Annotated in this window: 50 protein-coding genes (2 of these 50 only partly in view); 24 read left to right on the forward strand and 26 right to left on the reverse strand. The window is 66.2% G+C overall.

Translation table 11 applies throughout. The annotated features are described in order from the left end of the window. Positions 1–252, reverse strand: partial view of a serine hydrolase domain-containing protein gene (locus ACODTA_RS01880; protein ID WP_489064110.1) — the start only. It extends 975 nt beyond the left edge of the window; the window shows 252 of its 1,227 coding nt (coding positions 1–252); it begins with the start codon at positions 250–252; its stop codon lies beyond the left edge, outside the window. A gap of 479 nt (positions 253–731) precedes the next feature. Between ACODTA_RS01880 and ACODTA_RS01885 the strand changes: the two genes are divergently transcribed. From ACODTA_RS01885 to ACODTA_RS01900, 4 genes are read left to right on the forward strand one after another with little or no spacing between them, the layout of a single operon-like run. Then, positions 732–2,258 carry an MFS transporter gene (locus tag ACODTA_RS01885; protein ID WP_489064111.1) on the forward strand — a complete coding sequence of 509 codons (1,527 nt, stop codon included), beginning with the start codon at positions 732–734 and terminating at the stop codon, positions 2,256–2,258. Further along, on the forward strand, positions 2,255–3,262 hold the full coding sequence (locus tag ACODTA_RS01890) for a serine hydrolase domain-containing protein (RefSeq protein ID WP_489064112.1): 1,008 nt from the start codon (positions 2,255–2,257) through the stop codon (positions 3,260–3,262). Before ACODTA_RS01885 ends, ACODTA_RS01890 begins: the two co-directional genes overlap by 4 nt. Beyond that, positions 3,259–3,771: a GNAT family N-acetyltransferase gene (locus tag ACODTA_RS01895; protein WP_489064113.1), complete on the forward strand. Its 513-nt coding sequence runs from the start codon at positions 3,259–3,261 to the stop codon at positions 3,769–3,771. The genes ACODTA_RS01890 and ACODTA_RS01895 overlap by 4 nt, the downstream gene beginning before the upstream one ends. A gap of 30 nt (positions 3,772–3,801) precedes the next feature. After that, positions 3,802–4,155 (forward strand): hypothetical protein, encoded by a 354-nt coding sequence (locus ACODTA_RS01900; RefSeq protein ID WP_489064114.1) that lies wholly within the window; start codon positions 3,802–3,804, stop codon positions 4,153–4,155. Between the two features lie 84 nt (positions 4,156–4,239). Here the strand turns inward: ACODTA_RS01900 and dacB are convergent, their stop codons facing one another. Next, positions 4,240–5,715, reverse strand: coding sequence for a D-alanyl-D-alanine carboxypeptidase/D-alanyl-D-alanine endopeptidase (gene dacB / locus ACODTA_RS01905; protein ID WP_489064115.1), 1,476 nt, complete (start codon positions 5,713–5,715; stop codon positions 4,240–4,242). 131 nt (positions 5,716–5,846) lie between these two features. On the opposite strand from dacB, the gene ACODTA_RS01910 reads away from it, so the two are divergent. Both ACODTA_RS01910 and ACODTA_RS01915 read left to right on the forward strand, forming a co-directional pair. Then, the gene (locus ACODTA_RS01910; RefSeq protein ID WP_489064116.1) at positions 5,847–7,727 is read left to right on the forward strand and encodes an amidohydrolase family protein; all 1,881 of its coding nucleotides are present in this window, start codon (positions 5,847–5,849) and stop codon (positions 7,725–7,727) included. A 77-nt stretch (positions 7,728–7,804) separates the two neighbouring features. Continuing rightward, on the forward strand, positions 7,805–9,724 hold the full coding sequence (locus ACODTA_RS01915) for a M28 family peptidase (RefSeq protein ID WP_489064117.1): 1,920 nt from the start codon (positions 7,805–7,807) through the stop codon (positions 9,722–9,724). A gap of 6 nt (positions 9,725–9,730) precedes the next feature. On the opposite strand, the gene ACODTA_RS01920 is transcribed toward ACODTA_RS01915, so the two are convergent. Continuing rightward, positions 9,731–10,747, reverse strand: a complete 1,017-nt coding sequence (locus ACODTA_RS01920; RefSeq protein WP_489064118.1) for an AraC family transcriptional regulator — start codon at positions 10,745–10,747, stop codon at positions 9,731–9,733. A gap of 114 nt (positions 10,748–10,861) precedes the next feature. Here ACODTA_RS01920 and ACODTA_RS01925 point away from each other — a divergent pair, with 114 nt between their 5' ends. From ACODTA_RS01925 to ACODTA_RS01935, 3 genes are all read left to right on the forward strand, one after another. Next, positions 10,862–11,677, forward strand: coding sequence for a DUF2306 domain-containing protein (locus ACODTA_RS01925; RefSeq protein ID WP_489064119.1), 816 nt, complete (start codon positions 10,862–10,864; stop codon positions 11,675–11,677). A gap of 86 nt (positions 11,678–11,763) precedes the next feature. Then, positions 11,764–12,438 (forward strand): spermine/spermidine synthase domain-containing protein, encoded by a 675-nt coding sequence (locus ACODTA_RS01930; RefSeq protein ID WP_489064120.1) that lies wholly within the window; start codon positions 11,764–11,766, stop codon positions 12,436–12,438. A gap of 348 nt (positions 12,439–12,786) precedes the next feature. Then, positions 12,787–14,583, forward strand: coding sequence for an ABC transporter ATP-binding protein (locus ACODTA_RS01935; protein WP_489064121.1), 1,797 nt, complete (start codon positions 12,787–12,789; stop codon positions 14,581–14,583). A 116-nt stretch (positions 14,584–14,699) separates the two neighbouring features. Here ACODTA_RS01935 and ACODTA_RS01940 read toward each other — a convergent pair whose 3' ends face one another. Then, positions 14,700–15,392 carry a pentapeptide repeat-containing protein gene (locus ACODTA_RS01940; protein WP_489064122.1) on the reverse strand — a complete coding sequence of 231 codons (693 nt, stop codon included), beginning with the start codon at positions 15,390–15,392 and terminating at the stop codon, positions 14,700–14,702. A 63-nt stretch (positions 15,393–15,455) separates the two neighbouring features. Beyond that, positions 15,456–16,604: a serine hydrolase domain-containing protein gene (locus ACODTA_RS01945; RefSeq protein ID WP_489064123.1), complete on the reverse strand. Its 1,149-nt coding sequence runs from the start codon at positions 16,602–16,604 to the stop codon at positions 15,456–15,458. A 263-nt stretch (positions 16,605–16,867) separates the two neighbouring features. Between ACODTA_RS01945 and ACODTA_RS01950 the strand changes: the two genes are divergently transcribed. Then, on the forward strand, positions 16,868–18,793 hold the full coding sequence (locus ACODTA_RS01950; protein ID WP_489064124.1) for an N-acyl-D-amino-acid deacylase family protein: 1,926 nt from the start codon (positions 16,868–16,870) through the stop codon (positions 18,791–18,793). 144 nt (positions 18,794–18,937) lie between these two features. On the opposite strand, the gene ACODTA_RS01955 is transcribed toward ACODTA_RS01950, so the two are convergent. The 5 genes from ACODTA_RS01955 to ACODTA_RS01975 all read right to left on the reverse strand — a co-directional run bounded on the left by ACODTA_RS01955 (position 18,938) and on the right by ACODTA_RS01975 (position 24,610). Further along, entirely contained in the window at positions 18,938–20,515 is a 1,578-nt protein-coding gene (locus ACODTA_RS01955) for an ABC-F family ATP-binding cassette domain-containing protein (RefSeq protein WP_489064125.1), read from the reverse strand. A gap of 139 nt (positions 20,516–20,654) precedes the next feature. Next, positions 20,655–21,737 carry an acyltransferase family protein gene (locus tag ACODTA_RS01960; RefSeq protein ID WP_489064126.1) on the reverse strand — a complete coding sequence of 361 codons (1,083 nt, stop codon included), beginning with the start codon at positions 21,735–21,737 and terminating at the stop codon, positions 20,655–20,657. A 126-nt stretch (positions 21,738–21,863) separates the two neighbouring features. Then, positions 21,864–22,067 (reverse strand): hypothetical protein, encoded by a 204-nt coding sequence (locus ACODTA_RS01965; protein ID WP_489064127.1) that lies wholly within the window; start codon positions 22,065–22,067, stop codon positions 21,864–21,866. A 42-nt stretch (positions 22,068–22,109) separates the two neighbouring features. Continuing rightward, complete coding sequence (locus tag ACODTA_RS01970) at positions 22,110–23,216, reverse strand: NADH:flavin oxidoreductase/NADH oxidase (protein ID WP_489064128.1); 1,107 nt, start codon at positions 23,214–23,216, stop codon at positions 22,110–22,112. An 80-nt stretch (positions 23,217–23,296) separates the two neighbouring features. Beyond that, positions 23,297–24,610 (reverse strand): SLC13 family permease, encoded by a 1,314-nt coding sequence (locus tag ACODTA_RS01975; RefSeq protein ID WP_489064129.1) that lies wholly within the window; start codon positions 24,608–24,610, stop codon positions 23,297–23,299. Positions 24,611–24,731: 121 nt separating this feature from the next. On the opposite strand from ACODTA_RS01975, the gene ACODTA_RS01980 reads away from it, so the two are divergent. Then, positions 24,732–25,610, forward strand: coding sequence for a hypothetical protein (locus ACODTA_RS01980; protein WP_489064130.1), 879 nt, complete (start codon positions 24,732–24,734; stop codon positions 25,608–25,610). Positions 25,611–25,622: 12 nt separating this feature from the next. Here ACODTA_RS01980 and ACODTA_RS01985 read toward each other — a convergent pair whose 3' ends face one another. Further along, positions 25,623–26,723 (reverse strand): FAD-dependent oxidoreductase, encoded by a 1,101-nt coding sequence (locus ACODTA_RS01985; protein ID WP_489064131.1) that lies wholly within the window; start codon positions 26,721–26,723, stop codon positions 25,623–25,625. Positions 26,724–26,876: 153 nt separating this feature from the next. On the opposite strand from ACODTA_RS01985, the gene ACODTA_RS01990 reads away from it, so the two are divergent. The 6 genes from ACODTA_RS01990 to ACODTA_RS02015 all read left to right on the forward strand — a co-directional run bounded on the left by ACODTA_RS01990 (position 26,877) and on the right by ACODTA_RS02015 (position 37,517). After that, positions 26,877–27,443 (forward strand): RNA polymerase sigma factor, encoded by a 567-nt coding sequence (locus ACODTA_RS01990; RefSeq protein WP_489064132.1) that lies wholly within the window; start codon positions 26,877–26,879, stop codon positions 27,441–27,443. Positions 27,444–27,447: 4 nt separating this feature from the next. Next, a complete protein-coding gene (locus ACODTA_RS01995) occupies positions 27,448–28,431 on the forward strand; it encodes a FecR family protein (RefSeq protein WP_489064133.1) in 984 nt (327 codons plus the stop codon). Positions 28,432–28,536: 105 nt separating this feature from the next. Beyond that, on the forward strand, positions 28,537–31,149 hold the full coding sequence (locus ACODTA_RS02000; protein WP_489064134.1) for a TonB-dependent receptor domain-containing protein: 2,613 nt from the start codon (positions 28,537–28,539) through the stop codon (positions 31,147–31,149). 40 nt (positions 31,150–31,189) lie between these two features. After that, positions 31,190–33,667, forward strand: coding sequence for a S9 family peptidase (locus ACODTA_RS02005; RefSeq protein ID WP_489064135.1), 2,478 nt, complete (start codon positions 31,190–31,192; stop codon positions 33,665–33,667). 110 nt (positions 33,668–33,777) lie between these two features. Beyond that, a complete protein-coding gene (locus ACODTA_RS02010) occupies positions 33,778–36,594 on the forward strand; it encodes a TonB-dependent receptor (protein ID WP_489064136.1) in 2,817 nt (938 codons plus the stop codon). Between the two features lie 62 nt (positions 36,595–36,656). Beyond that, positions 36,657–37,517, forward strand: coding sequence for a glucosamine kinase nucleotide-binding domain-containing protein (locus ACODTA_RS02015; RefSeq protein WP_489064137.1), 861 nt, complete (start codon positions 36,657–36,659; stop codon positions 37,515–37,517). Positions 37,518–37,532: 15 nt separating this feature from the next. Here the strand turns inward: ACODTA_RS02015 and nagA are convergent, their stop codons facing one another. Next, positions 37,533–38,684: an N-acetylglucosamine-6-phosphate deacetylase gene (nagA, locus tag ACODTA_RS02020; RefSeq protein ID WP_489064138.1), complete on the reverse strand. Its 1,152-nt coding sequence runs from the start codon at positions 38,682–38,684 to the stop codon at positions 37,533–37,535. After that, positions 38,681–39,721, reverse strand: a complete 1,041-nt coding sequence (locus tag ACODTA_RS02025) for an SIS domain-containing protein (RefSeq protein WP_489064139.1) — start codon at positions 39,719–39,721, stop codon at positions 38,681–38,683. The genes nagA and ACODTA_RS02025 overlap by 4 nt, the downstream gene beginning before the upstream one ends. A 70-nt stretch (positions 39,722–39,791) precedes the next feature. Between ACODTA_RS02025 and ACODTA_RS02030 the strand changes: the two genes are divergently transcribed. Then, a complete protein-coding gene (locus ACODTA_RS02030) occupies positions 39,792–40,673 on the forward strand; it encodes an N-acetylmuramic acid 6-phosphate etherase (RefSeq protein ID WP_489064140.1) in 882 nt (293 codons plus the stop codon). Here the strand turns inward: ACODTA_RS02030 and ACODTA_RS02035 are convergent. The 6 genes from ACODTA_RS02035 to ACODTA_RS02060 all read right to left on the reverse strand — a co-directional run bounded on the left by ACODTA_RS02035 (position 40,670) and on the right by ACODTA_RS02060 (position 45,409). Continuing rightward, on the reverse strand, positions 40,670–41,851 hold the full coding sequence (locus ACODTA_RS02035; protein WP_489064141.1) for a BaiN/RdsA family NAD(P)/FAD-dependent oxidoreductase: 1,182 nt from the start codon (positions 41,849–41,851) through the stop codon (positions 40,670–40,672). The genes ACODTA_RS02030 and ACODTA_RS02035 overlap by 4 nt on opposite strands. A gap of 58 nt (positions 41,852–41,909) precedes the next feature. Further along, complete coding sequence (locus tag ACODTA_RS02040; RefSeq protein ID WP_489064142.1) at positions 41,910–43,070, reverse strand: alpha-hydroxy acid oxidase; 1,161 nt, start codon at positions 43,068–43,070, stop codon at positions 41,910–41,912. 87 nt (positions 43,071–43,157) lie between these two features. Next, positions 43,158–43,667 carry an SRPBCC domain-containing protein gene (locus tag ACODTA_RS02045; RefSeq protein ID WP_489064143.1) on the reverse strand — a complete coding sequence of 170 codons (510 nt, stop codon included), beginning with the start codon at positions 43,665–43,667 and terminating at the stop codon, positions 43,158–43,160. 5 nt (positions 43,668–43,672) lie between these two features. Then, positions 43,673–44,008 (reverse strand): ArsR/SmtB family transcription factor, encoded by a 336-nt coding sequence (locus ACODTA_RS02050; RefSeq protein WP_489064144.1) that lies wholly within the window; start codon positions 44,006–44,008, stop codon positions 43,673–43,675. Between the two features lie 92 nt (positions 44,009–44,100). After that, the gene (locus ACODTA_RS02055; RefSeq protein WP_489064145.1) at positions 44,101–44,520 is read right to left on the reverse strand and encodes a CHRD domain-containing protein; all 420 of its coding nucleotides are present in this window, start codon (positions 44,518–44,520) and stop codon (positions 44,101–44,103) included. 100 nt (positions 44,521–44,620) lie between these two features. After that, positions 44,621–45,409 (reverse strand): AraC family transcriptional regulator, encoded by a 789-nt coding sequence (locus ACODTA_RS02060; protein WP_489064146.1) that lies wholly within the window; start codon positions 45,407–45,409, stop codon positions 44,621–44,623. 87 nt (positions 45,410–45,496) lie between these two features. Between ACODTA_RS02060 and ACODTA_RS02065 the strand changes: the two genes are divergently transcribed. Next, positions 45,497–46,753, forward strand: coding sequence for an MFS transporter (locus tag ACODTA_RS02065; protein ID WP_489064147.1), 1,257 nt, complete (start codon positions 45,497–45,499; stop codon positions 46,751–46,753). Here the strand turns inward: ACODTA_RS02065 and ACODTA_RS02070 are convergent. Together ACODTA_RS02070 and ACODTA_RS02075 are read right to left on the reverse strand one after the other, a co-directional pair. After that, on the reverse strand, positions 46,743–47,375 hold the full coding sequence (locus ACODTA_RS02070) for an alpha/beta fold hydrolase (protein WP_489064148.1): 633 nt from the start codon (positions 47,373–47,375) through the stop codon (positions 46,743–46,745). The two genes, ACODTA_RS02065 and ACODTA_RS02070, sit on opposite strands and share 11 nt — an antisense overlap. A 28-nt stretch (positions 47,376–47,403) precedes the next feature. Then, positions 47,404–48,927, reverse strand: coding sequence for a M20/M25/M40 family metallo-hydrolase (locus tag ACODTA_RS02075; protein ID WP_489064149.1), 1,524 nt, complete (start codon positions 48,925–48,927; stop codon positions 47,404–47,406). A 121-nt stretch (positions 48,928–49,048) separates the two neighbouring features. Here ACODTA_RS02075 and ACODTA_RS02080 point away from each other — a divergent pair, with 121 nt between their 5' ends. Beyond that, the gene (locus tag ACODTA_RS02080; RefSeq protein WP_489064150.1) at positions 49,049–50,302 is read left to right on the forward strand and encodes a hypothetical protein; all 1,254 of its coding nucleotides are present in this window, start codon (positions 49,049–49,051) and stop codon (positions 50,300–50,302) included. Here the strand turns inward: ACODTA_RS02080 and ACODTA_RS02085 are convergent. Continuing rightward, positions 50,250–51,587 (reverse strand): sensor histidine kinase, encoded by a 1,338-nt coding sequence (locus ACODTA_RS02085; RefSeq protein ID WP_489064151.1) that lies wholly within the window; start codon positions 51,585–51,587, stop codon positions 50,250–50,252. The genes ACODTA_RS02080 and ACODTA_RS02085 overlap by 53 nt on opposite strands. A 10-nt stretch (positions 51,588–51,597) precedes the next feature. After that, on the reverse strand, positions 51,598–52,320 hold the full coding sequence (locus tag ACODTA_RS02090; protein WP_489064152.1) for a response regulator: 723 nt from the start codon (positions 52,318–52,320) through the stop codon (positions 51,598–51,600). 147 nt (positions 52,321–52,467) lie between these two features. Between ACODTA_RS02090 and ACODTA_RS02095 the strand changes: the two genes are divergently transcribed. Together ACODTA_RS02095 and ACODTA_RS02100 are read left to right on the forward strand one after the other, a co-directional pair. Further along, the gene (locus ACODTA_RS02095) at positions 52,468–53,271 is read left to right on the forward strand and encodes a MipA/OmpV family protein (protein WP_489064153.1); all 804 of its coding nucleotides are present in this window, start codon (positions 52,468–52,470) and stop codon (positions 53,269–53,271) included. Further along, entirely contained in the window at positions 53,268–53,567 is a 300-nt protein-coding gene (locus ACODTA_RS02100) for a hypothetical protein (protein ID WP_489064154.1), read from the forward strand. Before ACODTA_RS02095 ends, ACODTA_RS02100 begins: the two co-directional genes overlap by 4 nt. On the opposite strand, the gene ACODTA_RS02105 is transcribed toward ACODTA_RS02100, so the two are convergent. From ACODTA_RS02105 to ACODTA_RS02115, 3 genes are all read right to left on the reverse strand, one after another. Continuing rightward, the gene (locus ACODTA_RS02105; protein WP_489064155.1) at positions 53,543–54,814 is read right to left on the reverse strand and encodes a dicarboxylate/amino acid:cation symporter; all 1,272 of its coding nucleotides are present in this window, start codon (positions 54,812–54,814) and stop codon (positions 53,543–53,545) included. The genes ACODTA_RS02100 and ACODTA_RS02105 overlap by 25 nt on opposite strands. Positions 54,815–54,890: 76 nt before the next feature. Continuing rightward, positions 54,891–55,892 (reverse strand): N-acetyltransferase DgcN, encoded by a 1,002-nt coding sequence (dgcN, locus tag ACODTA_RS02110; protein ID WP_489064156.1) that lies wholly within the window; start codon positions 55,890–55,892, stop codon positions 54,891–54,893. A gap of 68 nt (positions 55,893–55,960) precedes the next feature. Then, positions 55,961–56,845 (reverse strand): LysR family transcriptional regulator, encoded by an 885-nt coding sequence (locus ACODTA_RS02115; RefSeq protein ID WP_489064157.1) that lies wholly within the window; start codon positions 56,843–56,845, stop codon positions 55,961–55,963. Between the two features lie 189 nt (positions 56,846–57,034). On the opposite strand from ACODTA_RS02115, the gene ACODTA_RS02120 reads away from it, so the two are divergent. After that, positions 57,035–57,514 (forward strand): GreA/GreB family elongation factor, encoded by a 480-nt coding sequence (locus ACODTA_RS02120; protein ID WP_489064158.1) that lies wholly within the window; start codon positions 57,035–57,037, stop codon positions 57,512–57,514. A gap of 105 nt (positions 57,515–57,619) precedes the next feature. Beyond that, positions 57,620–57,671 carry the start of an HPP family protein gene (locus tag ACODTA_RS02125; protein WP_489064159.1) on the forward strand. Its footprint extends 659 nt past the window's final position, so only the first 52 of its 711 coding nucleotides appear in the window; it begins with the start codon at positions 57,620–57,622; the stop codon falls past the right edge of the window.

Here is a 57,671-nt window from a genome sequence, read left to right on the forward strand (position 1 = left end):
CAGGTCGATCTTGCGCTCTTCTACCAGGCGCATAACCGCGATCGCGACGACCAGCTTGGAAATCGACGCGACACGCACCGGATCGTCGGCGGTGACAGGGCGGGCAGCAGCAATGTCTGCAAGGCCCGTCGCGGAAACGCCTGTCTCACCGTCGCGATCGAAGGTCACGCGGACGGTGGCGACGGGCTGCGACGGCGCCGGCGTGGGAGCAGCCGCCGATTGGGCCGATGCGAGGAGAAGCGCCAGGAGCATCGAGAAATTCATCGCCCGGCCGACCCGGCATGTGCCGGGCCGGTCGGGCGATGCCCCCTTATCAGAACTCGTTATCCAGCCGGACGCTCAACGAGCGATCGCGCGAATTCGTCGCATCCGTATTGCGAACGGTCCGGTCTGTGCCTGGTTGTGTGGAGCCGATCATGCCTTCGCGCGCGACTTGCCCGGTCCGGGTTTGTCCAAGCGACGACGAAGCAAGCATATGAAATTCCCCCAGAACCTCGCTTTCTTCCGAAGCGAGCCCGGCTATTAAGGAACAGGAATGTCAATAACGCGCCATAGTTTCTGTTTGTGGGCATATAACCAATCACCATAGGGTGATGGGCAAACCGGGCGATGTGCGGGGCGCCTGGCGATGTCGTGCCATTGACCTTTGCCCCGCTCCGGTCAAGCGTGGGTCCGGGATTCCTGAGGGGCGGTGACAATGCCAATCTTTTTCGGGCGCGGGGTTCGTAATCTTGGCTGAACCGGCCGACGTGCAAAACGGTGATGTGTCCAGGTCGGTGGCGGTGCCGCCGGGGTTCGGCCGCATGGCGCTCTACATCCTGCTCGGCTTTTCGGCCGGCCTGCCATTCTTCATGTTCTCGACGATCCTCGGGCTCCGCCTGCAGGCGCATGAAGTGGGGCTGGTCGTCATCGGCTTCTTTGCCTGGGTGCAGTTGCTGCCGACCTTCAAATTCGCCTGGGCGCCGCTGCTCGACCGATACGACATACCTGGATTTTCGCGCTTCTGGGGCAAAAGGCGCGGCTGGATCATGCTGTCGCAGCTCGGCATCCTCACCTCGATGATCGCCATGGCGCTCACCGCGTCGGACGAAAGCCTGCCCGTCACCGCGCTGTTCGCGGTGCTGCTCGCCTTCTGGACGACCACGCTGGAGGTCGCCGCCGATGCCTGGCGCATCGAACTGGCACCGACGCGCGAGGAACAGGGGCCGATCACCGCCGCCAATCTCTGGGGTTATCGCAGCGCGATGGTTGCGGCGGGCAGCGGCGCGCTGCTGATCGCCGATCGTTCGGGCTGGACGGCATCCTATCTCGCCATCGCCGCCGCAGCCTTCGTCCCGCTCCCCATCCTGATCGCGATGCGGCCCGATCCCGGCCATGGGGGCGGGCGCTGGACGGCGCTGGCGACGGGGCTGGTCGCCAGCGCGGCGATCCTGCTCGGTGTGCTGGTGCTGACCGCCTCGGTCGGCTGGGTCGTGCTCGGCATCGCCGAACAGATCGGCATCAGCGCGAAGACCAACGTCACGCCCTATGTGCTGATGATCTGCATGGTGCCGTTCCTGATCATGGCGGCGGCGGTGCCCAGGATCCGCAAGCTGCCGCCGGACTCCGCGATTCGCCAGTCGGCGGCGCTCGGCCCCTATGTCGATTTCTTCTGGCGCTACGGCTTCGGTGCGCTCGTGCTGATGGGGTTCGTCTCGATCTATCGCATGGGCGACGTGCTCGCGCTCAACCTCTCCAAGCCGATGATCAAGGAACTCGGCTATTCGCTCACCCAGATCGGCCGGGCGGACAGTCTCGTCGCGCTGATCGCGAGCATGGTCGGCGTCGGCCTTGGCGGCTGGATGGTGATCCGCTGGCGACAGGGCTTCACGCTCGCGATCGGCGCCTTCTTCGCGGCACTCGGCAATTTCGGGTTCGTCTGGCTGGCGCATCAGCCGCCCAGCGAGGCGCTGCTCTACATCGCCACCGCCGCCGACCAGTTCGGCAACGGCCTGGCCGGCGCGGTATTCGTCGTCTATCTCTCGCTCCTGGTGAACCCGCGCTATCCCGGCGCGCAATATGCCTTTCTCTCGGGCTTCGCCTTCCTGCTGCCGCGATTGCTGTCGGGGGCGGGCGGCGCGATCGTCGAGGCGCTGGACAAGGCCGGCCATAACGGCTTCGACATATTCTTCCTGATCTCCGGCGTGGCGAGCCTTGCCGCCATTCCCTTCCTTCCCCTGCTTGCGCGGATCAAGCCGCGTCCGGACGATATGACATGATCGACACCGCCTTCGCTCCCGCCGCCGCCGCCATCGCCGACGGCCGGATTCCCTGCGCAGCGCTTGGCATCGTTGCGGCGGACGGCCGGCGCTGGACGAAATTCGCGGGCATGGCCGCCCTGGAACCCGAGCCCGAGGGATTGACCGAAGACCACTGGTTCGATCTCGCTTCGGTTTCGAAGGTGGTCGCGACCACCACCATGATCCTGGCGCTGGCCGATCAGGGACGGATCGATCTCGATCGGCCGCTGACCGACGCCATTCCCGATCTACGCCAATATGACGTCGCCAATGCGGCGGAACGGAACCTCACCTTCCGGGACTGTCTGGCCCATCGCAGCTTTCTGCCCGCGGTCGAACCGATCTACACCTATGGCGACGACCCCGCCCGGTTGCGCGCCTTCGTGCTCCAGCGCGAATGGCGGCACGGCCCATCGGTCTATTCGGACATCAATTTCATCCTGCTCGGCATCGCGATCGAGCGGATCACCGGCAAGCCGCTCAGCGAATGGCCTTTGCCGCCGGGCCTGTCCTACGGTCCGCCGCCGGGACCGGCGGTCGCGACCGAGCATTGCCGGTGGCGTGGCCGGGTGTTGAAGGGCGAGGTGCATGACGAGAACGCGTTCGCATTGGGCGGCGCACCCGGCCATGCCGGGCTGTTCGGCACGCTCGGTGGCGTGCTCGATTTCGCGCGGGGGCTGCTCGACGGCAGCAGCGCCAGCCCGGCGATGCGCGCGGCGATCCGCACGCGCGTGCAAGGTGACCGCACCTGCGGCTGGGAACGCCGCTTCGCCGGCTGGTCGGGGGGAGATGCCTGTTCGGACGAGACGATCGGCCATACCGGCTTCACGGGCACCGGTCTGTGGATCGATTTCGATCGCGGCCTCACCTGGACCTTGCTCACCAACCGCGTCCACCCCACGCGCCATCGCGACAGCGGCATCTTCGTGCTGCGTCCGGAAACCGGCGATGCGGTGATCGCGGCTTGGGATGGGGCGGGGTGACGGCATCTCCCATGCTGATCCGCGCTGAAGGCCCGACCGATGTGGCGGCGATATCGGCTGTCGTCGAACTTGCCTTTGGCCAGCCGGATGAGGCGCGCCTCGTCGAACGGCTGCGCGCGGACGGCGATGCCGCGATCTCACTGGTCGCGCTGATCGACGGTGCGGTGGCCGGGCATGTCCTGCTCTCGCCGATGTCCGCACCATTTCTTGCATTGGGATTGGCGCCGGTCTCCGTTTCGCCTGCCCATCAACGCATCGGTATCGGCCGGGCATTGGTCGAAACGGCGATCGATCGGGCGCGGTCGGACGGATGGGATGCGATCTTCGTGCTCGGAGATCCGGCCTATTATGGGCGCTTCGGCTTCCGCGCAGACCTCGCGACGGGTTTCGTTTCGCCTTATGCCGGACCATATCTGATGGTGTTGCCGCTGGGTGTGCCGCTGCCGGCTACCATCGGTACGATCGATTATGCACCGGCTTTCTCGGCGCTGGAGCCGGACGGCCATTGATCGTCGACCATCTGCGATTACAAGCCGTTCATGGCCAAAGCTGACCGTCTCGCTCGCCTCGACGACCGCCGCATCGAACTTGAGGAAGAGTATCGCGTCGCGCTGATCGAAGCGCTGCGCGCGACCGCTGCGGGCCGTTGGGGATTGTTCGACCACAACAAGGACAAGGCCGCGCGCGCCGCGACCGCGCCGGTTATCGAGGGGCTGGCTGAGATCGGAGAAGCGATCGACGATATCCGCGATCAGTTCGGCATGCCGCCCTTCGAACTTCAGCAGGAATTCCTGGCGTCGCGCGGGCCGGTCAGCCCGAGCGCGGTGGGCGAGCCGAAGCAGGCGCAGGCATGGCTGGATCGGTTGGGCGCTTCGGATTCCGCGAAGGGCTGACTGACGATTCCGACGAAAGCCGGAAGCGCCTTCGCAATTGGTCACGAGATTCCGGCTTCCGCCGGAACGACGGTGGCGGGCCGTTCAATTCTCCGCCGCGATCATCTCCAGCGCGGCATCCATCGTGCCCGTCGCCGATACCCCCTGCGGCATATCGTTGGCGAAGATCGAGAAGCTCAGCGTCTTGCCGCTTTTCGCGAGCATATAGCCCGACAGCGCCGAACTGGCGTTGAGCGTGCCGGTCTTTGCGAACAGCTTGCCTTCCAGTGCCGTACCCTTGAACCGCTTGGAGAGCGTGCCGTCGACGCCGGCGATCGGCAGCGTCGTCCGCCAGGTGGCCCCCCAGGGCTGGGCGGCGATCCAGCGCAGGAAGATCGTCATGCCGCGCGGTGCGACGCGGTTATAGGTCGACATGCCCGAGCCATCGGAAAAGTCGTAGGCGGTGCGCGGCACGCCAGCCTCGGTCAGCATCGCCTGCACCGCCGCGATGCCGTCGGCATTCGATCCGCTACCGACGGCATAGGCGACGCGGCGCAGGGTGAGCTCGGCATGCAGATTCTGGCTGACCTTGTTGGTGTGCGTCAGATCCTCGATGAAGGGCGCGGGCGCCAGCGAGGCGAGCGCCTGGCGTAGCGGCGGCTTGGCGGCGGGGGCGCCGTCGCGAACCGCCGGATCGTCGGCGGGCATCAGCGGGCGATGGCGGACGTCAACCGTACCGCTCACGCGCACGCCGCGCGCCTCCAGCATGCGTTTCAACCGCCATGCCGCGAAATGTGCAGGATCATCGACCGCCAGCCGCATCTGCTCGGGCTCGGCGCCCGTCGCGATCGTGCCGGTAAGACGCACCGTGCGACCATTGGGTTCGCGCGTGAACGACAGCTTGGTCTCGCCAGCCGCGATCGTCGTCGCGCGGTTCTCGATATCGTAATAGGGCTCGATCTCTACCTTGGGTGCCTCGCCGATGGCGGCAGGCTTCACCAGCATCGGCAACTCGTTGTCGTCGATGGTCAGCGCCGATGCGGCGGTGCCCGATCGCGTCTGGATATTGTTCCAGGCCATGCCCGCGCCCCAGCGCTGGTCTGGATAGATGCTGTCATCGCCCACCACGTTGCGGACCTTGCGCGTGCGTGCCGCGACCGCGTCGGCCAGGGTGGACAGGCAATCCACCGTACAATCCGCCGCGCTCGACATGCGGGCATCGCCGCGCCCCTCGAGGATGACGTCGCTTTGGCCGCGCGCGCCCGGCTCGATATGCACGGCGGTACCGCTCGCCGTATCGGGCTGGTCGAAACCGGAGAGGCGGTGGAAGGCGAGTGCGGTGCTGTACATCTTGGTGTTCGACGCCGGTATGAAGCGGTCGTCCGGCGCGATCGCGATCAGTTCGCGGCCATTCTCGTCGGTGACGACCACTCCGAAGCGGGTGCCCGGCCCGATCTGCGCCAGCCGCGCCTCGACGCGCTGTTGAAGCGATTGCGGCGTGGTCTGCGCCCAGGCGGGGGCGGCTGTGCCGAGGATGAGGAACAGCGAAGCGGCGCGGCGCGCATTGAGGATCGTCGTCATGGGGGGCGAGCCTAGGGCGAAGGCCGCGTCTATGCCACTGGTTGCATGCCATTCAGAGCGTTGCCCGCATCATAACTGGCATGCATGGCGACGTTGCCGCGCGTCCGATCGGCCTTCAGACTGGGCCCATGATGAAACGAACGGTTTTTTGGTCGCGCCTGTGTGCGGCCGGGCTGGCATTGGCGTTGCCGGTCTTGCCGGTCACCGCCGACGGGAAAGCACCACCCGTGCAGGGCGATATGCTGATCCGGGGCGGGCGGGTGTTCGACGGTACGGGTTCGGCCGCGACGGTCGCCGACATATTGGTGCGGGGCGATCGTATCGTTGCGGTCGGGCCGAGACTGTCCGCGCCGAAGGGGGTGCGCGTGATCGATGCGCGCGGGCTGACGGTGCTTCCCGGCTTTCACGATCTGCACACCCATTTGCGCTCGCCCGCTTTTTCGGCGCCGGACGATCTGGGCAAGGCCTATGCCGAATATCTGCTGAGCGGCGTCACCACCGCCAACGACTTCTCGGTTTCGGGTGAGATGCTGGTGCTGATCCGCGAGATGACGGGATCGGGTGCGGTGGCTGCCCCCAATCTGGAGCTTGCGATACGGATGGGCGTGCCCGGCGGCCATGGCACCGAATATGGCTGGGGCAATTTCTTCACGATGAAGGCGGCGACGCCGCGCGCCGCGCATCTCGCCATGGCGAAGGCGCTGCCCTATCGGCCCGATGTCATCAAGGTGTTCGCCGACGGTTGGCGCTATGGCCGCTCGCCCTCGCTCAACAGCATGGACGAGCCGACCCTGGCCGCGATCGTCAGGGATGCGCACGCCGCCAATATTCCGGTGATCACGCATACGGTGACGATGGAGGGCGCGCGCGTCGCGGCGGCGGCCGGCGTCGACGCGCTGGGGCACGGCATCGGCGATGCGCTGGTCGACGACGAGCTGATCGCACTGATGAAGCGCAACGGCACTGCCTATGTGCCGACATTGGTGGTGTACGAACCGCAGCAGGATCGCAGCTTCGTGCCCGGCGAATGGCAAAGCCTGCGTCAGCCCGAACGCGCGCGTGAGGAAACGCGCATGGCCGCCCCGATCGAGGCGATCGCGCCGCTGGAGGCGAAGCGCTGGCAGATCATGCAGGAGAATGTCCGACGGCTGAAGGCCGCCGGCATCCGCATCGGCATCGGTACCGATGCCGGCATCGGTGGCGTCTATCACGGCACGTCAACGCTGCGCGAGATCCGCTGGCTGGCAAGGCTGGGCTTTACCCCGGCGGAGGCGTTGGCGGCCGGAACCAGCGTCAGCGCCGGCATATTGCGCGCGGGCGAGACGCATGGGCGGATCGCGCCCGGTCAGCGCGCCGACCTGGTGCTGACCGGTGGCCGGCCGGACGAACGGATCGACGATATCCATGACGTGCGCCGCGTCTTCGTGGCCGGGCGCGACATGGCGCTGGCGCCGTTGCGGGTGCTGGTGACTGGCGACACGCCAACGCCTTTGCCCGTCACAAGGATGGCAGGACCGATCGAAACCGGCCGTGGCCCGGCCGGGCGTACCGATCTCGACACCTTGCCGGTTGAAAGCACCGAACCGGGCGTTGATCACAGCCATCTCGATTATGTTCGACCGGGTGCGGAGGAAGCGGGCAGGCCATTGTTCCTCGTCGCGCAGATGGGCGCGGCACCCCGGCCCTTCGCGCAGCTCATCCTGCCGCTTACCAAAGGTGCGGTACAGCTCGCCGATGCGCGCGGCTTCACAGGCATCGTCTTCGAAGCGCGCGGTGCGGGCAAGTACGAGATGCTGTTCGACAGCTATGCGATCCAGCAGCGAGAGTGGTTCCGTTCGGGGTTCGAGGCGGGCTCGAAAAGCCGGGAGATCCGTATCCCCTTCACCGCCTTTGCCGGCGGCAATAAGGATGCCGCGCTCGATCTGGCGAAGCTCAGGGCGCTGATCGTGCGCCTGGATGGCGAGCCGGGTGGCAAGGCCTGGCTCGAAATCGGGAATGTCCGTTTCTATTGAGCGTGGCACTCGTTCCGTATCGCGGGCCGTGCTAGCCGATTGATGGACCATTTCGGACGAGGCTCGCCATGTTGCTGATGACGATGACGCTACCGCTGATTGCCGCCCAGGTTGCATCGCGTACCGTCGAAATCGCCGATGAGGATACGCGCGCCTGGTGGCGCGCGACCGAAGCGCTGTCGGGTGACGATCTGGAAGGACGCGATACCGGCTCGCCCGGCCATGCCCGCGCTGCGGACATCGTCGCACGCTCTTTCGAGCGCAACGGATTGAAGCCGGCGGGCGAGAATGGCGGCAGGCTGCAGACGCTGCGGCTGGAAGAGGTCGCGGTGGCGAAGCCGGGAACGCGGATCTCGGCGGGGGCTGCCAAGCTTCGCTTCCTCCACGATATCACGCTGCGGCCGAGCCCCGGCATGCCGCGCAGTTTGAATGCGCCGATGGTCTTTCGCGGCTATTGTGGCGCGGATGCCCTGGGTGAGGTGCGCGGCAAGGTCGTGCTCTGCTATGGCTGGCGCCGCGCCGGGCTGACGAATGCCGCCGAACGCCAGGATGCTGTCGAGAAAGCCGGCGCCGTCGGGCTGATCACCATCGCCGATCCCGGCTTCACGATCGAGCCGACGCGTTGGCCCGCCGCCTATGCACGGACGATGACGATGGTGGGGGAGGCGGCACCTGCCGGCGATCGCATGCTGGTGGCGACGCTTGCTGCCGATGCGCTGCCGCGTGTGCTGGGCAAGGGCGCCGATGCGGCCAGGATCATCGCCGAAGGCAGCGCGGGGCGGCCGCTCGCGAATATCGACCTTTCCGGTCGCCTGGTTGCCCGGTTCGACGTGCGGATGCGCGCACTGGCTTCATCCAATGTGCTCGGCCTGCTGCCCGGCACGGATCCGGTATTGAAGAACGAAGTCGTCGTGCTTTCCGCGCATCTCGACGGCTATGGTCGTGGCGAACCCGTCGACGGTGACGGGCTCTATAACGGGACGCTCGACGACGCGGCCTATGTCGCTTTGCTTCAGCGCCTGGCCGAGCGGCGGGGCGGCAAGGGGTATCGCCGCACGATCCTGCTTGCCGCGTTCACCGGTGAGGAAAAGGGGCTGTTCGGCGCGCGCCATTTCGTCGCGCACCCGACGGTGCCGTCGGGATCGATCGTCGCCAATATCAACCTCGACCAGATCCGCCCGATCTTCCCGCTCGATCTGCTGACCGTCCATGGGCTCGACGATACCGGCCTGGGCGATGCCGCGCGCCGTGCCGCGAGCGCGCTCGGCATTTCCGTGCAGCGCGATCCCGAACCCGAGCGCAACCTGATGCGCCGCGCCGATCACTGGCCCTTCGTCCAGGCGGGCATTCCCGCGACCGGCTTTGTCTTCGGCTATCGGCCGGGAACGGAGTCCGAGGTGCGGTATCGCGAATGGTATCATCGGCGCTATCACAAGCCGCAGGATGATGTGACGCAGCCGATGGACTGGACGGCGGCGGCCAAGTTCAACCGCTTCTTCTACGACATGGTCGATATCGTCGCCGATGCCGATCAGAAGCCGGCATGGCGCGCGGACAGCCCGTTCCGTCCGGCAAACGCCGTGTCCGCCGCCACGGCGCAAGCCTGCCCGCCCGATGCGGCGGCGGTCGCCGCGGTGACGCAGACGATCCGGGGCCTCTACGTCGCGCTCGCGCGCGAGGACTCGGCGCGCTTCACCCAGGTCACATCGCCGACATTCTACGCCTATGACGGGGGCGAGCGTTTCAAGGGCGCTGAGCTGCTTGGCCTGGTCCGAAAGGGGCGCAATGCCGGTATGGATTTCGAATGGAATCCCGGCACGATCAACGCGCATGTCGCATGCGACATGGCTTGGGCGTCGTGGGAGAATGTCGGCCGGGCCGGCCCGGTCGCCGCGATGGAACCCGTCACCTGGCTCGAATCCGCTACGCTCAGCCGTCGTGACGGACGCTGGACGATCGATTTCCTCCATGCCGGCCGCGCGAAGAAACCGAACTGATCCCGTTCAACGCATTCGTACATCGCGCGGGTTGGTGCCGGTCCACCGCTTGAACGCGCGGGAGAAGGCGCTGGGATCCGAGAAACCGACCAGATAGGCGGTTTCATTGACCGATGCCTTGCGTCCGCTCAAATAATGCAACGCCATCTTGTGCCTCAAGGCATCCACCAGATCGTCATAGCTGATATTTTCGCGCTTCAGCCGGCGATAGAGCGACTGGCGACTGAGCCCGAGCTGCGCCGCGATCATGTCCATGCCGACGTCACCCTTGTGCAATATCGGGATGAGCAGCGCTTCGACGCGCCCGCGAACCGTCTGCGCATCCTCCAGGCTCTTGAGCAGCCTGTCCGCATGCTCGCTCAGCACGCCGAAGACGTAGCGATTGGGATTGTGGAGCTCGATCGAGAGCCAGGACGGATCGATCCGGATCGCGTTGCGGTCGCTTCCAAAGGTGATGGGGGCTTTGAGTATCGCCGCATAATCGGCCGCGTGATCGGGTTCGGCATGGGTGAAATGGACCGCCATGGCGAAGGGCGCATCGGGAAAATGGCGCCCCGTTTCCGAAATGAAGCGCGACCAGGTGGATTCGGTCATTTCGGGAAAGCTGTTGGGGTCGGTGCGCATGTCGACCAGCCAGAGGCCGCCGTCGATCCGCATCAGTTCGAAGCGGCCGACGCCCCGCCGGGGCAGGTCGACCTCGATCGCGAGCTGCCCGTAGCGATTGAGCTGCGCAAGCGCTTCGCCCATCGTGGCGGAGGCGTAGCAGATCAGCCCGACGACCGAGAATTCCCGGAAATCGCGCGCGGCCCCCAGGTGAAGCGCCAGCGCCGGATCGGCGCAGAGTTGCTTGGCCGCCCGCATCAGCGCCACATAGCGGGTGAATTCGATGCGATTGTCGGGGTCCTGAAGATCGTTCGGGTGGATGCCGGACGCTTCGATCAGTCGCTCAGGGCTTGCACCGCGGGCTTCGGCGAAGCGCATCAGATTGTCGGCATAACCCGCCGAAACCGTCGCCTCAGCCATCCAAGCTCTTCTCCGGTCCAAAAGTCAGACGATTGATCGCCGCGATCATGTGGGCACGACCATAGAGCGGTTATCGCCTCGTGAGAACGGCACTGAACAAGGGCGAACGGGACGATGGCGACCGCTGTATCGACGGCGCGGCGATGGACGGCGGAGGCCGTACTGAACGCCGGCGCATCCTTCTGGTTCGTGGCGGCCGCGATCGGCCAATGGGCCTTTGTGAGCTATATAGCGGCTTTCTATGGCGGTGCCGCCGCGCGGGGCGATCCCGGCGCGTGGAACGACGTGCTGGTCGGCGGCTATGTGCGCGGCGGCACGTTCGGCAATGTCGTCCTGGCGGCGCATCTGTTGCTCGCCATCGTCATAACGGTCGGTGGCCCGCTGCAGCTCATTCCCGGGCTTCGTGCCCGCGCGCTGCCTTTCCATCGCTGGAACGGCCGGATCTACATGGTGACGGCGATCGTGATCAGCCTGGCGGGGCTTTATATGGTCTGGACGCGCGGAACCGCCGGGGGCCCCGCGATGCGGATCGGCATCAGCATCAACGGCGTGTTGATCATCGTCTGCGCGACGATCGCCTGGCGCGAGGCACTCGGCCGTCGCATCGCCGCGCATCGGCGTTGGGCATTGCGCATCTTCGTGCTGGTGAGCGGGGTGTGGTTCTTTCGCGTCGGGCTGATGTTCTGGATCCTCGCCAACCGCGCACCGGTGGGGATCGGCAAGGATTTCGACGGTCCGTTCGTCCGCTTCTGGGCCTTTGGCTGCTATCTCGTCCCGCTGGCGCTACTCGAACTCTATCTGCATGTCCGCGCGCGGGGCGGACCGGTCGCGCGCGCCGCCATGGGGATCGGGCTGTTCGTCCTGACCCTCGCAATGGCGATCGGCATCCTCGGTGCCGTCGCGGGCATGTGGTTGCCGCGCTTTGCCTGAGCATCGCTCACGATCGGGAGGGGTTGGCCATCTCGGGCGGAACGGGCAAAGGGGCCTCGAGATCGATCGAGCCGGAGCACGCCGTCATGACCCCACGCGAACTGATCGGTAGCGCGAAAGTGCCGGGCGGCGGCGAGGAATTGCGGCTGTTCCGGCGTGGCGGCGATTTCATGATCGTGCTCGATCGCAACGAACTGATGAGCAGCCGGATGAGCGGATCCGAAGAGGCGCTGGCGACAATGACCTGCGACCGCCTTGCCGGGCGCAAGGCTCCACATCTGCTGATCGGCGGCTATGGCATGGGCTTCACCTTGCGCGCCGCGCTGGGGCGGCTCGCCGGCGATGCGCGCGTGACCGTGGCGGAACTGGTGCCGGAGATCATCGCCTGGGCGCGCGGGCCGATGGTCGAGCTTGCCGCCGGCTGCCTCGACGATCGGCGCGTGGCATTGATCGAAGACGATGTCGCGGCGGTGATCCGTTCGGCGGCTTCGTCCTATGACGCGATCCTGCTCGACGTCGATAATGGCCCCGATGGATTGACGCGTGACCAGAACGACCGACTCTATTCGTCGCCGGGGCTTGCTGCGGCCAGGGCTGCGCTTCGCCCCGGCGGCATCCTCGCAGTCTGGTCCGCCGCGCCCGACGCCGCCTTTGCGCGTCGGCTCGGCGGGGCGGGGTTCAGTGTGGAGGAAGTCGCCGTCCGCGCGCGCGGCAATGGCAAGGGGCCGCGGCACGTGATCTGGTTCGGGACGAAGCGGTAGGACCTCTTCTCGACAGTCGCATCTCGGCTACGCTCGACGCTGCTCGAAGCCAACGGAAAATCTTCACCATTTGGTTCGAGCTTGTCGAGAACCGTAGTCGAGAAGTGCCCGGGCCCACGCCCCGTTGCCGAATCCGATCATCACTGCTAGGAAACAGCCGTCTCAACGCAAGCAGAGGGAGGGACATTGATGATGATATCGACCGTTCACTTCCCTCTCGGCAGGTACAGGACCACGGGCGCGCTGCGCCATTAGGTCCTGAAACCACCCTGATCCCGGCCATTCGCCGCCAGGATTCTTCCCGATAGACTTGCTTTGGAGGCGGCGCGGCTGCGCCGGTTCACGACTATGACCGATCAATCCCGCAAGGGCGCACATGGCACTGTGCGCGCTGTCCTTGCCTTCGCTTTCTGCCACTGGGCCGCGCAAAAGCTGCGTATCGCCCTGGTCTGCGGCTTTGTCTGTTTCGGCGTCGCGCTCGAAGTCTTCGTGCCGATGGTCGCCGGCCGTCTGGTCGACGCGCTCGCCGCCGGCGACCGGCCCGGCGTGCCTCTGCTGTTCGCGGCGATGGCTGCGCTCGGCATCGGTACCGTGGCGGCGCGCCATATCTCGATCGCGGTGATCGTGCCGTTCACGCTCAGGATGATGAGCGACGTCGCCGAGCAGGCATTCCGTCGCGTCCAGCGCTTCTCGACCGACTGGCATGCCAACAGCTTCGCCGGTTCGACGGTGCGCAAGATCACGCGCGGCATGTGGGCGATCGACATGCTGAACGACGTCGTGCTGATCCACATCCTCGGTTCGTTCGTGGTGCTGGTCGGCACGATGATATTGCTGGGGCTCCACTGGCCGCTGGTCGGCCTTGTCATGGGGCTGGGCGCGATTGCCTATATCGTGCTGACCGTGCTGCTCGCGACACGCTGGGTCGCACCGGCTTCGACCCTGTCCAACGCATGGGACACGCGCATGGGCGGCCTGTTGTCCGATGCGATCGGATCCAATGCGGTGGTCAAGGCTTTCGGCGCGGAACTGCGCGAGGAAGACCGGTTCACCCGGCTTGTGGACAAATGGCGCAACCGCACGCGGCGGACGTGGATGCGCAGCACCTGGTCCGGCACGATGCAACTCACCGTGCTCTGGATGCTGCGGACGCTGGTCGTCGGTGCGGCGGTGTGGCTGTGGTGGCGGGGCGACGCCACGCCCGGTGACGTCACCTATGTGCTCACCAGCTATTTCGTGCTGCACGGCCACCTCGCCGATATCGGCTATCACGTCCACCACCTCCAGCGTTCGGTGAACGAGATGGAAGAACTGGTCGAGATCCACGATCAGCCGCTGGGGATCGACGATCGCGCCGATCCGGAACCGATCGCGATCACCGCCGGAGAAGTGCGCTTCGACGACGTAACCTTCCGCTATGGGACGGATGTGACGCCGCTTTACGAGGGCCTCTCGGTGACGATCCGGGGCGGCGAGCGCGTCGGTCTGGTCGGCCATTCGGGATCGGGCAAGACCAGCTTCGTCAAGCTGATCCAGCGGCTTTACGACGTCACCGGCGGGTGCGTCACGATCGACGGGCAGGACGTGGCACATGCCACCCAACAGTCGCTGCGCTCGCAGATCGCGATCGTCCAGCAGGAACCGATCCTGTTCCATCGCAGCCTTGCGGACAATATCGCCTATGCCCGCCCCGATGCGACGATGGCGGAGATCGAGCGTGCGGCCGGACTGGCCAATGCGCACGACTTCATCGCACGCTTGCCCAAGGGCTACGCCACCCTTGTCGGTGAGCGCGGCGTCAAGCTGTCGGGCGGCGAACGCCAGCGTGTGGCGCTGGCGCGCGCCTTCCTGGCGGACGCGCCGATCCTGATCCTGGACGAGGCGACATCAAGCCTGGATTCGGAAAGCGAGGCGCTGATCCAGCAGGCGATGGAGCGGCTGATGCACGGGCGCACCGCGATCGTGATCGCGCACCGGCTGTCGACGGTACGCACGCTCGATCGTATCCTGGTGTTCGATCAGGGCCGGATCGTCGAGGACGGCGATCATGTCGCTCTGCTCGAGAATCCGCAGGGGCGCTATCGCCGGCTGTTCGATCGCCAGTCGGGCGCGGTGCGAGACGAGCCTGAGTTCATCGACGCGTAATGCCCGTGCCGGCTGAGTTCAACTCATCGGACACGGGCATCAGCCCGCGCGGCGCTTGAGCGAGCCGATCTTGGATGCGCAGCATCTTCGCGAGATCGCGGACAAGGCGATCGCCATTATCGCACGTTCAGGCCGAGCTCGGCGAGAAGCTGGCCGGCCTGTTCGCGCGATATGGTGGCACCACGGAATTGCGCGGCGTCGAACAGGCGGAGCCCGCCCAGATCGGCGCCGCGCAGATCGGCTTCCTCGAAGCGGCAGCCGGCCATATTGGCGTCGCGCAGGCTGCACCCGTCGAAGAATGCGCCACGGAAATCGCATTTGCGCAGGTCGGCCTGGCTGAAATCGACCTTGGGCAGCGTCTGCTTGCGGAATGAAAAGGATGTCAGGCGCGCGTTGATCAGCAGCGTCTCCTCCAGCACCATGTCCATGGCGCGGGCTTCGGTCAGGTCCGCGCCCGTCAGCTTGCATCCCTTGAAGCGTGCGGCGTTGAGCAACGCGCGCCGCAGCGCGGCATTGTTGAGGTCGCAGGCGTCGAAGCGCGCTTCGGCCAGATCGGCCCCGACCAGATCGGCAAAGGCGCCACGGCAGCCCTGCCAGCGCGTCTTTTCCAGCTTCGCGCCAGACAGTTTCGTCCGGCGCAGATTGCACCGTTCGAATTGCCATCCGGACAGGTCGAGCCCGGACAGATCGGCTTCCTCGAGATCGCAATCGACGAGATGCGATTGCCGGGATGCGATCAGCGCCTCCACATCGGCGCGCGCAAGCGTGCGCCCGATGACGGCGCGTTCGGCGAACAGGTCATCGATCATGCCGCGTCCTATCGGGCCGGCATGATCGATCCAAGCGGAAAGGGGAGAATGCGGGTGTGGTTGTTAAACCGCGTCGATTGCTCCCTTGAGCAACGCGGCGACGGCGGGTCCGGATTGGGTGCGGTCGCCATCGTTGCAGGCCGAAAAGGCGACGCGCTTGCGCGTGAAATCGACGAGTATTTCAGCATACCAGCGGCCGTTCGAGCCATTGTGCCAGATCTCGCCGCCGGGGCGCACCACCCAGCCCATTGCGTAATTCTCGGTATAGGGCGGGGTGTGCAGCGTCTTCCAGCTTTCGGGCTTCAGGAAGGAAGCGGGCATCTGCAGGTGTGCGTTCAGATATTTGACCATGTCGGCCAGCGTCATATGCACCAGTCCGGCCGGGCCGAGCACGGCAGGTAGATCGGCAGGCAGATTGGGCCTGTCGAGCGGCACCGGGGTCAGCGCCTTGGGTTCGCCGAACAGCGTATGGCCGAGCGGCTGGTCGAGCTTGCCGGGGGTGCCCGGCGCGCCGTAACCGGCCGAAGACTGGCCGAGCGGCTTGAAGACATGGGCGGCGAGCAGCTTTTCCCAGCTCTGCTTGTAGATCACCTCCAGCATGGTACCGGCGATCACATAGCCGCTGTTCGAATAGAGCATCTTCTCACCCGGCGCCGCGACCGGATCGTCGGCCAGCGCCAATGCCGAATAACGCAGCCGGTCGGGCCGCGGATCGGCGGGGCTGGCGACCGGGAAATTCATCATCTCCGCATTGGCGATGCCGCGCGGCAGGCCCGAATGATGGCTGCACAGATGACGCAGGGTGACGGTCTTGTAGACCTCCTTCATGCCCGGCGCGGCGCTGCCCAGAATCTCGCCCACGCTCGTATCCCAACTGATCCCGCCTTTCTCGACCAGGCGCGCGACCAATGTCGAGGTGTAGGATTTGGTGATCGATCCGATATGCCAGAGATCGTTCGTGGTGACGGGCGTCGCGGCTGCGAGCGAACGGACACCGTCGGCGACGAGCATCGCCTTGCCGCCATCGGCCGAGCGGGCGCCGCCGAGCGCCGGAATACCGCCCGTCGCGCGAAGCTTCGCGAGTGCGGCCGACGTGAAGCCTTCGAGCGTCGGTTGCGGCGCATCGGCCGCGAAAGCACGCATCGGCAGCCCCATCAGCCCGGCGACGGTTGCCAGGCCCAGGATATGTTCGCGCCGCGATTGTCGGATCATGTCTCACTGCTCCCCAAATGCTTCATGCCGGCGGAGATCGCATCGCCGGTGGCTGGTATCTCGGCTTCACACCGTGTTGGACCGTGCCCAGATTTGGTCTGATCGGGATCGTATTATCCCATCCGGAAAAGTGTCAATTGATTTTCGGCCCGATCCTGACCAATGATCCGGAACTGAAAATCGGCGTCGAACGGGGCATCGCTCCCTTGGCGCTGTCCACCCAAAACCGCCGGCCGGGACCGCGCGAAAAAAGGATGCTCGATATGAACAGGATGATGACGGCCTTGCTCGCGACGGCCGCGATGGGATTGCCCGCGTGCGGTGCTTTGGCGGCGCCCGCTGACTCGTCATCCTATGACGTGATCATCCGCCATGGCACCGTCTTCGATGGCACCGGCGCGGAAGGCCGTGTCGCCGATATCGGCATCGTCGGGGATCGCGTGATCACCATCGGCGACCTTTCCCGCGCGAAAGCGCCGGTCGAAAAGGATGCGAAGGGCCTCTACGTGTCGCCCGGCTTCGTCAGCGTGCACGATCACAGCGCACCCACATCCTATGCCCGTCCGGAGGGCATTTTGACCCAGGGCGTCACCACCGCGATCGCCAATCCCGACGGCGGTGGTGAACTCGATCTCGTCAAGCAGCTCGATGTCCCGCTCGGGCTCAATTATGGCGGTTATATCGGCTTCAATTCGGTGTGGGGCAATGTCGTCGGCTTCGACAATCGCCGCGCCACGCCCGACGAGATCGAGCGGATGAAGGCGCTGGTGCTCAAGGGGTTGGAGGACGGCGCCTTCGGCCTGTCGTCAGGCCTCGACTACAAGCCGTCCTTCTGGGCGACGACGGACGAGGTGATCGCGGTCGCCAAGGTGGCGTCGGGCGCCTGGCGGACCAACTTCACCAATCACGAGCGGGTCTTCCCCGGCAATGGCTATAGCTCGATGGCGGGGATGAGGGAGACGCTGGAGATCGGCGAGAAGGCGGGGCTGATGCCCGTCATCACCCATATGAAACTGCAGGGCCGCGACAACGGCAAGACGGCGGAGGCGCTCGCGCTCGCGACCGACGCGAAGAAGCGCGGCGTCGATGTCGGCATGGACGCCTATCCCTACACCTACGGCTCGACCAGCCTGGAGCAGCTGACCATCCCGTCCTGGGCGCAGGAAGGCGGGCGGGATGCGATGCTCAAGCGCTTCAAGGATCCAGCGTTGCGCGCGAAGATCATCGCCGAGACCAACGAGCAGATCGATATCCGCTGGATGGGGCCCAAGGGCGTCTACATCGTCGATATCGAAAAGCGGCTCCCCGTCGAGATGGCGGCACGCGGCAATATCTCGGGCGGCGAGGCGATCGTCCAGTTGCTCGAGGAGGGCAATCGCCGCGTATTGCTGAGCTTTGGCACCGAGGAGGACCAGGCGGCATTGCTCAAGGATCCGCTCCAGGTCGTTTCGTGCGACTGCGGCGCCAATACCTCCAAGGTCGGCCATCCCCGCAACTGGGGTTCCTTCCCACGCTTCCTGGGCCGCTATGTGCGTGAGCAGAATCTGGTGAGCTGGGGAGAGGCGGTGCGCAAGATGACGGCATTGCCCGCGGCGATGGTCGGCCTGTCCGAGCGCGGTTATCTGCTGCCCGGCATGATGGCGGACATCACGCTGTTCGATCCGAAGACGGTGATCGACCGGTCCACGGTGGAAGCGCCGACCTTGCCTTCGGTCGGCATCCAGGCCGTGCTGGTCAACGGCAAGCTGGCGTTCGACGACGGCAAGATGGTCGACGGCACGTTCGGCGCGCGCCTTGTCCGTTCGCGCCACGAACCGTCGCGCCCGATGAACTTCGATATCGCGCGCAGCGTGTCGGCGACGGGCAAGGTGAGCGGCGCCACCATCGCGATCAATCTGGCCCAGGCCGCCGGCGCGGCGACCCCGACGGGCAAGGTCAGCGTGAAGGGGCTGCCCGGCGGCACGCTCGTCTTCACGCCGAGCATCCTTCAGACCACCAGGGGGTGGGCGAGCATCACCGGCACCGGCAAGCGCGGCAAGGGCAAGGTGGAAGCGATCACGCTCCAGCTTGAGCAGGCCGATCCGTTCGGCGACGGTAAGCCGACGCTGACGGTGTTGGCCGATGGCAAGCCGATCCTGGAAGGCGCCTTGCCCGATGGCGCGATCCTGGTGGCCGAGGGTGGCAGGTAAATACCCGTCGTCATCGACCTGACCTTGTTGTCGCCCCAGCGAAAGCTGGGGCCCATATGTTCGTCGAAGCACGGCGTAGCTTGACGTATCGCATGGGCTCCAGCCTGCGCTGGAGCGGCGGGAAGGTGTGCGGTTCCTGCCGGATCACCCCAGCGCCACCCGCCGCGTGATCCCAATCGCGTCGAGAAACGCCTCGTCATGGCTCACCACCAGCAGCGCGCCGTCATAGCCGCGCAATCCGGCTTCGACAGCTTCCATCGAAGCGATGTCGAGATGGTTGGTCGGTTCGTCGAGGATCAGCAACTGCGGCGGTTTCGGCGCGCCGAGCACACAGGCGAGCCCGGCGCGCAGCATCTGGCCGCCACTCAGGGTGGAAACGATCTGAAGCGCCGCGTCCGCCCGGAACATGAAACGGGCGAGCGCCGCCCGGCAACTGTTCTCGTCGCGTTCGCCGGTGATCCGCGCGAAATTGTCGCGGATCGAGCTGTCGGGATCGAGCAGGCTGACCGTCTGGTCGAGCATGGCGAAGCCGGGCAGTGTGCGTATCGTTCCCGCCCATGGCGCGAGCCTGCCCGTGACGAGCGCGAGCAAGCTCGTCTTGCCCGATCCGTTTTCACCAATGATCGCGACGCGTTCCGGCCCGCTGATCGTCAGTGAAAGATCGTGCAAGATCGGCCGGCCCGGTTCGTAGCCGGCGGTGACGCCGTCGATCTCCAGCACCATCCGGTTGGTGGGAAGACCCGATGGCGGAATGACGACCGACATGGTCTTCAGTATCTCGATACGCTCGCGGGCGGCATCAGCGATTTCAGCCGCGTGCATACGCTGGCGCTGTGCCAGCCGCGCATTCTCTCCACTGCTGTCCTCGGCCCGGTCCTTGCGCTTGCCGAGCAGGATGCGGGGCAGGTCGCCTTTCGCATTGCGGCGTCGGCCAGCCGCATCCTTGCGCGCCTTGCGCTCGATCGTATCCTGTACCTGCCGTTCGACCTGCGCGATCTGCTTCTCGGCATCGGCCAGGTCGCGCTCCGCCGCTTCCAGTTCGGCCTGTTTGCGCTCGCGATACTGGCTCCAATTGCCGCCATAGCGTGTCGCGCCGAGCGTCGTCAGCTCGACGATCGCATCCATGGTTTCGAGCAGTTCGCGATCATGGCTGACAACGATCGCGCCACCACGCCAGCCGTCAAGCAGTGCGATCACGGCCTCGCGCCCGGCACGGTCGAGATTGTTGGTGGGCTCGTCGAGCAGCAGGAAGTCCGGCTTGGCGAAGATCGCGCCCGCCAGGCTCGCACGCGTCCTCTGGCCGCCGGACAATGCGGTCAGCGGCGTATCCGCCTGCGCGTCGAGCCCGACATGACCGAGCGCAGCCTGGATCCGTTCCTCGATCGTCCAGTCGGCATTCTCCAGATCCTCGATGCTCGCGCTGCCGGCCTCGGCACGCCGGAGCAGGGCGAGCGCATCTGAGGCGCCGAACAGGTCGGTAATTGTTTCACTGTCTGAGACGCGAACCGCCTGATGCAGCATGAAGAAGCTGCCGGTGATCGAGAGACTGCCCGATTGCACGGGCGATTGGCCCGAGATCAGCCGAAGCAATGTCGATTTGCCGACGCCGTTGCGGCCGACAAGCCCGGCGCGTTCGGGGCCGAAGGCGAGATCGAGATTTGAAAGGACGTGGCGCCCGTCAGGCGTTGACCAGCTGAGATTGGATAGGGTGATGGCAGGCATATGGATTTTCCCTGAAGGCAAGGCGATTGGGCTTTGCTGTCGGGTTGAAATCCATGATGGACGCGCATCCTCGGTTGGTGATGTCCCATCAACTAGGCGCGGTGACGCACGCTTTCAAGCCCGGTCAGACGCGCAGCCGCTATCCGCGCCGAAGCAGCAGCAGCGTGATCGCGATCGAGAGCGCACCGCCGAGCATGGCGTAGAGCAAGGATGACCAGCCCGGCGGCAGACCGAGTGTCGAGAGTGCGTTGAAGGACAATGCCCAGATCCGCTCGCCACCGATGCGGACGACGAGCAATGCCGTCAGCAACGCATGGACGACGTAAAGCGTCAGTGCGTCGCGACCAAGCGTGGCCATCAGTCGGGCCCATCGTTGCACTTCGAGCATCGGCCATGCCGCCCGCAGCGCAGCGAGCATGGCCAGCCCGATGCCGGCGGTCAGCAGCGCGAAGCTGGGTGTCCATAGCGCCTTGTTGAGCGGCGAGAACAGCAACGCGCCACGCGCAAGGATCAGGCACAGCGCGGCGGCGGCCAGCGTCGTCACCACGGACCGATCCAGCCGCATCGTTCGCCGCTGAACGGCGACGCCGATCAGTGCGGTCGCGATCGCGGACAATGTCGAGAGTGGTCCTTCCGGATCCCAGGTTTCGCGAAACAGCCGTCCCGGCAGCAGTGCGCGATCCAGCCAGCCGCTCAGGCCCTGGCCCGGCGCCATGCTGGGCGCGACTTCGCCGGGCGCCGGCAGATGGAGCAGCAGTCCGTGAAGTGCGAGCAGCAGCACGGCCAGTGCGGCCGGGCCGATCCAGCTCCGCGTGACGCGGCAGGCGATCGCGCAGGCCAGATAGGCGATGGCGACCCGTTCGAGCACGCCGGTGAAGCGGATCGATGCGAGGTCGAGGCGCGCGAAGACGATCCCGCCGATCAGCGCGCCCAGCGCCAGCCCGATCAGGTAAAGCAGCATCGACCGGCGCAGGATGCGGCCCATGCCCGGTGGTGGCGTACGCCGGTCAAGTGCGAGCGGTAGCGCCAGCCCGGAAGCCAGCAGGAACAGCGGGAAGACCAGGTCGGCAAAGGTGAAGCCGTTCCATTCGGCATGGACGAACGCGCGGAAGGCGGCATCGCCAGATCCCTGGAGATTGACGAGCACCATGCCCAGCACAGCGATGCCACGCAGCGCGTCGAGCGCGCCGTCGCGCTCCGTGCAACCGTTCGATCCCCCCACGCGCCTCTCCCCCGACAGGCGGGCCGTCCAGGCCCCGGAGCGTTTCCAACATGTGTGGAAACGCCCTTGTTTTTCGCGGTCGCATTTTCCGAGCCGTCGACCGCAAACGGTCAACTTGGAAATGCTCTATTCGTCGATCAGGTCCAGATAGCTCACCACGTCGTTGTCGGTCGCGATGAACAGGCCGTCCTGAAGCTCGCCGGGCTGTCGCGCCGCGATCGCGAGCGCTTCACCGAGGGGGCCGTAGAACAGGGTTGTCGCCGCACCACCCTCCGTTTCACCATCCAGGTGATAGAGGCGCACCGACACGCTATCCGAAACCGTTCTCATGCGCGGACGATGCAGCGGATCGGCGCGGATCGCAATGTGCGGTCATCCATTCTCGAACAATGTCCTGAACTGGCGCGGCTGCGAACGGAGATACTGGCTCGGCGCCGTCACCTGACCACCCAACGCGGCGGCCGCATGCCAGGGCCAGCGCGGATCGTAGAGGATCGTACGGGCCAGCGCGATCATATCGGCATCACCGGTCGCGACGATCGCTTCGGCCTGTTCGGGGTCGGTGATCAGTCCTACCGCGACCACGGGCATCGATACCACCTGCCTGACCGCACGCGCCAGCGGTACCTGGTAGCTGGGGCCGACCGGGATGGCCTGTGCCGGGTGAAGCCCGCCGCTCGAAACATGGATCGCGGCGCAACCCCGCGCTTCCAGCGCCTGCGCGAAGGCGATGGTCTGCTCGACATCCCAGCCGCCATCGACCCAATCGGTGCCCGAGACCCGCATCGTCACCGGCCGGTCGGCAGGAAAGGCGTCGCGCACGGCGTCGAAGATCTCGAGCGGGAAGCGCATCCGGTTTTCGAGCGGGCCGCCATATTCGTCGTCACGCCGGTTCGACAGCGGCGACAGGAATTCATGCATCAGATAGCCGTGCGCACCATGAAGCTGGATCGCGTCGATGCCCAGCCGCGCGACGCGGCGCGCGGCCGCGACAAAGGCATCTCGCACCCGGTCCATGCCGTCGCGGTCCAGCGCGACCGGCGCATTCTCGCCTTCGGCGAAGGGAATCGCGGATGGAGCGACGGTCTGCCAGCCATGCGGATCGGCGGGCGCGATCTGCCCGCCGCCCGTCCAGGGGAGGTCGGTCGACGCCTTGCGGCCGGCATGTGCAAGCTGGATCGCGATGGGCATGGCGGACCATTTGCGAATGCCCTGCAGCGTGCGCGCCATCGCGGCCTCGGTCTCGTCGTTCCACAGCCCGACATCGGCCCAACTGATCCGGCCTTCGGGGAGCACCGCGGTCGCCTCGATCGTCAGCAGCGCCGCGCCGGACAGCGCAAGCTGGCCAAGATGGATCAGATGCCAGTCGGTCATACAGCCGTCCTCGGCCGAATATTGGCACATCGGCGCGATGACGATGCGGTTGGCGAGGCTAAGCCCGCCGATCTCGATCGGCTGGAACAGTCGGGGCTGGCTCAAGATGATCTCCGATGGCCTGATGCGTTCATGCGCGGGGAGATGAGCGGTCCGATCCGCCGTTTCAATGGTTGCGCAGGCGTTCAGAACGGAAAGAATGCGGTGATCGCGACGATCGCCACCACATAGGTCAGCAGGTTGAGCGGCAGGCCGACGCGGACGAAATCCATATAGCGATAGCCGCCCATCTGATAGACGATCACATTGGTCTGGTAGCCGAAGGGCGTGGCGAAGGCGGCGCTTCCAGCCATCATCACCGCGACGATGAAGGGGCGGGGGCTGACGCCCAGGCTTTCGGCCAGCGCCACCGCGATGGGCGTCACCAGCACCGCCACCGTTGCGTTTGACAGTAATTCGGTCAGCAGCATCGTCGCGCCGTAGAGCACGATCAGAGCGGTCAGCGGCCCGAATTCCTGCATCGACCCGACAAGCGCCCCCGTCGCGGTGGCGGCCAGGCCGCTCTCCTCCATCGCGATGCCGATCACCACCATGCCCGCGATCAGGATCAGGATCTGCGGGCGCAAGCCGCCATAGGCCTCGTCCGCCGTGATCACGCGCAACAGGATCAGCAGCACCGCGCCGGCAAAGGCGGACGCCGCGATCGGTGCGATGCCGAGCGCGGCGGTTGCGATCGCACCGATGAAGATCGCCAGCGCGATCACGGCTTTCATGGGCTGAAAAGGGCGAGGTTCGGCGAAATATTCGGCATGGCCGACCTGTGCGTCGTCGGTGTCGATATTGCCGGGCATGGCGGCGCGATCGGCGGCGATATCGGGCTCGTTCAGGCTGCGGCGCATCAGCCGGCCGCTGAACAGGAACAGGTAGATCCCGCCCGCCAGCGCGATCGGCAGGCCGACCGGCGTGATCTCGAACATGCCGAAGCGCGGCTGGCCCGCATTGCTTGCCATGTCGTCGACCAGCAGGTTGGTCGACGTGCCGATCAGGGTGCAGCAGCCGGTGAGCACGGTGATGTAGGACAGCGGCATCAGATAGCGTTTGGGCGAAAGCCTGAGCGCGGTCGCGACGTCGCGCACCACCGGCGCGCCGAGCACGACGATCGGTGTCGAGTTCAGGAAGCAGGAGGCCAGCCCGATCGCGCCGAGCAGCAGCCAGAGCCCGGCGGCGCCCAATCGCTTGCACATGCCGACGGCGGCCGCGATCGCGCGATCGAGCAGGCCGGAGAGTTCGAGCGCATAGGCGATGACGAACAGCGAGGCGAGCGCGATGATCGCCGGGCTGGCAAAGGCGCCCTGCACCTCGACGGGGCGCACGACCCCCGTCATCAGCAACACCGCCGCGCCGGAGAGCGCGACGACATCGGCGCGCACCTTGTCCCAGATCAGCGCCGCGACGACGGCGGCGAGTACGACGAGCGTCAATATCTGGTCGGCATTCACCGGCGAACTGCCGTTTTCAATCGCGTTTCGATGGCCTTACGCAACATGACCCTTTCTGCCCCACGCAGTCTCATAGCCCGAACGGTCTGGAGACTGTCGCAGAATTTGCTATCAAGTGCGAATGAAAGAGCCAAGCCTGCGCGCCAGTCGCCTCGCGATCGCGGGGAGTATTGTCGGCATATTGCTCGTCGGCGGGGCGGGATTCCTGCTTGGGCGGAACACGTCCGAACGTGATCCCGTGCCGATCGCGCCACCTGCGCCGGCGCCTCGCCCCGTGGTGGTGCCGGTCGATCCCAATGCCAATGTTCTCGATCGCGCGGGCCTGATCGCGCTGGCCGCCGCCGCCACGGATGCCGAGGCGGCGGGAGCGCCGCCCCCCGAACGGGTCATCCAGTCGGATGGCCGTCGTTTCCTGATCAACCTGCCCTTCGGGTGCGGAGGACCGGCGCCTGCGACAAGCGATGCCGCGATGCGCTGGCGGATCGAAGGCAAGGCACTGCGCGTCCATGTCGAACCTGCCGCGTTGGATTCCACGGATTGGCTGCAGCCATCACCGCCAGAGGTGGAGGCGGTGGCGGAAGCCTATTGGATCTCGCGGCCATGGACGTCGAGCGAAAGCTGCCCCGCGAATATTGCCGGGAAGCAGGTGATGGATGCACCTGCACCGGAGGAAGCGCTGGCACTGGCGCAATTCCATCTGGTCGAAGGGCGGCGACAGGGGCGCCGCGCCGGCCAGCCGCTCGAAACAGTCCAGCGCGTGCCTGGCGAGGTGCCCGATCTTTCGCAAGGATTGCGGTTGCGGATCAGCGGCCGGATCGCGAATGTTCCCGGCCGGAACAGCCCGGTTCTGTGTCGCCAGCCTGCCGGCGTGGAACAACGCCCCATCTGCCTGATTTCCATCGCCACCGACGAGATGGCGATCGTCAACCCCGCGACGGCAGAGACGTTGGCGACCTGGAGCGTCGATCGCGCCGATGCCGTTGGTCGTCGCGGCGATTGACCGGCGGGCTCCTCAACATCGGAAAGCGTCGAAGAATTGCCGGTGTGATTTCAGGATGCGCTCGGCGGTCGCCGGGTCGGGCGTGAGCGACCAATTGTCGAGTTCGAAGGTGCCGCCGAGCATGATGCCGTCCGCGCGCGGGAACATGTAGCCCGCGCGTCCGGCAAAGGCGTAGCCGATCTCGGGCTGGGGCAGCAGCACGGCGAGCTGGCCGCGCGCCGGGCGCAATTCCTGGTCGCCGATCAGGTCGCGCGCGCCCAGTCCCGTACAGTTGAAGACGAGGCGTTCGGGCAGGGTTCCGATGTCTCCGGGGCCGAGCTTGCGCACTTCGATCCGCCCGCCCGCGACCTGGATGTCGCGCAGCATCTGGCGCAGGAATCGCCCGGTTTCGACATAGAGGGTGATGTAGAGACCGGCGGATTCGACCGGGAAAGGATGTTCGTCCGCGCGAAGGATGCGGTTTTCGGGCGGGAAGGTATCGAACAGCGGCGTCTCCGGCTGGGGCCGCTCGGTATAGGTGGGCAGCCAGTGGACGCCGTAGTCGTCGCCGACCATGATCTGGAAGCGGCGCCAGCTATAGTCCGCCGCCGCCAGATATTGGCGGCGCCATTCGGGTGTGACCGCATCCTTGTCGAACAGGCCGAAGGGATGCCATTGCCCGCCCGCGATGTTCGATGTCGTGTCGGGCGGCAACGCGTCGGCATAGATGGTGACGGCATGCCCCGCTTCCTGCGCCAGCCGCGCCGTGGTCAGCCCCATGATGCCGGCGCCGATCACCGCGACGGGGCCCTTGTGCCCGGGCAACCCCAGATCGACCGCCAGTTTCGAGCTGCCCCAGCTGAGGGTGATCCCCGCGCCGCCATGCCCGTAATTATGGACGAGCTTCGTCGCGCCCATCTGTTCGGCGCGCACCACGAATCCCGATGCGCGATAGGGCCGAAGACCGACGAGATGGCGGATAACCCGTTCCGGCGCGACATTCACCCTGGGCAGGCAGGCCGGTTTCGTGCCGGCGCTGGCGACGCGGGTGGGCGTGCAGCCGGCGCTCAGCAGTCCGGCACCGCCGACAGCGGTGCAGCCCAGGAAGTTTCGACGGGTAAGCGAGGGAATCATCGGGTGAAACTAGCCGCCGGACCGGTCGGTGCAAGGCGTGATGCCGCGTGGCGCAAGGGCGCGCCGAAAATATTTCGGGCATCTTTCCGGAAAATTGCCGGCCATGTGTCTATGCTGGAACGGCCGTGAAATGCGCGGCGACGAAGGGCAGGCATGGAGGATCGGCACCGGCAGGCACGGATCGCGGAATGGGTGACACGCACCGTGCTGCCCTGCGAGCATCTTGTGCGCGCCTGGCTGGCGCGATCGCTGGTCAGCCAGTCCGACAGCGACGACCTGATCCAGGAAGCCTATTGCCGCCTCTCCAATGTCGAGGCGTTCGAGCAGATCGCGCGACCCGATGCGTTCTTTTTCCAGACCGTCCGCAACCTGCTGCTCAACCATATCCGTCGCGCGCGCCTGGTGCGGATCGAGACCGTGGCCGAGCTCGACGAACTGGGCCTGGCCGACAATGCGCCATCGCCCGAACGCGTGACAGGCGCACGACGCGATCTGGAGCGTGTGCGCGCCTGCATCGCCGATCTGCCCGAACGCTGCCGCCGGGTGTTCGAACTGCGGCGGATCGAAGGGCTTTCGCAGCGGGAGATCGCGGAGCGGCTGGGGGTGAACGAGAATGTCGTCGAATATGAAGTGTCGCGCGGATTGAAGCTGGTGGTGAAGGCTTTGCGCGCGCGCGGCGATGATGTGACGGATTTTTCGCGCAAGGGCGCGGTTAGGTGAGGTCATGACGACACGGCAAAGTGCGGAAGCGATCGAGAACGAGGCGGCCGACTGGCTCGCACGGCTCGATCGTCATGGCCCTACGCCCGAATTGCTGGCCGAACTGGATCGCTGGCTGGCGGGCGACACCCGCCGGCGCGGTGCATTGCTGCAGGCGGAAGCCGCGTGGAACCTGCTGGTCGGTGAATTCGCCGCACCAGCGGAGCGGGAGGCGGGCATATTGCCCATGCCTTCGACATCCGGGCTGTTCAGCCGCAGGCGCCTGATCGCTTCGGGCGGTGCGGCCGCGCTCGCGGCATCGGTCGCGGGGGGGGCGCTGCTGATCGGGCGCGGCGAAGGCTATGATACCGCGATCGGCGAAATCCGCCGCGTTCCGCTTGCCGACGGATCCATCGCGACGATCAACAGCGCCAGCCGGTTGACGGTTGCGCTTGCCCCGGAACGGCGGACCGTCCGGCTGGACGAAGGCGAGGCCTGGTTCCAGGTCGCGCACGACCAGGCGCGCCCCTTCGTCGCGGAGGCGGGACGCATCCGGGTTCGCGCTGTCGGCACGGCTTTCGCCGTGCGCCGGCGGGCGGAAGGCGGGAGCGGGATAGGTGGGGCCGAGATTCTGGTGACCGAAGGTGTGGTGGAGGCTTGGGCCGATGGTGCGGAGGGGCAGGCGATCCGGCTGTCGGCGGGGCAGCGCGCCTTTGTCGCCGATAACGCCGCGGTGACCGGCCGGGCCGATGCTCCCGCCGAAGTGACGCGCGCACTCGCCTGGCGCGCCGGGCAGATCGACCTGGCGGGAGAGAGCCTCGCGCACGCCATCGCTGAATTCAATCGCTATAATGGCGTGAAGCTGGTGCTGACCGACAAGACGCTCGCGAATGAGCCGCTTTACGGCGTGTTCCGTGTCGACGATCCGCAGAGTTTCGCCGACGCCGTGCATCGCGGTTTCGAGGTGCCGGTGAAGACGGCCGGAAACGAGATCCGGATCGGCGGATAGGAAGATTGAAAAAAATGACGGGGTGGTCCCCGGAAAGCCGTCGCTCGACTGTCTAGGCTCCGGAAGCGGGAAGGCCGCAAGGGCAAGGGACAGGGGGAAACGGGAATGACGATCGCATGCAAATCGAGGGCGCATGTGGTGCGCTGCGCCTGGCTGGCGGCCGCCGCGACGATTGCGCTGTCCTGCGCGGCGCCGGCCATGGCGCAATCACGTCCTTTCGATGTGCCGGCGCAGCCCGCGATCGAGGCGGTTTCGGCGCTGGCGCGTCAGGCCGAGGCGCAGATCCTGCTGCCCGGCCGGATCGCGCGCGGCGTGCGGACCAATACGGTCACCGGCGACATGACGATAGAGCAGGCGCTGCAAAAGCTGCTCGCGGGCACCGGCCTGTCGGCGCAGAAGACCGGGGCAAGGACATGGACGATCGTCCGCAACGCTGCCGCGGTGGGAAACGTGCCGGCGGCGGGCGTCGCCGATGAGCAGGCCGCCCTCGCCGGACAGGAGGGAGGCGCGGAGATCACCGTCACCGGCACGCGCATCCGTGGAGCGACGACGCCTTCGCCGGTGATCCAGCTCACGCGCGAACAGGTGCGCGACGCCGGTTTCACCGAGCTTGGCCAGGTGATCCGCAGTATCCCGCAGAATTTCTCGGGCGGGCAGAATCCCGGCATCGGCTTGGGCGCTGGCGGCATCAACAACCAGAATATCTCGTCGGGCTCGGCGCTCAACCTGCGCGGCCTGGGGCCCGATGCGACGCTGACGCTGCTTAACGGGCGCCGCATGTCGTATAACGGCTTTGTCCAGGCGGTCGACGTCTCTGTGATCCCGGTGGGGGCGCTCGACCGGATCGAGATCGTCGCCGACGGCGCTTCGGCGATCTACGGGTCGGATGCGGTGGCGGGCGTAGCCAACATCATCCTGCGGCGCGATTTCGACGGCGTCGATGCGACGGCGCGCTTCGGCCTGCCGACCGATGGCGGCGGCGAGCAATATCAGCTGGGCGCGACGGCGGGTACGACCTGGGCGAGCGGCGGCCTGATCGCCGGCTATGAATATACCGATGCCAGGGCAATCTTCGCGGATCAGCGCAGCTATACCGGTTATATGCCGGATCCGAACCTGATCTATCCGTCGCGCCGGCAGCATAGCGCGATCGTGAATCTGCATCAGGGCATCACCGATTTCCTGGAGTTCAGCGTCGACGGGCTCTACACCCATCGCGCATCGAGAACCGGCCTCTCCTCGCAACCGGCACAGTTCGTCCGCCAGGCGGTCGAATCCACCGTCTATGCAGTCTCACCCAGCCTGAAGGCGCGCCTGCCCGGCGACTGGTCGGTCACGCTCGGCGGTAATTACAGCCGCGACAAGACCGAGTTCGACGCCAGCTATTCGATCTATTCGATCAATCGCCAGATCGATTCCCGCGGCTGCTATTGCAACGAAAGCCATGCGGTGGAGATCGATGCGGAAGGGCCGTTGTTCCACCTGCCGGGCGGCGATCTGCGTGTCGCCGTGGGCGCCGGATATCGGCGCAGCGATTTCGACTATATCTCCTACACAAGGCTGACCCGCGAGAGCGGCCGGCGCAGCAGCCGCTATGCGTTCGGCGAGGTTTCGATGCCGCTGGTTGGCCCCGGCCAGGGCATATCCGGGATCAACCGGCTGACGGCGACGGCGGCGCTGCGCTACGAGGATTATGGCGATACCGGCAGCATCACCACGCCCAAGCTCGGGCTGATCTACGAACCGATCCCGGACTTGAGCCTGCGCGCATCCTGGGGGCGATCGTTCAAGGCGCCGACATTGCTCCAGCAATATTCGGAATCGATCGTCTATCTGATGGCGATCGACGAATTCGCGGGCGTGAACTATCCGCCAGGATCGACGGTGCTGATGTCCTATGGCGGCAACCGCAACCTGAAGCCTGAACGGGCCGAGACCTGGTCGACGACAGTCTCCATCCATCCTCGCGCGCTTTCCGGATTGCGGATGGAATTGAGCTATTTCAACGTCGATTACCGTGACCGCGTCGTCCAGCCCATCACCTTCACCGAACGCGCCTTCGTCGATCCCGCTTATCGCCAGTTCCTGACCCTGGGCCCGTCGGCCGCGGCGCAGGGCGATCTGATCGCGGCTTCGGCAACAGGGATCACATATAACAGCGCGGGCGAGGATTATGATCCGGCCAAGGTCGTCGCCCTGCTTCACAATCTCTACACCAATGCGGCGCGATCAAAGGTCAGCGGTGTCGACCTGACAGCATCCTATGCCTTCGATCTCGGCGCGGGGCATGCGCGGCTCAGCGGATCCGCGACCTGGCTGAAGGGCAGCCAGCAGAACAGCACGGGCGAACCCGCGTTCCGAACGGTCGGCCTGGTCTTCAACCCGCCGAAATTCAGCGCACGCGGGGGACTGGTCTGGAACCGGGGCGGATTGACGCTCGCGGGCTTCGTCAATCATGTCGGCAGCGTCACCGACGACACGCAGGCGCCGCCCGCACCGACGGGATCCTTCACCACGGTCGACGCCAATCTGCGCTACCGCACCGATCCCGGACGCTCGATCCTCTCGGACGTGGAACTGGGCCTGTCGATCCAGAACCTGTTCGACAGGAGCCCGCCCCGGATGACGCCGATCGTCGACTATGTCGTGAACTATGACTCGACCAACTATTCGGCGATCGGCCGCTTCGTCAGTCTGTCGGTGACCAAGCATTGGTGAACCGGGCATAGCGCAAAGAACGGTTTTCGGGAGGTTTCCGATGGTCAACGCCATGCGTTCGGGCATGTTGCTGCTCATGTCATGCGCCTTCGGCACGGCGCATGCCGCCAAACCCTATGATGTCGACGACATGCTGGAGGTGGAGTCGGTCGGCGGTGTCCGGTTCGATCCATCGGGCAAACGGCTCATCTACGAGCGTTACGGACCGTTCGATCGTCAGGCAGATTTCGGCCAGCAGGACGTGATCGGCGAACTGCGCTCGAAGATCCTGATCGTCGATCTGGACGGGACGGGGGCATCCTCGCCACTGTTCCCACAGGATCCGGCGAGCGGCTATACGATCAGCGGGCTTTCTCCCGATGGCCGGCGCCTCGTCTTCCGGCATGCCTCGCGCACCGGTGCCAGAGCGGGCGTCGTGCCGCTCGCCGGGGGAGCGGCGCGGGAATTCGATCTTTCGCCGACCTATAGCCCGATCCAGTCGCTGTCCTGGATCGAACAGGGCGTCGTATTCTCCGCCGAACCGGCAGGTGAAGCGGCGGCCGGCGGAACCGCCGCCGCCTTTGCCGGGCTCTGGGCGCGGCGCAATCGCGGCGATGCGCCGACCGCCGGCGTGATCGGCAGCGGCCGTTTTGCCGTCCTTCCGGAAACCTCCGGCGGCCTTGTCGTGGCCGATGCCGGCTCGATGCGGACGGCTCCGCTGGCGTCCGGGCGCTTCTCGACCTGGCACGCATCCGCCGACGGTTCGATCGTCGCTGCGCTTCGAGAGGAACGGCTGGCGATCGATCCTGCGCGGCGGATCGAGCATGGTGCCAATATGGGGGGCATCCAGCGCCGGCTGCTGATCCTCGATCCGCGCGCGGGGGGGGCGCAGAAGCCGGATGAGCCCTGCACCGGCTGCGATGTGCTTGCATCCTCGTTGAACTGGTCGGCCTCCGCGCCCTTGCTGTCCTTCGTCGCGCGCGACGAGGGCAGGGGCTGGGATACTGCCCGCTACAGGATCTACGATCGCCGCAGCGGCCGGGCGTCGACAGTGGATCTCGGCGCGCTCAAGCCGCATGCTGGCCGGATGGGCTTCGCGCTCGATATGCAATCGGCATGGATCGGCGATCGGCTGGCGATCCTCGCGGAACCCGCCGGAACGCCGCCGGGCACGCCCGTCCGGGCGGACTGGTATCTGGTCGGCCGGGGAAAGCCGCGCAATCTGACCGCCGCTTTTGGGGGCGCCGCGCCCAAACTGATCGGGATCGGCCGCGACACCCTGATCGTCCTGCACGATGGAGAGGCCTGGGCGATCGACCGGACTGGCAAGCGCCGCAACCTGACCGCCGCTATCGCCGAACCGGTGCGACCCTGGCGGCCAGTCGGGCCGTTCGGTCCGGTGCCCGAACAGAATCTCCAGCCGAGCGATTGCGTCACCCTGCGGCTCGCCGCCGGGGGCGCCGGCAAGCCGGAGCGGCTGATCTTCGTCGAACTGGCGTCCGGCCTGGTCGACACGGTCGCCGCGTCGCTGCCGGGCGGGGAATTCGTCGCCGCGTCTCCCGTCGGCCGGCGCGCCGCGCTGATCGAACGCGACCGCAACACCACCCTGCTCTCGGTTGTGGGGGCCGACGGATCTCGCCGCGAAGTGGCGCAATTGAACCGGCATCTGCAGAATGTCGTCGGCGGCACGCCGGTCCGTATCGATCACAAGGGGCCGAGCGGCGATGCGCGCACCTCGTGGATCCTGCTGCCGCCCGGTTATCGCCCGGGCATGCCGGTGGCGACGATCGTTAATGTCTATCCGGGATCGTTCTTCACCGGCGGAACCTGGAGCAAATGGTCTCTCGACGACATCCATGCGCTCAACGACCATATCCTGGCGGCGCATGGCTATGCCGTGCTCTATCCCTCGATCCCGGTCGATTACGATCAGCTGCCGCGCGATCCGCTGAAGGGCCTGCCCGAACAGATATTCGCCGCGATCGATGCGGCCGTCGCGCAGGGCTATGTCGATCCCGATCGGCTCGGCGTCCAGGGGCAGAGCTATGGTGGCTACACCACCGGTGCGCTTGTCGGGCTGACCGATCGGTTCAAGACCGCGGTGGCGCAGGCGGGTATCTACGATCTGGTCAGCAGCTATGGCCAGTTCGTGATGGACCTGCGGCTGAAGGCGGAGAAGACCGGGCTCGACCTGTTTTCAACCAGCCTGATGGAAACGGGACAGGGCGGGATGGGGGCGCCGCCCTGGGCCGATCCCGAACGCTATCTGCGCAATAGCCCGCTGATGCATGTCGAGAAGATCAAGACGCCGATCATGCTGATGACCGGCGATCTCGATTATGTCTCGACGACGCAGACCGAGGAGTTCTTCACCGCGCTTACCCGGCTGAACAAGGATGCGGTGATGGTCCGCTATTATGGCGAGGATCATGTCTACAACTCGCCCGCCAACATTCGTGACATGTGGCGGCGGATCCTCGACTGGTATGACAGTACGTTGGGCGGACCGGGCGCGAAGAGCGCGGCTCCGGCACGCTGAAACCGGGCGGTGCGGTTACAATTTGCGACAATATCGTGCCAATCCTGCCATGATTTGACGACAGGTGCCCCCTAGTTCGGCATCAACCGAAGAGCATTCAGGGGCCTGTTGTGATCCAGCGTAAATCCGTCGTGTTCCTTTCCCTCCTGCTGGGCGCCGCCCCCGGCGCCTTGATGGCGCAGGGGGCCGATCCCCAGCGAGCGCCTGCCGCTGCGCCGGCGCAGGCCGAAAGCACCGACGACATGTCCGACGAGGAGATCGTGGTTTCGGGCGTTCGGCCGCGCGGATCCGTCATCGGCACGATCGAACCCGAACAGCGGCTGAGCCCCGCCGATATCCGCGCTTATGGTGTGACTTCGGTTTCCGAACTGATCACCGAACTGGCGCCGCAGACCAATGCCGCCGGCGGCGCCCCCGTGGTGTTGCTCAACGGCAAGCGCATCTCCGGCTTCTCCGAGATCCAGGACCTGCCGACCGAGGCGATCGCCCGCGTCGAAGTGCTGCCGGAACAGGTGTCGCTGAGCTATGGCTATTCGCCCAACCAGAAGGTGGTGAACATCGTCCTGCGCCAGCGCTTTCGCGCGATGACGGGCGAGGTGCGCGGCGGTGTATCGACTGATGGCGGTCGTGAGAATGGCAGCGTCAACACGGGACTGCTCCGGATCCGTGGCGACGATCGCTTCACCGTCGATCTGAAATATTCGCGTGCGGCGGATCTGCTCGAAAGCCAGCGCGATATCATCCCGACCGCGCCGGGGCGCCCCTATTCGCTTGCCGGCACGATCACCTCCACGCTTGCCGGGGGCGAGATCGATCCCGCGCTGTCGGGGCTGGCCGGCCGGACGGTCACGACAGCCGCGGTGCCGGGCAGCGCGGCCGCATCCGCCCCCTCGCTGGCCGATTTCGTCGCGGGTGCTGGCGTTACCGATGTCGACGACCTTGGACGCTATCGCACGCTCAGCCCCGAGACCGAGAATTTCGCGGCGAACGCGACCTATGCGCGCGCACTGGGTGGCGTTTCGGCATCGCTCAACGGCCGGCTGGAACTGAGTGACAGCCAGTCGCTCCAGGGCCTGCCTTCGCTCGCGCTGACCGTGCCGGGGGCCAATCCTTTCTCGCCCTTCGCAGGGGATACGCGGCTGCTGCGTTATCTCGATCAGGATGGTGCGCTGGCCCAGCGCGTGCGCGGCACCACCGGTCATGTCGGCCTGACGCTGAACGGTCGGATCGCCAAGGGCTGGCAATGGTCGTTCACCGGCGCCGGCGATATCTCGGACACCCGCACGCGCACCGATCGCGGCATTTCCGCCACCGCCATCCAGTCTTTGCTCGATGCCGGAGATGCGGCGCTCAATCCTTACGGTGCGTTGCCCGCCAATTTGCTGACCAACCGGCTGACCGACACCGCACAATCGAGATATCGCGCGATCAGCGGCGACCTGCTTGTCAGCGGATCGCTGTTCGATCTGCCTGCGGGCACGGTCACCACATCGATCAAGGCGGGTGCTTCGGCCAACGGCTTCAACAGTCGCTCGATCCGATCGGGTACACCCTATGCGCTTGATTATTCTCGCGAGGTCGCCAGCGGGCAGATCAGCGTCGATGTGCCGCTCACCAACCGCAGCCGCGACGTTCTCGGCGCGCTCGGCGACATCTCGGTCAACATGAATGCCGGTGTTCAGGAGCTATCGGACTTCGGCACCCTGTCGACGCTCGGCTATGGCGCGCGCTGGACGCCGATCGAGCAGGTCCGCATTCTCGTCTCCGCCAACCAGGATCGCGCGGCGCCAACAGGACAGCAGATCAACGATCCGCAGGTGGTGACGCCCAACGTGCCGGTGTTCGACTATGCGCGTGGCGAAACGGTGTTCGTGTCCCAGATTTCGGGCGGCAATGCGCTGCTGCGCGAAAGCGTGCGCGATCAGTTCCGCATCAACGCAACGATCAAGCCCTTCGAGAAGCTGAACCTGACGCTCACCGCCAATTATCTGAACAGCCGCACGAGCAATCCGATCTCGGCCTTCCCATCGCCCACACCCGCGATCGAAGCCGCGTTCTCACAGCGCTTCATGCGCGATGCCGATGGCGCGCTGATCCAGATCGATTCGCGGCCGATCAATTTCCTGCGCTCGCACAGCGAAAGGTTGCGCTGGGGTTTCGACCTGTCGATCCCCGTCAAATCGGCGATCCAGAAGAAGATCGAGGCCTGGCGCGCGGGCGGGGCGAAGCCGGAGGATCGGCCGGAGGAATTGCGGGCGCTGTTCGGCAATCGCCGCCGCGAAGAGGGGCGCAATCCCGGTGAGGGCGGCCAGCGCCCCGAAGGCGCGCCGGGCGAGGGTGGCCAGCGCACAGGCGGGCTCGATGGCGCGGGCCCCGGCGGCGGGCCGGGCGGTGGTTTCGGCCGCATGCGCTTCGGCGGCGGTCGCGGCGGGCAGGGTGGTGGTGGCCGCATCCAGCTCGGCCTTTATCACACCTGGCATCTGACCGAATCGATCCTGATCGCGCCGGGCGTGCCCAAGCTCGATCTGCTCGATGGCGATGCGGTGGGATCGTCGGGCGGACAGCCGCGTCACGAGATCGAGGCGCGCGCCGGCTATACCAATAACGGGCTCGGCGCACGGCTCAGCCTCAACTGGGAAAGCGGCACGCATGTCGATGGGGCGCTGGGCGGCACGTCCCGCCTGGAATTCGGCGATCTCGCGACCGCCAACCTGCGGCTGTTCGCCAATCTCGGCCAGATGCCCAAGCTGGTGACGGCGCACCCCTTCCTGCGCGGCACGCAGGTTTCGCTGTCGGTGAACAATCTCTTCAACAGCCGCCGTTCGGTGACCGATGCGACGGGCGCGACACCACTGCGCTATCAGCCCGCCTATCTCGATCCGGTCGGCCGCAGCGTCATGCTGAGCATCCGGAAGCTGTTTTTCTAGGACGGGGCCGCGCCGAGCGGCTAGAGCGGATCCATGCACATCATGAACCGACCGCCGCGCGCATGACTTATTATCTCGGCATCGATGCGGGCGGCAGCCATTGCCGCAGCAGGCTGGTCGACGAGAGCGGCGCGATTCTCGGGACCGGGGAAACCGGACCGGCCAATGCCAAGATTGGCATGGACCGGCTGTCTGCCACGCTGCGTGACGCCGCCGATCAGGCGATCGCGGCCGCCGGCCTCGACGATAACGCTGTCGCCGGAATCCGCGCGGGAATGGGTATTGCGGGCATCCGGCGCCCCGGCGTGCGCGCAGCCTTGGCCAATCTCGACTTTCCCTTCGCCTCGGTCGCGTTCGACACCGATGGGGCGATAGCCAATATCGGCGCGCATCGCGGCGGCGATGGTGCGGTGCTGGTGATCGGCACGGGCAGCATCGCGCAACTGCGCGTCGGCGGGCGCGACTTCTCGATCGGCGGCTATGGTTTTCCGATCTCGGACGAAGGCAGCGGCGCCGCGCTCGGGCTGAGCGCGATGCGGCATGCGCTGCGTGCGCTCGACGGCCGTACCCAGCGCACGCCGCTCAGCGCGGCGGTGACGGAGCGCTTCGGCCACGATACGCTTCAGGCCGTCGCCTGGATGGATGAGGCGACGCCGAAGGATTATGCCGCGCTCGCGCCGCTGGTGATGGACTATGCCGAGGCGAACGATGCGATCGCGCGCTCGATCGTCGAGGATGCCGCGCTCCATATCGAACGCTTCATCGAAACGATCTTCGCCCAGGGTGCCCCCGCCTGTGCGCTTGCGGGCGGCCTCGCGCAACGCATGCGCCCCTGGCTGCGCGCGCGCACCGTCGCGCAACTGAGCGAGCCGCAGGGCGATCCGCTCGATGGCGCGCTGCTGTTGGCGGGGTTCGGGCGCTAGACTCGCTTCTGGCTCTCACTCCCTCAACGTAGAAAGTTCGCCGCCAATCCATGTCCGCGTCACTCGCCGGTCTCGATCGAGATGAACAAGATCGGCCGCCAGCCCCGGCGCGATCGCGCCGGTGCGGTCGGCAAGGCCGAGAAAGGCGGCGGGATTGCCGCTGGCCGCGCGCGATGTCTCGACCAGCGAAAGCCCGATCCAGTCCATCGCGTTGCGGAACGCCTCCACCATGGTCAGCGCCGATCCCGCCAGCGTGCCGTCCGGTCCCCGGCAGATACCGTCAACCATGTGGATCTCGCGGCCCATCAGCGTGAAACCGGGCAGCTTTCCGCCGACGGGCGGCATCGCATCGGTCACCAGCATCACACCGTCGATGCCGCGCGCGCGCACCGCGATCGTCATCGCGGCGGCATGGACATGATGGCCGTCGACGATCAGTCCGAAGCGGCTTTTCTGATCCTCGATCGCGGCGCCGACCATTCCGGGTTCTCGACTGCCGAGTTGCGTCATCGCATTGAACAAATGGGTGAAGCCGTGCAGACCTTCGGCAAGCGCCGCGCGCGTCGTATCGTAGTCGGCCATGCTGTGTCCGGCCGCGACAATCACACCGCCATCGGCGAGTGCGCGGATCGTGCCTGCCGGGGCCAGTTCCGGCGCGATGGTGACCAGTCTTTTTCCGGGACCTGGGCGTGCGAGCAGCGCGATCGTATCCGCATCGAGAATGCGGAATTTCGACGCGTCATGGATGCCGCGCTTGTCGGCATTGAGGAATGGCCCCTCGACATGGATGCCGAGAATGCCGGGCTCGCCCGCCGCGATCGCCGCATCGACGGCATCGATCGCCCGGCCGACCATGGGCAATTCATCGCTGATCAATGTCGGTAGCAGCCCCGTCGTGCCATAGCGTCGATGCGCCGCCGCGATCGCGCGGATGCCCTCCAGCGTCGGCAGATCGTTGAACAGCACGTCTCCACCGCCGTTCACCTGGACGTCGATGAAACCGGGCAGCAGCCAGCCGCCGTCGAGATCGATCGCCTCCACGCCGGAGGCGAGACTGCGTTCCGGCACGATCGCGGCGATATGCGGCCCATCGAGGAGCAGCGCATAGTCGTCGATCACGGCGTCGGGGGTGACGATGCCCGCGCCTTTGAGAGCGATCCGCGTCATAATGTGCGCGTTACCTTGGCAAGATAGGGCGGGCGATCGGGATCGCGGCCGCGCGCGAGCGAAAGAGCGTTCGCGAAACCGTAAAAGGCCTGGATCATCGCGATCGCGCCAAGCACGGGATGTGCGGCTTCAAGCGAGGAAAGGGCGATCGACGCGCCGCGAAGGTCCTCCTTCCGGCCGGTCGCGATCACGGTCGCGCCGCGTTCGGCGAAGCTCGCGATCCGTTCGGCCAGGCCTGTGCGCGCCGCATCTGCTGGGCCGAAGACGAAGACGGGATCGGTCGCTTCCACCAACGTCATCGGGCCGTGCGCGACTTCGGCGCTGCTGAACGCTTCGGCATGGAGACCGGATGTTTCCTTGAACTTGAGCGCGGCCTCGCCCGCGATCGGAAAGGTCAGGCCGCGGCCGAGCACGAGCAGGCTCGTTGCGTCGACAAGCGGCGGGATCGCCGCGCTCCAGTCGAGCGCCGAAGCGGCGCGCAGCGTATCGCCGATGCCGTCGAGCGCCGCCAGCAACGCGCCGTCGCCGCTCCATTCCGCTGTCAGATGCGCGAGTGCGGCGAGCGCGGCGATGAAGCTCTTGGTCGCGGCGACGCTGCTTTCCTGCCCGGCATGAAGCGGCAGCAGGATATCCGCCATTTCGGCGAGCGGGGAGGTTTCATCGTTGACGAGAGCGATCAGCAGGGCGCCTGCCGCCTGTGCTTCCTGCGCCGCGCACAGCAGGTCCGGGCTGCGTCCGGATTGGGAAATCGCGATCATCGGCGTGCCCGCCAGGCGCGGCGAGGTCGCGTGATAAAGCGCGCCGATCGACGGCGCATGGCTGAGGGTCGGCAGTTTCAGCCGGGTTTCGAACAGGACCTTCGCGAACCCCGCCGCCTGGTCCGAACTGCCGCGCGCCAGCGTTGCGGCAAAGGGCGGATCGAGCGCGCGGAGGCGTTCGGCGGCCGACTTCACGGCATCCCGGTTGCGCGCGATCTGGCGTTCGCAGACCGAGGCGGCTTCGCCCGCCTCGCGGATCATCAGGCTTTCGGTAGGCATATGCCTTCAATAGCGATGGCGCGCGCCACGCCAATCATTATTAGAGACGATCAGCAATTCAGGAGCCGAGATGTCCACCGAAACCGTCGATCCGCGCTTCGTCGATATCGACCTCTGGCCGACCGAAACGGCGGTGGAAGCGATGCTGGAAGGGCAGTTGGCCGCCGTCGCCGCGCTGAAAAGCCAGGTCGGCGCGCTTGCGCGCGCGAGCGACGCGGCGGCGGAGCGGCTCAACCGGGGCGGGCGGCTCGTCTATGCCGGCGCCGGCACGTCCGGGCGGATCGCGGTGCAGGACGGCGTCGAACTGACCCCAACCTATGACTGGCCGTCCGATCGCCTCGTCTATCTGATGGCGGGTGGCATGGGTGCGCTCACCGAAAGCGTCGAGGGCGCGGAGGACGATGCCGATGCCGCGCGCGCCGAGATCGCTGAGGCCGGGGTTGGCCCGCTCGACGTCGTCATCGGCGTCGCCGCGAGCGGACGCACCCCCTATACCGTCGCCGCCGTCGAGGCTGGACGGGCCGCTGGCGCGCTGACCATCGGCATCGCCAACAATCAAGGCGCGCCGCTGCTCGCGGTGGCCGAACATGCGCTGCTCGCCGAAACGGGCAGCGAACTGGTGGCGGGATCGACGCGCATGAAGGCGGGCACGGCGCAGAAAGCGGCGCTCAACCTGTTCTCCACCGCGACGATGCTGCGCTGCGGCCGCGTCTATCGCGGGCTGATGGTCGATATGCGCATCTCCAACATCAAGTTGCAGCGCCGCGCCGCCGCGATGGTCCGCGATCTTGCCGGCGTCGATGAAGCGGCGGCGCAGGCTGCGCTCGATGCCGCCGGACGCGACATCAAGGCGGCGGTGTTGATCGCGGGCGGTGCGAGTGTCGATGAAGCGCGTGAACGACTGGCGGCTGCTAAGGGCAACCTCCGCTCGGCGCTCGCACAGAAACCTTAAATGACCTGCCCTGCCGCCCAGCCGCTGGCCCAGGCCCATTGGAAATTATAGCCGCCCAGCCAACCGGTGACGTCGACGGCTTCGCCGATCGCGTAGAGCCCTGGGACCTTGCGGGCTTCCATCGTCTGCGACGATAACCCGTCAGTGGCGATGCCGCCCACCGTCACTTCGGCCTTCGCGAAGCCCTCGCTGCCATTGGGCATGAAGCGCCAGTCCGCGATCAGGCGTTCGGCCTGTTTCAGCGCGGTATCGCTTTGCGCGCCGAGTTCGCCCGCGGGCAGCCTGTCCGCGAGTGCGGTCGCCAGCCGGTCGGGCAGGATCGCGCCGAGTGCGGCGCGCAGGGTGGTGCGTGGACGCTGGCGTTTCGCCTGGATCAGCCAATCGGCTTCGGCCCTGGGTGCGAAGTCGATCGAGATCGGCTGGCCGTGCCGCCAATAGGAGGAGACCTGCAGGATCGCGGGGCCGGAAAGGCCGCGATGCGTGAACAGTGCGGCCTCGGCGAAGCTCGCCTTGCCGCACCGGGCGATGACGGGCGCGGAGACGCCGGACAAGGAGCGGAACAGGGCTTCGCTGTCGGGCAGGGTCAGCGGAACCAGTGCGGGGCGAGGCTCCACCACCTTCAATCCGAAACGGCGTGCAAGATCATAGGCGAAGCCCGTCGCGCCCAGCTTCGGGATAGAGGGCCCGCCCGTCGCGATCACCAGCGCCGGTGCGGTCGATATGCGATCGCCATGCGTGACGCGAAAGCCGCCATCGGCATGCGCGACGTCGCGGATCGGCGATCCCAGCGCCAGCCGGACGTCGCCGGCGTCGCATTCGTCGAGCAGCATCGCCACGATCTGCCGGGCGGAACCGTCGCAGAAGAGCTGGCCCAGGGTCTTTTCATGCCAGGCGATGCCATGACGATCGACCAGATCGATGAAATCCTGCGCGGGATAGCGGCTGAGCGCCGATTTGGCGAAATGCGGATTGGCCGAGAGATAGCGATCGGGGGCAGCGTCGATATTGGTGAAGTTGCAGCGGCCGCCACCCGAAATCAGGATCTTCTTGCCTGCCGCATCGGCGTGATCGATCACCAGCACGCGCCGCCCGCGCTGGCCGGCGACAGATGCGCACATCAACCCCGCGCCTCCGGCACCAAGGATGATCGCATCGAACTGGCTGGGGTCGGCAGGCATGGCGATGCCCGTGGCACAGATCGCGGCGGCGGGGGAGGGCGTTTTTATCCGCCGGCGGTCAGCCGCGCGAAATGCCGCGAATATGGCGGGGCTGGATCGCGGCGATATCGGCGATGCCGGCGAGCACCATCGTCCGCTCGAACTCCTCGTGCAGCAAGGTCAGCGCACGATCGACACCGGCTTCGCCGCCAGCGGCCAGGCCGAACAGATAAGGGCGCCCGATCGAGCAGCCGGTGGCGCCCAGCGCCAGCGCCTTGACCACATCCGATCCGCGCCGGATGCCGCCGTCGCAGATCACGTCCGGCCCGTCGCCCAGCGCTTCGCGGATCGGGGCGACTTGGTCGATCGGGGCAGGGGCCCCGTCGAGCTGACGCCCGCCATGGTTGGAGATCATCACCCCCGTCGCACCCGCGGCGATCGCGTGTTTCGCATCCTGGGGCGTCATCACGCCCTTGATCGAGAGCGGCCCGCCCCATTCGGCCGCGAGCCATTCGACATCGCGCCAGGTCAATGTGCGGTCGAACTGGCCGCCGATATAATCGAACAGGCTCATCGGCCCATCGGCCAGCGCGTCGACGCGGTGGCTGACATTGGCGAAATCGAAGCGTGCGGCGGAGAGCGCGGGGATCGACCAGCCCGGATGGCGGGCATAGCTGAGCATCGACCGCAGCGTCAGGCGCGGCGGCACCGCCAGGCCGTTGACCCGGTCGCGCTCGCGATTCCCCGCGACCGGCGTGTCGACGGTGAGCGCCAGGCCGTGAAAGCCCGCCGCCTTGCACCGCGCGACGAACTCCGCGGTGAGCCCGCGATCCTTGAAGATGTAGATCTGGAAGATCTTCGGCCCGCCAAAAGCCCTGGCGAGATCCTCCAGTCGCGTCGTGCCGAGCGTCGAGAGACCATAGGGCAGACCGTGACGCGCCGCCGCGCGGGCGACGGCGAGTTCGGCGTCGCCGTGGAACATCCGGTTGAGCCCGGTCGGCGACAGCATCAGTGGCCAGGCCGCAGGCTGGCCGAACATCCTGGTTTCGGTGCGGATGCTGGAAACGTCGACCAGAACATCGGGCACCAGCTCGTACCGTGAAAAGGCGGACATGTTGCGCGCCAGCGTCACCTCGTCGTCCGCACCGCCATCGATATAGTCGAAGATCGGGCGCGGCAGCCGCCGTCGCGCCATCAGGCGCAGGTCTGTGACATTGTAAGCGTGCTCCAGCCGTTTCACCCGGGTCTCCGCAAGCCGGCCCGGCACTGTGCCGGGCAGGCCGTTCCTATCAGGATGCGGAGAGCGCGCCAGTCAGAACAGGCGGGATCATGCCGGCTGCGACGCCAGCACCGCATCGAGCTGCTCGAAGCTGCCGCCCCAGCCCTGGTTCATCGAGGGAATCTGTTCGATGAAGATGCGGCATTCCTCCGCCGTTGCGCCGATCGTTTCAGACGTCAGCGTCATCCGGGTGCGGTCGCCATCTTCCTCGAACACAACGCTGTTGAGCAGTTCGAGCGGCCAGACGCCGTCGAAAAAAGGCGCGCGCGCCAGGTCTCCCCGTTCGTCGGCGAAGGAGTGCACCCAGCTCAGCCGAGAGGGCTCCGTCACTTCGCGATGGACAAACCGCGCCCAGATCGCGCCGCCACCGGACATGTCCATGCGCAGATGCGTGATGCCGCCGGGGCGCGGATCATGCGCCAGGACCGTGGTGGTCGTGCCTTTCGGGCCGAACCAGCGGGCGAGCAGGGCCGGATCGGTCCAGGCGCGCCAGACGAGCGCGCGGGGTGCATCGAGCATCCGGGTGATGGTGAAATGGGCATTGTTGGTTTCGGTCATCGGGGTCATTCCTTGGTTTCGGGTTGCTGCAAATCGGCGAGAAGTTCGTCGAGCCGGTCGAAACTGTCGTCCCAGAGCTGGCGCACGCCATCGATCCAGGCGCCGGCCTCGGCGAGTGCCGCTGTGTTCAATCGCCGCGGCCGCGACTGGGCCGCGCGGCCGCGCTCGATCAGTCCTGCGACCTCAAGCACTTTCAGATGCTTGGAGATCGCGGGCTGGCTGATGCCGAACGGCTTCTGGAGATCGGTGACGGTCGCCTCTCCCCGCGCGAGCATGGCGAGAATGCCCCGGCGCGTGGGATCGGCGAGCGCGGCGAATTTGAGGTTGAGCGAGTCGTTCATAACGACTCGTCTATATATCTAGTTGGTTATGTAATCAAGCCAGCGCAAGGACGCCGGGCGCGAATCGCGCTGCAAGCGAGCCATTCTTTGCCTTATTTGCCGAGCTGGCCGCGAACCGCGCCCTTGGGGAAGGCGGCATTATGGACGTTCACATAATGATCGGCCGGGGCGGCGATAAGCGCGGCGATCACGGCCGCATCCGCCGCCTTGCAGCCTTCGGACGTGCCGCCGGCCGGCGCGTCGAGCGTGACCACCGGCGGGCCGGCAACGCCGGTCGCGCCCTTGTGGATATGCGCCATTGTCGCCGCATCGATGCCGTCGACGGAGAGGGTGTAGCAGACCTCACCCTTGGCGGCGTTCACGCTCACCGTCGCGGTGCCGCTGCCGTCGGGATCGCCCGGTCCGGGCACTTCGGCGGCGCCGCTCAATTTGGTGACCATCTTGACCGGACCGGCGGCAAGGGCGGGCGTCGCGACGATCGCGGCTGCCGCTAGGATCAGCATGGTTCGCATGGCATCTCTCCTCTCAGGCTATCGTGCGATCATATGTCGGGGCGGCGGGCCGGCGCCATTCCTTTGTCGGTCGCTATGCGCGGTTGGGCACGCCGGGCACTCATCCCGTCGCTAAGCGGTCGGCGCGATAACGCGCCGGGGAGATGCCGAGCAGCCGCTTGAACATGGTGGAGAAGGCGGCAGGGCTGTCATAGCCGAGGTCCATCGCGATCGCGGTGATCGGCGCGCCGGTCGCGAGGCGGGGAAGCGCGACGAGCAGGCAGGCCTGTTGCCGCCATTCGCCGAAGCTCATGCCGGTCTCCCGCCTGAACGCCCTTGTGAATGTACGCCGTTCCATGCCTAGGCGCGTGGCCCAGTCGTCGATTGTATCGTGCGGCGCCGGCGCTTCCAGGAAATCATGGCAGAGGCGCGCCAGCGCGGCGTTGGCGGGAAAGGGCACTGCCAGCGGAATGCGCGGCGCGCGTTCGAGTTCGGCGACGATCAGTGCCATGACAAGGCCGTCGCGAGCGGCCATCTCGTAATTGGGATCGATATCGACCGACACGGCGAGCAGGCTGCGCAGCAGCGGAGAGACCGCCAGCACCATGCAGTCGCCGCCCAGCGCGCGGCTCGCGGTCGCGTTGAGCAGCAGGCTGCGCGTCGAAACCGGGCCGACCATGCGCACGGCATGCATGATCCCGGCGGGTATCCACACCGCCCGCTCGGGCGGGGCGATCCAGACGCCCTGGGGCGTGGTGGCGACGACGACGCCGCTGGCCGCGTAGAGCAACTGCCCGCGGCCGTGCCGATGCGGCGCAAGCTCGAACGAGGGCGGATAATCATTGCCGATCGCGACCACGGGGCGCGGCGCATGATCGTAATCGTCCGGATCGGTCCACGGTTTTGCCATGTCCCACTCGCAAAACTGAAAGTCCCAAGCGAAGATGCGGGACAGGTTTGGCGGGCCTATCGCATCGTGACGTCAAAGGAAATGCCGATGTCCAGCAGCCCGATCGATGCCGCCCCCAAATCCGTCGCTCCGCAACCCGTCGCGATCGAGACCACCGTCTTTCCGGTGATCTTCGCGATCAGCTTCTGCCATCTGCTCAACGACATGATGCAGGCGCTGCTGCCGGCCATCTACCCCAATCTGAAGGAAGAACTGGGGCTCAGCTTCAGCCAGATCGGACTGGTCACCCTGGTCTACCAGATCACGGCGTCGATCCTGCAGCCATTGATCGGGCTCTATTCGGACAGGAAGCCCTCGCCGCTGGCCTTGCCGGGCGGAACCCTGTTCTCGCTCGCCGGATTGGCTGTGCTCTCCGTCGCGCACAGCTACGGATTGCTGCTGGTCGGCGCATCGCTGCTCGGCATGGGATCCTCGGTTTTCCACCCGGAATCCTCGCGGGTCGCGCGCATGGCGGCGGGGCCGCGCAAGGGCATGGCGCAATCGCTGTTCCAGGTGGGCGGCAATGCCGGCTCGGCGCTGGGTCCGCTCGCCGCCGCCCTGGTGGTCGTGCGCTTCGGCCAGAGCAGCCTCGCCTTTTTCGCGCTGCTCGCCCTGCTGTCATGCGCGATCCTGTGGCAGGTCGGCATCTGGTATCGCGATCACGGGCTGGCGCGCTTGCGCGCGGGGCACAAGAGGCTGGAGGGGCTGGAATTGCCGCGCGGCGCGGCGCGCAGGGGCATATTGATCCTGCTCGCGCTGACATTCTCGAAATATGTCTATCTGGGCAGCATCACCAGCTATTTCACTTTCTATCTCATCCATCGCTTCGGCGTGTCGGTGGAAACCGCGCAGTTCCACCTGTTCGTGTTCCTCGGCGCGGTCGCGGTCGGCACATTCGTCGGTGGTCCGGTGGGCGATCGCATCGGCCGCAAGTTCGTGATCTGGATCTCGATCCTGGCGGTGCTGCCGTTCAGCCTGTTGATGCCGCATGTCGATCTGTTCTGGACGAGCGTGCTCAGTGTCGTGATCGGCCTGTTGCTGGCATCAGCCTTTCCCGCGATCGTGGTGTTCGCGCAGGAACTGATGCCGGGCAAGGTCGGCATGATCTCCGGCATGTTCTTCGGCTTCTCGTTCGGCGTCGGCGGGCTCGGCGCGGCCGTGCTGGGCGAGGTGGCGGACGTCTACGGGATCGAGACGGTGTATATGATCTGTTCGTTCCTGCCGGCGATCGGCCTGATCGCGGCCTTCCTGCCGGATATGCGGCATCCGCGATCCGGGCCGAAGGCTGTCGTGGCTACCGGCTGAAGCTGCCGCGCTGCAGGAACGCCAATGTCTGGGCGCGGACGCGGCGGTCATAAACCATCAGCGTATGCGATACCGGCATTACGATATGGTCGCGCATGCCCTCGACGCGCGTGGCGCTGACGCTCACCTTCCCGTCATTGGGGCGCGGCACCAGCAATCTGGGGAAAACCGGATCGATTGCGCGATCGCCGGCGATCACACCGAGGTCGAAATCGACGGGCCCGAGAATATCTTCATCGGCGGCTGACCGCCCGGTGCGGAGATGCGCGCCGCTTGCCCCCAGCATGATCCCGTCCATGCGCAACCGGAACAGCAGATCGGCGAGTTCGCTGCCCGCATTGGGCGGCCCCAGCATGACGACGCGTCCAGGCCGGGAAGGGCGATGCACCTTGAACAGGGCTCGGGCGACCAGTCCGCCCAGCGAGTGCGTCACCATGTGGAGCGGGCCGCCGCATTCGGCTGTGAAGGCCGCGACGCGCGGCTGCAGCCGTTCGACGATCGCGTTCAGCGATCGCCGCGCGGGATAATGCGGCGCCAGGGTCGCATAACCCGCGTTGCGCAAGGTCGCGGCCATGCCGCGCATCGAATGCCCGGTGCGGCCATGGCCGTGCAGCAGCAACACGCCGTCGCACGGCTCAACGGTGTCCGTCTCAGGCAGTCGCCGCGACCTGATAGAGGAAATCGACAAAGGCGAGCGCCGCGTCGTCCATGCCCAGTACCTTGGGATTGGCGCTTTCGATCAGGAAGAACTCGTTGGGCGCGTGCGCGCCCGAACCATGGCCCAGGCCGAACTGGCCGGCGGGCAGGTTCAACGGCGGGCCGGTGAAGATCACGCCCGGCCAGCTTCCCGCGATGCGCGGATAGACGGTGGTCTCGACGCCGAACCGCTCATAGGTGGCCAGCTGTGCACGGGTGAGTGCCGCGGTTTCCGGTGTCTCGGTCGGGCCGTATCCGCCGGTCACATTCACCTCGACATCGGTGAAGCCGCGCTTGTCGAGATGCGCGCGCAGTTTCGCGATCGTCTCTTCCTTGGTCATGTTGGGCACCAGCCGCATCTCGACCTTGGCGACGGCGCGGCCGGGCAGCACGGTCTTGCCGCCGGGGCCGGTATAGCCCGAGACGAGGCCTTGGATGTTGATCGTCGGTACCGCCGCCAGCCGTTCGAGCGACTGTTCCCAGGTCATGTCGTCGATCCAGCGCTGCACGCCCAATTGCTTCTTGGTCGAGGCCTCATCGGTCTTGGCCGCTGTCGCCGCGATCAGCGCGCGTTCGCGATCGGTGAGCGGGCGCACCTGATCCTGGATGCCGTCGATCATCACCGTATTGCCGTCGGGGCTCACCAGCGTCGAAAGCGCCGCGACCAGCCGCCATGGCGGGCTGTCGACGCGCGCCTTTTCGCTCGAATGGATATCGCCCTTGGGGCCGCGCCCCCATTTCTCGCCCGAGACGACGATTTCCATCTCGATCGCGCCCTTGGCGCCCAGGAACAGGGTGACGGCGCCGTTCGCCGGATTTTGCGCGGCGAAGGGGATGATCACGCCAACGCTCTTTTTGAGCGCTTCGGCGACATTCGGCCTGGTGACGATCTCATGGAAATTGGGGGAGGCGATTTCTTCCTCGCCTTCGGCGACGAGTACGAGATTGACGGGCAGCTTGCGTCCCGCCGCCTTCATCGCATGAAGCGCCGCGAGAACTGTCGATTCCGGCCCCTTCTGGTTGACGGCGCCACGGCCCATCAGGATCTTGCCCATGCCCGGCCGGTCGAGGATCCGGCCTTCCAGCGGCGGGCTTTCCCATTCGGACGCGACGAACTGCTTCACGTCGTACATGAAATACAGGCCCAGCGTCTTCTTGGCGCCCGCGTCGAGCGTTGCGAACACGCCCGGCTTGCCCTTGGACGGCACGATCTCGGCATGCTGGAAACCCGCATCGAGCGCGAGCTTGCGCATATATTCCGCGCCAGCCGGATAGTTGAGATTCTCCGCTGCGATCGAGGGCAGGGCGATCCAGTCCTGCAGCCGCTTGACCGATGCGTCATGGCCTGCCGCGATCGCCTTCCTGACGTCCGCCAGCTTGTCCGTCTTCGCCAGCGCCGCGCCAGGTGCCATCATCGCCGCGCCGGTGACCGCCGCAGCGCTTGCCAGCAGGGTGCGCCGATCCGTTCCATTCTTCATCCCGTCCGCCATGATGATCCCTTTGTTGGTGTTCGGCACAGCAGTATCCGCTGAAACGACAAGCGCAAGCGGCAGAAGACATCGGTCGAAGGTTGAAGTCGATCATCGCAGCCATCTGGCAATGCGATGCGGGACGGAGGATGCGGAAATCATGTATCGCCATGTGATCGCGCTGCTCGTGCTGCTGCTCTGTCCACAGGGGGCATTGGCGGCCGACGCGCCAACTCGCGTGATCGTGCTCGGCGTCGAACATGCCGCGCAACTCGTCGCCAGGGCGGACCAGCCCGGAGCGCTGGCCGCATTTGCGAAGTCGCTCGCACCCGATGCGATCTGCATCGAGCGGGCGCCCGAGCAGTTCGCGCGCGGCGACCATTATGAATTCACCTATGAGATCCAGGGCGTGCTGCTGCCGCTGGCGTTGGAAACCGGCGCGGATATCTGCCCGTTCGACTGGATGCCCCCGGTCGAGGATCAGAAGCTGGCGCTCGGCCTCGATCTGGAAACGCCGCCGGAACTCCGTCCGCAATCGGGATTTCGCGGTTTCCTTAGTTTTCCGGAGCCTGCGATCCTGAAACGCGACCTGTTCGACGCCGACCGTGCGGAAACCACCGAGCCGATGCGCCGCTGGGCGGGAACGGCGGCGCCCCGGGCCGATCGCGATTTCCCCAGGCGGCTCTATCTCTATCGCACCTTCATGCAGGCCCAGCGCATCCGTGCGGCGGCGGGGCGGCGTCCGGGCGGCACCGTGCTCGTCGTCGTCGGCCAGTTCCACAAGCCCGATATCGAGGCGATTCTGCGCGACGATCCCGCCATCGTGCTCGTCCAGCCTTCCAGCCTGCCGCGCCCGACGCCGGACGAGGTCGAGCGTGCCACCACGCAGGTGCATCGAGCAGCGATTCTGTCGTTCAACCTGCTGGGCGTTCAGGGCGAGGGAGGCAATGTTGACTGGCGGTGGATTGGAGAGGTGCTCGATGCGTTCGAGGCTCGTTCGCCGGGGCCGGAGGCGCGACTCTATCGTATCCGCTATCGTCAGTTGACGGGGTTGGTCGCACTTGCGGAGACGATCGATGCGTATCGTAAACTGTCCCGCGATCCCGGCGCTTCGGTCATGCCGATCTGGAACGGCGTTAAGGATCCGGCGCGCATCGATTCCTATTTCGATCCGTTCGGCAATCTCAGTGTCGCACAACGCGCCACGGTCGAACTGGCGCGCTGTCTGGCGGTGAAGGGCAAAGGTCGCGAGGCGGCGGATGAACTGGCGAGAGCGCGCGCCGGGCTTGCCGATATGAAGGTGCGCCAGCTTGATGGTTATGCCGCGCGCTTCATCCCGGTCGCGGCGTCTTCGGGTCGAGCGGCAACGTCACCCGCACGGTGAAACCATCGGACTGATGGAGAAAGGTGATCGTGCCGCGCTGACCCATGACGGCTTCGCGCGCGATGGTCAGGCCCAGTCCGGTCCCGCCGGACTCCCGGTTGCGGGACGCCTCCAGCCGCTCGAACGGTTCGAAGGCGCGATCGGCCTGATCCGGGGCGATGCCCGAACCGCGATCGACGATATCGACGACCGCGACATTGCTCGCGAATGACAGGCGGATCTTCACGGCCTCGCCATATTGGCAGCCATTGGCGATCAGATTGGTGAAGGCGCGTTTGATGGCGACCGGACGGCATTTGAGCGTCAGGTGATCCGGCCCGTCATAAGTGACATCCTCTCCTGAATCACTGAACGTGTCGGCCAGGCTGATCAGCAGTGCCGCAAGATCGATCGCCTGTTCTGGCTCGCGCCGCATTTCCGCACCGGCAAAGGCGAGCGCATCGGACAGCATCGTCTCCATGTCGCCGATATCGGCAAGCATGCGCGCGCGCTGGTCCTCGGGCACATATTCGGCGAGCAGGCGCAGCCGGGTGAGCGGGGTTCGCAGATCGTGGGAGATGGCGGCGAGCATCTGGGTGCGCTCGTCGACATGGCGTTTCAGCCGCATCTGCATCTCGTTGAAGGTTTCGGCGATCGCGGCATATTCCGGCGCGCTCATGCCGGTGATCAGCGTGGGCTCCCTATCGCGCCCCATTTTCTCGGCGGCCGCCGAAAGCCGGCTGAGCGGGCGCAGGATCATCCGCGCCATTGCATAGGAGAACAGGATGATCAGCAGGATCCGGCCGATCAGGCCGCTCAGGTACAGCGCATAACGGCTGAACATGTCCGCCGGCGCCTTTTCGCGAACGATCAGCCAGGCCCCCTTGTCGAGCTGGACGGCGATCTGGAGATTGCGCAACGTGCGGGAGGACAAGGCATCCTGCAGCGGATCGTCGCCCTGGTGGCGTGCCATCAGGATCACCTGCGGCGCCCGTGGGCCATAGCGAAACGGCCCCATAACGGCCTCGTCCGGGATTGCGGGCAGCACGCGATAGTCGAGCGTACGGGCCGAATCGAGGCGCGCCAGCGCCGCTGCGCGTTCGGCGGGCGGCGTCGAGAGCACGGTCTGCGCGGCCTCCTCTATTGCATCAGACAGCCAGCTTCGCTGTACGATGAGTTCAGGCGTTGGCGGCAACAGGTCACGCAAGCCGCGTTCGAGCACGCCCGCGATCAGGATGGCGAGCACAAGCGCGATAGCGACGCGAGGTGCGACGCCCAACCGCGTGAACCGCCAGAGGCGCTTCATCTCACCGGCCTCATGGATGATCCTCGGTGACGGGCACTGACAGGAAATAGCCGCCGTTGCGCACGGTCTTGATCAGCAGGGGCGCATTCGGATTGGCTTCGATCTTGCGGCGCAGCCGGCTCATCTGCACGTCGATGCTGCGATCGATATTGATGCTGGTCCGGCCATGGACGAGGTCGAGCAACTGGTCGCGACTCATCACGCTTTGCGGATGCTGGACAAGCGCTGACAGCAGGTCGAACTCGCCACTGGTGAGTTCGGTCAGTGCGCCTTCGGGCGAGAGCAGGGTGCGCCGGCCCGTATCGAGCACCCAGCCCGCGAACCGATAGATGCCGGGCGATCTCGCCTTGTCGCCGCACAGTTGCCCCGTCCGGCGAAGCACCGCGCGGATCCTGGCCAACAATTCGCGCGGATTGAACGGTTTGGCGACATAGTCGTCGGCGCCCAGTTCCAGGCCGACGACGCGATCGGTATCCCCGCCACGTGCGGTGAGCAGGATGACAGGCAGATTGGTTTCGGCGCGCAGCCGGGCGCACAGGGTGAAACCGTCATCGCCCGGCAGCATCACGTCCAGCACGATCAGGTCGGGCCGCGTCGCGCGCATCCGGGCCTGCATCTCCTGCCCGTCGCGCGCCTCGGTCACGCTCAGGCCGTGATCGGTCAGGAAACGGGCGAGCATCGTCCGGATATGCAGATCGTCGTCGACGACAAGGATATGTGGCCTGGGGCTCATGCGCGGTTGATGCGCACATGATCGGGCGAAGTCCAATGCGATCGGTGGACTGAAACAAACTGAAACACGATGTCGCGGCGCCGTAATCGCCCGCGGCCGGCGTCGGTCTATCTCCGCGACTGTTCTCCACAGCCCGAGGCGGTCGTCATGCCAGAACTGCGTACATCCTTTCATATCATCGCTGGCACGCTTGCCCTGGGCGCGTTGGCGCCGGATCCTGCCGCCGCGCAGCCTCGTGAAGAGGAGGACTGGCAGCTCACCATCGGCGCCGGCGTGATCGTCATGCCTGAATATGAAGGATCGGACGATCACCGGATCCAGCCGTTTCCAGTGCTGGCGCTGGACTATAAGAATATTCTCTCGATCCGCGGGCCGGAGATCCAGGTGTCAATCGCGGATGTCGCGCTGTCGGGCGACGTGCGGTTCCGTTTCGGTCCGGCCGCGCGCTATCGCCAGGGCCGCGACGAGAAGGACGATGCCGATCTCGTCGGGCTCGGCGATGTCGATGATTCGATCGAGGTCGGTGGTTTTGCGCGTGTTGGCGGCGATCGCTGGTGGGTGCAATTGAGTGGCGGCAAGGACGTGGCGGGCGGCCATGGCGGCGTGGTCGCCGAGATCGAGGCGGGCATCCGCTTCGATCTTTCGGAAACGCTCTCCGCGCAATTGCGGACGATGACCTCCTGGGCGAACCGCAAATATATGCGCAGCAATTTCGGCATAGACGCCGCGCAATCGGCGGGGAGCGGTCTGGCGCGCTACACGCCGGATGCCGGGCTCAAGGATGCGGGCGTCGGCATCGGCGTCAATTACCGGCTCGGCGATCGCTGGAGCATCGGTGGGGACGCGGGATATCGCCGGCTGCTCGGCGATGCGGCGGACAGCCCGATCGTCTCGAAGCGCGGGTCCACCGATCAACTCCACGGCCTGCTTTATCTGAGCTACCGGCTATGAGCTTCTCGACGCTCGAATGGACGGTCATCCGGCTGGCGGCCGCGCCCCGCGAGGCCCGCTCCGCGCGGGCGAGTGGGTTTCGTTGGATTGCGCGGCATATAGCGCCCCTGTCCCGCGCACCGTCGCCGCTCGCCGATCCCAGGCTGGAAGCGCTGCGTGTTCTTGCGGCGGCACTGCATCGCCGACGCGCGGCGACGGACGAAGACATGGTGAGGTTTCTCGCCGCGGGCTGGAGCGAGGGCGATGCGGCGCGCGTCGTGCGCGCGGTCGATCAGGTGTCGGCGCGCGAGCGATAGACCGTTTCGTCGAACTCGCCTTCCCAGCGCGCGACCGTGGTGGCCACCGTCAGGTTGGCGCTGGCGCTGGGGACGGTGCGCGTCATGTCGAGCAGCCGGTCGAAGGGCAGGACGAAACCGACGACGAGCGCGGTCTGTTCGGGCGGTATGCCCACGGCCGAGAGCACGGCGGCGAGCATGAAGAGCGATGCCGAGGGCATCGGCGCGGTGCCGAAGGCGGCAAGCGCGCCGGTCAGCAGCACGATGCCATAGACCTGCGGCGTCAGCGGCGTGCCGAAGGCCTGGAGGGCGAACATGCTGAGCAGGCCGACATACATTGCCGTGCCGTCCTTGCCGATGCTGGCGCCCAGGGGCAGGACGGTCGAGAACACCGAGCGTCCAACGCCCAGATTCTTCTCGGCGACGCGCATCGCTACCGGCAGTGTCGCCGAGCTGGATGCAGTGGAGAAGGCGACGGCCAGCGCATCGACGATGCCCCGGAAGAAGGGCAGTACCGGCAGCCGCGCGAAGAATTTCAGGATCAGGCTGTGGACCAGGATGATCTGCAAGGCCGATCCGACGACGACGGCGAGCGCAAGCCAGCCGACATGGACGAACACGCCGGTGCCGTTCGCCGCCACCGCATTGGCGATCAGCGCGAAGACGCCGAAGGGCGTCGCTTCCATGATCACGCCGACGATCTTGAGCAGCACGGCGGAGATCGACTGGAGCAGGTTGGCGAGCGGCTTGCCCGCCTCGCCGGCGAGCACGGTGCCGACGCCGACCAGGATCGCGACGAAGATCAGCGCGAGCATGTCGCCCTTGGCCATCGCCTCCACGATATTGGTCGGGATGATGCCGAGAAGCTGTTCATAGGGCGTGAGCGGCTTGCCGAGCGCATGCGGTGCGGCGGTGCCCAGCGCGGCGCCTTCGCCGGGGCTGAGCAGTGTGGCGACGAGCATGCCGATCGAGACCGCGATCGCGGTGGTGAAGGCGAACAGGCCCACGGTGCGCCCGCCCAGGCTGCCCAGTCTTTTCGGATCGGCGAGGGAGGTGATGCCGGCGGCGATCGTGATCAGCACGATCGGCGCCACCAGCATCCGGATGGCTCGCACAAACAGATCGCCCATGAAGGCGACGGAAGGCGTTGCCGACGGCCAGACCAATGCGAAGATGAGGCCGAGCGCGAGCGCCCCCAGCACGCGCTTCCACAGCGCGATCCCGAACCAGACGCGCAGCACCGTTAGCGGCTCACCTTCGCGGCGCACGCGGCGGATCGGCCGGGTTCAGCGCATTGTCGTGCCGTCATGCTCTATCCCCCCTCGCGCCTCAGCGGTCTGCCGGTCAGCCCGCCAGCAATGCGTCGACGATCGTATCGGTGCCGAAGGCGATCGGATCGGTGCAGGGAAGGCCGAGCTGTTCGGCGATGGTGTCGCACAGCTTGCGCGCTTCGTCACGGTCCATCGCGGAGGTGTTCAGGCAGATGCCGACTGCGCGGACATTGGGGCTGGTGAGCCGCGCGACGCGCAGATTATGCTCCAGGCATTCGGCGAGGTCGGGCAATGCGCGACCGGGGATGCCGCGCATATGCTCGCGCATCGGATCATGGCACATCACCAGGGCTTCCGCCTGGGCGCCGTGCAGCAATCCGGTCGATACCCCGGCGAAGGAGGGATGGAACAACGATCCCTGACCCTCGATCACATCCCAGCCATTGTCGTTGCGGGCGGGGGCCAGTTGCTCGATCGCGCCCGAGATGAAATCGGCGACCACCGCATCGACGGGAACGCCGTCGCCCGCGATCAGGATGCCGGTCTGGCCGGTTGCGCGGAAATCGGCGGGAACGCCGCGTGCCTGGATCGCGCGGGTGAGCGCGATCGTGGTATACATCTTGCCAACCGAACAGTCGGTGCCCACGGTCAGCAGGCGGTGGCCCGCGCGGGGATTGCCGTTGCCGACCGGCAGGTTCGCCGGTGGATCGCGCACGTCGAACAGCGCGAGACCACGCTCCTCGGCCAGCCTGGCGATCTCCGGCACGTCGCGCAGCCTTTGATGCAGGCCGGCAGCAACGTTCATTCCGGCTTCGAGCGCCGCGACGGCATCGGCGATCAGGTCCGCGCCCATCTTGCCGCCCGAATTGGCGATGCCGAGCACAAGCGTCTTCGCACCGGCAGCGGCGCCTTCGGCCATGGTCAATCGCGGCAGGCCGAGCGTGAGCGGTCCATCGTCATGCCGGAATTCGCCGACGCAATCTTCCGGGCGGAATTCCGCGAGGCCGCGCGATGTCTTGATGCCGACCGCGTCGTTGCTGCGGCCAAGATAGAGGAGATAGGGTGCTGGTATCATGTGGATCAGCGTATCGCCGGCCGCGTCGTTACGCGCATAGCGAGTGCAATACCGGCCATAGCCTCTCGTTATGGCGTGTCGATGACCCGTGCGAGCGTCTTGAGGAACTCGGTTGCGAGTGCCGTTGGCGGCCGGTTGAGCAGGAACATGGCATGGACGTCGAAGGTCAGTTGCGGCTTCAATGGCCGGACTGAAAGCCCCGGTGAGAGCGATGCCTGGGCAGTGAAGCTGTCGACCACCGCCATGCCGACGCCCTGACGCACCAGCGATGTCGCGATGTAGAAGGTACGTGCCGAAACCACTTCGTCGAGTTCGAGATCGAGGCGCTGTAGTTCCTGCCCGAACAACTGGCCGATCGGGCCGCTCGCCGCCAGGCTGACGAAGCGCTGGCCGCGCAGCCGCTCCAGTTCGATGCGCGGCGGCGCATTGGGCATGTCCTGCTCGCGATAGAGCACGACCAGTTCGCCTTCGCCGAGCCAGCGCTGACCGATCGGCGCGGCCGGCGGCACTTCATAGGCGATCGCGATATCGGTTTCGCGCTCGTAGAGCTTGCGGAGCAGATCGTCATGGTGAACGGTCTGCAGATCGAAGCGCACATTCTCGTGCGCGCGCAGGAAGCGCGAAACCGCCGTCGGCAGGGCGTCTAGCGCGAGCGAGGGAAGGGCGGAGACGCGCAGCATGCCGCTTGACCCACGCCGCAGATTGCGGCCCGCTTCGCGCAGCGCATAGACGCGATCCTGGATCTCGCTGACCTCGCTGAACAGCGTATGGGCGTCGTCGGTCGGCACCAGCCGGCCATTGGTGCGCTCGAAAAGCGGAAAACCGAGTAGCGATTCCGCATGCCGCAGCATCTTCGAAACCGAGGGCTGTGAGACGTTCAGCGCGCGCGCCGCCGCGCTGACCGAGCCGTTCACGTAAACGGCATGGAATATCTCGATATGACGCAGATTCATGGGCGTGGAGCTTCCGGCATGGCGACATGCTAGGGAAGCTATGCAGTTGGGGCAACGGTAGAGACGATTTCGCGCGATCGATGCATGCTTCGAATGCACGGACGCATGGCTCGGCTCGGAAGTGAGTTTGCTGGACTATCGAGCTGACAAACGCCAGAAGCCCCGGCTTCGCAGCGAAGGGAGAAGGCGATGAGTGTCGCGTTTCGTCGGGAAAGCGACGAGGAGCACAAGGAACCGCGGTTCGAACTGCCGATACCGCCCGGTCCCAATCTCGTCACTGTGCGTGGACTGGCGATGACACGGGCGAAGGTGGAGGTGCTTGAGGCCGAGGTCGCGGGCGAAACCGATGAAGCGCGTCGGGAATCGATCCGGCGAGACCTGCGTTACTGGCACACCAGGCTGGCAACGGCGGAACTGGCGCCGGTGCCGACGCTCGATGAAGTCGCCTTTGGCACGCGCGTGACCTTCCGACTGAGTGGCACGGAGCGTGTGCTCGACATCGTCGGCGACGACGAGGCGGAGCCCGCCGCCGGCCGCATCTCCTTTTCGGCGCCGCTGGCGCGAGCGTTGATCGGCGGCTTTGAGGGCGAGCAGGTCGACTTCGGCGGAAAGGCCGAAGCGATCGAGATCCTTTGCATCGCGGCGATCCCGGAGGATACCGGCCGCTGATATCTAAGCTTGTCGCCGGCGTGGCTTTCTTCACTGGCGATGATCCGGCGGTTTGGGCATGGACGCGCCCTGATTCCGCCGCTGCCATTCCGATGTGACCTATTTATGCCGTTCAAAGTCTTCAGGCCGCTGCTCGCGGGCGGCAATTTCAACGACC

This window comes from Sphingomonas sp. FG14 (genome assembly GCF_057809675.1).

Coding starts and splice junctions, on each gene's coding strand:
- ACODTA_RS01930 (WP_489064120.1), top strand. CDS start 11,764: ATGACCCCACGCGAACTGATCGGTAGCGCGAAAGTGCCGGGCGGCGGC.
- ACODTA_RS01945 (WP_489064123.1), bottom strand. CDS start 16,604: ATGATCCGACAATCGCGGCGCGAACATATCCTGGGCCTGGCAACCGTC.
- ACODTA_RS02090 (WP_489064152.1), bottom strand. CDS start 52,320: ATGAGCCCCAGGCCACATATCCTTGTCGTCGACGACGATCTGCATATC.
- ACODTA_RS01900 (WP_489064114.1), top strand. CDS start 3,802: ATGGCCAAAGCTGACCGTCTCGCTCGCCTCGACGACCGCCGCATCGAA.
- ACODTA_RS01910 (WP_489064116.1), top strand. CDS start 5,847: ATGAAACGAACGGTTTTTTGGTCGCGCCTGTGTGCGGCCGGGCTGGCA.
- dacB (WP_489064115.1), bottom strand. CDS start 5,715: ATGACGACGATCCTCAATGCGCGCCGCGCCGCTTCGCTGTTCCTCATC.
- dgcN (WP_489064156.1), bottom strand. CDS start 55,892: ATGATACCAGCACCCTATCTCCTCTATCTTGGCCGCAGCAACGACGCG.
- ACODTA_RS02015 (WP_489064137.1), top strand. CDS start 36,657: ATGACTTATTATCTCGGCATCGATGCGGGCGGCAGCCATTGCCGCAGC.
- ACODTA_RS01890 (WP_489064112.1), top strand. CDS start 2,255: ATGATCGACACCGCCTTCGCTCCCGCCGCCGCCGCCATCGCCGACGGC.
- ACODTA_RS01980 (WP_489064130.1), top strand. CDS start 24,732: ATGAAAGAGCCAAGCCTGCGCGCCAGTCGCCTCGCGATCGCGGGGAGT.
- ACODTA_RS01940 (WP_489064122.1), bottom strand. CDS start 15,392: ATGATCGATGACCTGTTCGCCGAACGCGCCGTCATCGGGCGCACGCTT.
- ACODTA_RS01995 (WP_489064133.1), top strand. CDS start 27,448: ATGACGACACGGCAAAGTGCGGAAGCGATCGAGAACGAGGCGGCCGAC.
- ACODTA_RS02005 (WP_489064135.1), top strand. CDS start 31,190: ATGGTCAACGCCATGCGTTCGGGCATGTTGCTGCTCATGTCATGCGCC.
- ACODTA_RS02075 (WP_489064149.1), bottom strand. CDS start 48,927: ATGAAGAATGGAACGGATCGGCGCACCCTGCTGGCAAGCGCTGCGGCG.
- ACODTA_RS02095 (WP_489064153.1), top strand. CDS start 52,468: ATGCCAGAACTGCGTACATCCTTTCATATCATCGCTGGCACGCTTGCC.
- ACODTA_RS02100 (WP_489064154.1), top strand. CDS start 53,268: ATGAGCTTCTCGACGCTCGAATGGACGGTCATCCGGCTGGCGGCCGCG.
- ACODTA_RS01955 (WP_489064125.1), bottom strand. CDS start 20,515: ATGCCTGCCATCACCCTATCCAATCTCAGCTGGTCAACGCCTGACGGG.
- ACODTA_RS01990 (WP_489064132.1), top strand. CDS start 26,877: ATGGAGGATCGGCACCGGCAGGCACGGATCGCGGAATGGGTGACACGC.
- ACODTA_RS01915 (WP_489064117.1), top strand. CDS start 7,805: ATGACGATGACGCTACCGCTGATTGCCGCCCAGGTTGCATCGCGTACC.
- ACODTA_RS02055 (WP_489064145.1), bottom strand. CDS start 44,520: ATGCGAACCATGCTGATCCTAGCGGCAGCCGCGATCGTCGCGACGCCC.
- ACODTA_RS02050 (WP_489064144.1), bottom strand. CDS start 44,008: ATGAACGACTCGCTCAACCTCAAATTCGCCGCGCTCGCCGATCCCACG.
- ACODTA_RS01965 (WP_489064127.1), bottom strand. CDS start 22,067: ATGAGAACGGTTTCGGATAGCGTGTCGGTGCGCCTCTATCACCTGGAT.
- ACODTA_RS02080 (WP_489064150.1), top strand. CDS start 49,049: ATGCGATGCGGGACGGAGGATGCGGAAATCATGTATCGCCATGTGATC.
- ACODTA_RS02000 (WP_489064134.1), top strand. CDS start 28,537: ATGACGATCGCATGCAAATCGAGGGCGCATGTGGTGCGCTGCGCCTGG.
- ACODTA_RS01925 (WP_489064119.1), top strand. CDS start 10,862: ATGGCGACCGCTGTATCGACGGCGCGGCGATGGACGGCGGAGGCCGTA.
- ACODTA_RS02025 (WP_489064139.1), bottom strand. CDS start 39,721: ATGCCTACCGAAAGCCTGATGATCCGCGAGGCGGGCGAAGCCGCCTCG.
- ACODTA_RS02030 (WP_489064140.1), top strand. CDS start 39,792: ATGTCCACCGAAACCGTCGATCCGCGCTTCGTCGATATCGACCTCTGG.
- ACODTA_RS02060 (WP_489064146.1), bottom strand. CDS start 45,409: ATGGCAAAACCGTGGACCGATCCGGACGATTACGATCATGCGCCGCGC.
- ACODTA_RS01950 (WP_489064124.1), top strand. CDS start 16,868: ATGAACAGGATGATGACGGCCTTGCTCGCGACGGCCGCGATGGGATTG.
- ACODTA_RS02035 (WP_489064141.1), bottom strand. CDS start 41,851: ATGCCTGCCGACCCCAGCCAGTTCGATGCGATCATCCTTGGTGCCGGA.
- ACODTA_RS02120 (WP_489064158.1), top strand. CDS start 57,035: ATGAGTGTCGCGTTTCGTCGGGAAAGCGACGAGGAGCACAAGGAACCG.
- ACODTA_RS02045 (WP_489064143.1), bottom strand. CDS start 43,667: ATGACCGAAACCAACAATGCCCATTTCACCATCACCCGGATGCTCGAT.
- ACODTA_RS02115 (WP_489064157.1), bottom strand. CDS start 56,845: ATGAATCTGCGTCATATCGAGATATTCCATGCCGTTTACGTGAACGGC.
- ACODTA_RS02065 (WP_489064147.1), top strand. CDS start 45,497: ATGTCCAGCAGCCCGATCGATGCCGCCCCCAAATCCGTCGCTCCGCAA.
- ACODTA_RS01985 (WP_489064131.1), bottom strand. CDS start 26,723: ATGATTCCCTCGCTTACCCGTCGAAACTTCCTGGGCTGCACCGCTGTC.
- ACODTA_RS02085 (WP_489064151.1), bottom strand. CDS start 51,587: ATGAAGCGCCTCTGGCGGTTCACGCGGTTGGGCGTCGCACCTCGCGTC.
- ACODTA_RS01920 (WP_489064118.1), bottom strand. CDS start 10,747: ATGGCTGAGGCGACGGTTTCGGCGGGTTATGCCGACAATCTGATGCGC.
- ACODTA_RS01935 (WP_489064121.1), top strand. CDS start 12,787: ATGACCGATCAATCCCGCAAGGGCGCACATGGCACTGTGCGCGCTGTC.
- nagA (WP_489064138.1), bottom strand. CDS start 38,684: ATGACGCGGATCGCTCTCAAAGGCGCGGGCATCGTCACCCCCGACGCC.